Annotated in this window: 52 protein-coding genes (2 of these 52 cut by a window edge); 28 read left to right on the top strand and 24 right to left on the bottom strand. The window is 64.2% G+C overall.

Going from position 1 to position 56745, the window contains the following annotated elements:
- The 10 genes from IB272_RS06065 to IB272_RS06020 all read right to left on the bottom strand — a co-directional run.
- A protein-coding gene (locus IB272_RS06065) for a glycerol-3-phosphate dehydrogenase (protein WP_113135681.1) crosses the window boundary here: on the bottom strand, positions 1-877 show its 5' portion. It extends 641 nt beyond the left edge of the window; only the first 877 of its 1518 coding nucleotides appear in the window; the start codon lies at positions 875-877; its stop codon lies beyond the left edge, outside the window.
- 14 nt (positions 878-891) lie between these two features.
- Positions 892-1929 carry a 2-hydroxyacid dehydrogenase gene (locus tag IB272_RS06060; RefSeq protein ID WP_060582644.1) on the bottom strand — a complete coding sequence of 346 codons (1038 nt, stop codon included), beginning with the start codon at positions 1927-1929 and terminating at the stop codon, positions 892-894.
- Entirely contained in the window at positions 1926-3503 is a 1578-nt protein-coding gene (locus IB272_RS06055; RefSeq protein WP_192444235.1) for an FGGY-family carbohydrate kinase, read from the bottom strand. Before IB272_RS06055 ends, IB272_RS06060 begins: the two co-directional genes overlap by 4 nt.
- On the bottom strand, positions 3503-4627 hold the full coding sequence (locus tag IB272_RS06050) for an ABC transporter ATP-binding protein (protein WP_060582640.1): 1125 nt from the start codon (positions 4625-4627) through the stop codon (positions 3503-3505). Before IB272_RS06050 ends, IB272_RS06055 begins: the two co-directional genes overlap by 1 nt.
- The gene (locus tag IB272_RS06045; RefSeq protein ID WP_060582638.1) at positions 4624-5742 is read right to left on the bottom strand and encodes an ABC transporter ATP-binding protein; all 1119 of its coding nucleotides are present in this window, start codon (positions 5740-5742) and stop codon (positions 4624-4626) included. Before IB272_RS06045 ends, IB272_RS06050 begins: the two co-directional genes overlap by 4 nt.
- Before the next feature lie 3 nt (positions 5743-5745).
- Positions 5746-6603, bottom strand: coding sequence for a carbohydrate ABC transporter permease (locus tag IB272_RS06040; protein ID WP_034792198.1), 858 nt, complete (start codon positions 6601-6603; stop codon positions 5746-5748).
- Between the two features lie 11 nt (positions 6604-6614).
- Positions 6615-7538, bottom strand: coding sequence for a sugar ABC transporter permease (locus IB272_RS06035; protein ID WP_034792195.1), 924 nt, complete (start codon positions 7536-7538; stop codon positions 6615-6617).
- A gap of 185 nt (positions 7539-7723) precedes the next feature.
- A complete protein-coding gene (locus IB272_RS06030; RefSeq protein WP_034792193.1) occupies positions 7724-9166 on the bottom strand; it encodes an extracellular solute-binding protein in 1443 nt (480 codons plus the stop codon).
- Between the two features lie 122 nt (positions 9167-9288).
- The gene (locus IB272_RS06025; RefSeq protein WP_034793557.1) at positions 9289-10254 is read right to left on the bottom strand and encodes a sugar-binding transcriptional regulator; all 966 of its coding nucleotides are present in this window, start codon (positions 10252-10254) and stop codon (positions 9289-9291) included.
- A 278-nt stretch (positions 10255-10532) separates the two neighbouring features.
- Positions 10533-11336, bottom strand: a complete 804-nt coding sequence (locus IB272_RS06020) for a LuxR C-terminal-related transcriptional regulator (protein WP_034792165.1) — start codon at positions 11334-11336, stop codon at positions 10533-10535.
- A 185-nt stretch (positions 11337-11521) separates the two neighbouring features.
- Here IB272_RS06020 and IB272_RS06015 point away from each other — a divergent pair, with 185 nt between their 5' ends.
- The 6 genes from IB272_RS06015 to IB272_RS05990 all read left to right on the top strand — a co-directional run bounded on the left by IB272_RS06015 (position 11522) and on the right by IB272_RS05990 (position 16852).
- Positions 11522-12604 carry an ABC transporter ATP-binding protein gene (locus tag IB272_RS06015; protein WP_034792163.1) on the top strand — a complete coding sequence of 361 codons (1083 nt, stop codon included), beginning with the start codon at positions 11522-11524 and terminating at the stop codon, positions 12602-12604.
- Between the two features lie 69 nt (positions 12605-12673).
- The gene (locus IB272_RS06010) at positions 12674-13834 is read left to right on the top strand and encodes a spermidine/putrescine ABC transporter substrate-binding protein (protein ID WP_060582636.1); all 1161 of its coding nucleotides are present in this window, start codon (positions 12674-12676) and stop codon (positions 13832-13834) included.
- Positions 13835-14064: 230 nt separating this feature from the next.
- Positions 14065-14931, top strand: a complete 867-nt coding sequence (locus tag IB272_RS06005; RefSeq protein ID WP_029742635.1) for an ABC transporter permease — start codon at positions 14065-14067, stop codon at positions 14929-14931.
- On the top strand, positions 14931-15749 hold the full coding sequence (locus IB272_RS06000; protein WP_060582634.1) for an ABC transporter permease: 819 nt from the start codon (positions 14931-14933) through the stop codon (positions 15747-15749). The genes IB272_RS06005 and IB272_RS06000 overlap by 1 nt, the downstream gene beginning before the upstream one ends.
- Before the next feature lie 4 nt (positions 15750-15753).
- The gene (locus IB272_RS05995) at positions 15754-16515 is read left to right on the top strand and encodes an SDR family oxidoreductase (RefSeq protein ID WP_060582632.1); all 762 of its coding nucleotides are present in this window, start codon (positions 15754-15756) and stop codon (positions 16513-16515) included.
- 130 nt (positions 16516-16645) lie between these two features.
- A complete protein-coding gene (locus IB272_RS05990) occupies positions 16646-16852 on the top strand; it encodes a hypothetical protein (protein ID WP_029742632.1) in 207 nt (68 codons plus the stop codon).
- 21 nt (positions 16853-16873) lie between these two features.
- Here the strand turns inward: IB272_RS05990 and IB272_RS05985 are convergent, their stop codons facing one another.
- Positions 16874-17680, bottom strand: a complete 807-nt coding sequence (locus IB272_RS05985; protein ID WP_060582626.1) for a class I SAM-dependent methyltransferase — start codon at positions 17678-17680, stop codon at positions 16874-16876.
- A gap of 126 nt (positions 17681-17806) precedes the next feature.
- Positions 17807-19435: a winged helix-turn-helix domain-containing protein gene (locus tag IB272_RS05980; RefSeq protein WP_113135680.1), complete on the bottom strand. Its 1629-nt coding sequence runs from the start codon at positions 19433-19435 to the stop codon at positions 17807-17809.
- A 71-nt stretch (positions 19436-19506) separates the two neighbouring features.
- Here IB272_RS05980 and IB272_RS05975 point away from each other — a divergent pair, with 71 nt between their 5' ends.
- Complete coding sequence (locus tag IB272_RS05975; RefSeq protein ID WP_083523668.1) at positions 19507-19953, top strand: cupin domain-containing protein; 447 nt, start codon at positions 19507-19509, stop codon at positions 19951-19953.
- Between the two features lie 33 nt (positions 19954-19986).
- Here the strand turns inward: IB272_RS05975 and IB272_RS05970 are convergent, their stop codons facing one another.
- The 6 genes from IB272_RS05970 to IB272_RS05945 form a co-directional block, all read right to left on the bottom strand.
- A complete protein-coding gene (locus IB272_RS05970; RefSeq protein ID WP_060582777.1) occupies positions 19987-21645 on the bottom strand; it encodes a urocanate hydratase in 1659 nt (552 codons plus the stop codon).
- 223 nt (positions 21646-21868) lie between these two features.
- Positions 21869-22198: a TfoX/Sxy family protein gene (locus IB272_RS05965; RefSeq protein WP_034792152.1), complete on the bottom strand. Its 330-nt coding sequence runs from the start codon at positions 22196-22198 to the stop codon at positions 21869-21871.
- Positions 22199-22211: 13 nt separating this feature from the next.
- Positions 22212-23309 carry a DUF917 domain-containing protein gene (locus tag IB272_RS05960; protein WP_060582624.1) on the bottom strand — a complete coding sequence of 366 codons (1098 nt, stop codon included), beginning with the start codon at positions 23307-23309 and terminating at the stop codon, positions 22212-22214.
- Between the two features lies 1 nt (position 23310).
- Complete coding sequence (locus IB272_RS05955; RefSeq protein WP_034792149.1) at positions 23311-24591, bottom strand: Zn-dependent hydrolase; 1281 nt, start codon at positions 24589-24591, stop codon at positions 23311-23313.
- Between the two features lie 65 nt (positions 24592-24656).
- Positions 24657-26024 (bottom strand): amidohydrolase family protein, encoded by a 1368-nt coding sequence (locus IB272_RS05950; RefSeq protein ID WP_060605605.1) that lies wholly within the window; start codon positions 26022-26024, stop codon positions 24657-24659.
- A gap of 18 nt (positions 26025-26042) precedes the next feature.
- The gene (locus IB272_RS05945) at positions 26043-27581 is read right to left on the bottom strand and encodes an aromatic amino acid ammonia-lyase (protein ID WP_034792145.1); all 1539 of its coding nucleotides are present in this window, start codon (positions 27579-27581) and stop codon (positions 26043-26045) included.
- A gap of 215 nt (positions 27582-27796) precedes the next feature.
- Between IB272_RS05945 and IB272_RS05940 the strand changes: the two genes are divergently transcribed.
- Positions 27797-29014, top strand: a complete 1218-nt coding sequence (locus IB272_RS05940; protein WP_162732995.1) for a LysR family transcriptional regulator — start codon at positions 27797-27799, stop codon at positions 29012-29014.
- 45 nt (positions 29015-29059) lie between these two features.
- Here IB272_RS05940 and IB272_RS05935 read toward each other — a convergent pair whose 3' ends face one another.
- Positions 29060-30031: a GlxA family transcriptional regulator gene (locus IB272_RS05935; protein ID WP_029742620.1), complete on the bottom strand. Its 972-nt coding sequence runs from the start codon at positions 30029-30031 to the stop codon at positions 29060-29062.
- A 108-nt stretch (positions 30032-30139) separates the two neighbouring features.
- Here IB272_RS05935 and IB272_RS05930 point away from each other — a divergent pair, with 108 nt between their 5' ends.
- The 9 genes from IB272_RS05930 to IB272_RS05890 all read left to right on the top strand — a co-directional run bounded on the left by IB272_RS05930 (position 30140) and on the right by IB272_RS05890 (position 42249).
- Positions 30140-31042, top strand: a complete 903-nt coding sequence (locus IB272_RS05930; RefSeq protein WP_029742619.1) for a 3-keto-5-aminohexanoate cleavage protein — start codon at positions 30140-30142, stop codon at positions 31040-31042.
- A 16-nt stretch (positions 31043-31058) separates the two neighbouring features.
- On the top strand, positions 31059-32552 hold the full coding sequence (locus tag IB272_RS05925) for a carnitine 3-dehydrogenase (RefSeq protein ID WP_113135679.1): 1494 nt from the start codon (positions 31059-31061) through the stop codon (positions 32550-32552).
- A gap of 139 nt (positions 32553-32691) precedes the next feature.
- Complete coding sequence (locus tag IB272_RS05920) at positions 32692-33852, top strand: acyl-CoA dehydrogenase family protein (protein ID WP_060582620.1); 1161 nt, start codon at positions 32692-32694, stop codon at positions 33850-33852.
- A 7-nt stretch (positions 33853-33859) separates the two neighbouring features.
- Positions 33860-35917 (top strand): acetate--CoA ligase family protein, encoded by a 2058-nt coding sequence (locus IB272_RS05915; RefSeq protein WP_060582619.1) that lies wholly within the window; start codon positions 33860-33862, stop codon positions 35915-35917.
- Positions 35918-35922: 5 nt separating this feature from the next.
- Positions 35923-36705 (top strand): carnitinyl-CoA dehydratase, encoded by a 783-nt coding sequence (locus IB272_RS05910; RefSeq protein ID WP_029742615.1) that lies wholly within the window; start codon positions 35923-35925, stop codon positions 36703-36705.
- Between the two features lie 385 nt (positions 36706-37090).
- Positions 37091-38680 (top strand): ABC transporter substrate-binding protein, encoded by a 1590-nt coding sequence (locus IB272_RS05905; protein WP_029742614.1) that lies wholly within the window; start codon positions 37091-37093, stop codon positions 38678-38680.
- A complete protein-coding gene (locus IB272_RS05900) occupies positions 38665-39801 on the top strand; it encodes an ABC transporter permease (RefSeq protein ID WP_060582618.1) in 1137 nt (378 codons plus the stop codon). The genes IB272_RS05905 and IB272_RS05900 overlap by 16 nt, the downstream gene beginning before the upstream one ends.
- Complete coding sequence (locus IB272_RS05895; RefSeq protein WP_029742612.1) at positions 39798-40625, top strand: ABC transporter permease; 828 nt, start codon at positions 39798-39800, stop codon at positions 40623-40625. Before IB272_RS05900 ends, IB272_RS05895 begins: the two co-directional genes overlap by 4 nt.
- Entirely contained in the window at positions 40618-42249 is a 1632-nt protein-coding gene (locus IB272_RS05890; RefSeq protein WP_029742611.1) for an ABC transporter ATP-binding protein, read from the top strand. The genes IB272_RS05895 and IB272_RS05890 overlap by 8 nt, the downstream gene beginning before the upstream one ends.
- 56 nt (positions 42250-42305) lie before the next feature.
- Here the strand turns inward: IB272_RS05890 and IB272_RS05885 are convergent, their stop codons facing one another.
- Entirely contained in the window at positions 42306-42560 is a 255-nt protein-coding gene (locus IB272_RS05885) for a hypothetical protein (protein ID WP_029742610.1), read from the bottom strand.
- A gap of 223 nt (positions 42561-42783) precedes the next feature.
- Between IB272_RS05885 and IB272_RS05880 the strand changes: the two genes are divergently transcribed.
- The gene (locus IB272_RS05880) at positions 42784-44235 is read left to right on the top strand and encodes a LuxR C-terminal-related transcriptional regulator (protein WP_060582617.1); all 1452 of its coding nucleotides are present in this window, start codon (positions 42784-42786) and stop codon (positions 44233-44235) included.
- Positions 44236-44244: 9 nt separating this feature from the next.
- Here the strand turns inward: IB272_RS05880 and IB272_RS05875 are convergent, their stop codons facing one another.
- Together IB272_RS05875 and IB272_RS05870 are read right to left on the bottom strand one after the other, a co-directional pair.
- Positions 44245-44586 (bottom strand): PAAR domain-containing protein, encoded by a 342-nt coding sequence (locus IB272_RS05875; RefSeq protein WP_060582616.1) that lies wholly within the window; start codon positions 44584-44586, stop codon positions 44245-44247.
- A gap of 54 nt (positions 44587-44640) precedes the next feature.
- Positions 44641-45435 carry a helix-turn-helix transcriptional regulator gene (locus IB272_RS05870; protein ID WP_060582615.1) on the bottom strand — a complete coding sequence of 265 codons (795 nt, stop codon included), beginning with the start codon at positions 45433-45435 and terminating at the stop codon, positions 44641-44643.
- A 162-nt stretch (positions 45436-45597) separates the two neighbouring features.
- Here IB272_RS05870 and IB272_RS05865 point away from each other — a divergent pair, with 162 nt between their 5' ends.
- The 7 genes from IB272_RS05865 (at position 45598) to IB272_RS05835 (ending at position 53178) form a co-directional block, all read left to right on the top strand.
- Positions 45598-47202 (top strand): ABC transporter substrate-binding protein, encoded by a 1605-nt coding sequence (locus IB272_RS05865; RefSeq protein WP_060582614.1) that lies wholly within the window; start codon positions 45598-45600, stop codon positions 47200-47202.
- Positions 47203-47276: 74 nt separating this feature from the next.
- Positions 47277-49271, top strand: coding sequence for a CocE/NonD family hydrolase (locus tag IB272_RS05860; protein ID WP_060582613.1), 1995 nt, complete (start codon positions 47277-47279; stop codon positions 49269-49271).
- 101 nt (positions 49272-49372) lie between these two features.
- Complete coding sequence (locus tag IB272_RS05855) at positions 49373-49867, top strand: HPP family protein (RefSeq protein WP_029742604.1); 495 nt, start codon at positions 49373-49375, stop codon at positions 49865-49867.
- Positions 49864-50427, top strand: coding sequence for a TetR/AcrR family transcriptional regulator (locus tag IB272_RS05850; RefSeq protein WP_060582612.1), 564 nt, complete (start codon positions 49864-49866; stop codon positions 50425-50427). The genes IB272_RS05855 and IB272_RS05850 overlap by 4 nt, the downstream gene beginning before the upstream one ends.
- A 162-nt stretch (positions 50428-50589) precedes the next feature.
- Entirely contained in the window at positions 50590-51054 is a 465-nt protein-coding gene (locus tag IB272_RS05845) for an SRPBCC domain-containing protein (RefSeq protein WP_113135678.1), read from the top strand.
- Positions 51047-52645 carry an MFS transporter gene (locus tag IB272_RS05840; protein WP_060582776.1) on the top strand — a complete coding sequence of 533 codons (1599 nt, stop codon included), beginning with the start codon at positions 51047-51049 and terminating at the stop codon, positions 52643-52645. The genes IB272_RS05845 and IB272_RS05840 overlap by 8 nt, the downstream gene beginning before the upstream one ends.
- A gap of 113 nt (positions 52646-52758) precedes the next feature.
- Entirely contained in the window at positions 52759-53178 is a 420-nt protein-coding gene (locus IB272_RS05835) for a GFA family protein (RefSeq protein WP_060515877.1), read from the top strand.
- Positions 53179-53192: 14 nt separating this feature from the next.
- Here IB272_RS05835 and IB272_RS05830 read toward each other — a convergent pair whose 3' ends face one another.
- On the bottom strand, positions 53193-53594 hold the full coding sequence (locus tag IB272_RS05830) for an ACT domain-containing protein (RefSeq protein ID WP_060582611.1): 402 nt from the start codon (positions 53592-53594) through the stop codon (positions 53193-53195).
- 156 nt (positions 53595-53750) lie between these two features.
- Between IB272_RS05830 and msrA the strand changes: the two genes are divergently transcribed.
- The gene (msrA, locus tag IB272_RS05825) at positions 53751-54470 is read left to right on the top strand and encodes a peptide-methionine (S)-S-oxide reductase MsrA (protein ID WP_060582610.1); all 720 of its coding nucleotides are present in this window, start codon (positions 53751-53753) and stop codon (positions 54468-54470) included.
- A 30-nt stretch (positions 54471-54500) separates the two neighbouring features.
- On the opposite strand, the gene IB272_RS05820 is transcribed toward msrA, so the two are convergent.
- Positions 54501-55424 (bottom strand): alpha/beta hydrolase, encoded by a 924-nt coding sequence (locus IB272_RS05820; RefSeq protein WP_029742597.1) that lies wholly within the window; start codon positions 55422-55424, stop codon positions 54501-54503.
- A gap of 155 nt (positions 55425-55579) precedes the next feature.
- Between IB272_RS05820 and IB272_RS05815 the strand changes: the two genes are divergently transcribed.
- On the top strand, positions 55580-56488 hold the full coding sequence (locus tag IB272_RS05815; RefSeq protein ID WP_029742595.1) for a LysR family transcriptional regulator: 909 nt from the start codon (positions 55580-55582) through the stop codon (positions 56486-56488).
- 183 nt (positions 56489-56671) lie between these two features.
- Positions 56672-56745, top strand: partial view of an ABC transporter substrate-binding protein gene (locus tag IB272_RS05810; protein WP_029742594.1) — the beginning only. 1087 nt of this gene lie beyond the right edge of the window; 74 of the gene's 1161 nt are visible here — the first part of the coding sequence; it begins with the start codon at positions 56672-56674; the stop codon falls past the right edge of the window.

Here is a 56745-nt window from a genome sequence, read left to right as displayed (position 1 = left end):
CGGCGGTCACGTCCTCCGGACGGCCTTCGTAGGGGATATCCGTCGTTCCGATCAGCGCCAGGTCGTTCTGGTAGGGATTGATGAAGATGACCCGCTTGTCCGGGTTCTGCACCAGATAGGCCTGCCGCCCCTCCCAGAATTTCGGCACGACGATGTGGCTGCCCTTGACGAGGCGCACGCTGCGGGTGGAGTTCAGGCCCCCGATCCGGCCGATGACGTCGTTGACCCACGGACCGGCGGTGTTGACGACACAGCGCGCCCTCGCCTCGGTCTTGGCGCCGGTGCGCGTGTCGGTCATCTCGATAAACCAGAGCCCGTCCCGCCTTCGGATCGCGCTGCAGGCGGTCCGGGTCAACACCCGGGCGCCACGAGCAGTGGCATCGAGCGCGTTGAGCACCACGAGGCGCGCGTCATCGACCCAACAGTCGGAATATTCGAACGCTTTGCGATAATCGCGCTTGATCGGCGCGCCCTCGGGCGCCGTCGCAAGGTTGAGGCTGCGGGTGCCCGGCAGGCGTTTGCGCCCGCCGAGATGGTCGTAGAGGAACAGCCCGAGCCGGACGAGCCAGGCCGGGCGGTCCTGAGGGTTATGCGGCAGCACGAAGCGCATCGGCCAGATGATATGCGGCGCAGACTCCAAAAGCACCTCGCGCTCGATCAGCGCCTCGCGCACCAGCCGGAACTCGTAATATTCGAGATAACGCAGGCCGCCATGCACCAGCTTGCCGGAGCGCGAGCTGGTGCCCTGCGCCAGGTCGTCCTTTTCGCACAACAGCACCGAGAGCCCGCGCCCGGCCGCATCGCGCGCGATGCCCGCACCATTGACGCCGCCGCCGACGACGAACAGATCGTATATTCCGGTCTCGGAACTCACCATCGTTGCTCCTGTCATCAGCACGGATTGACCGGCGGCAGACCGGCGATGTAGCGGCGGACTTCCTCGGCCGCCATTTCGGCGGCGAAGGTGACGGTGCGTACCGAGGCGCCGGCAATATGCGGCGTCAGCGTCACATTCGCCAGTTGCAGCAGCGGCCAGTCTTTCGGCACCGGCTCGATCGCGAAGGTTTCGAGCATCGCCGCCGACAGATGGCCGCTCACCAGGTTCTCATAAAGGGCGTCGTAGTCGCAGAGCGGACCGCGCGCCGTGTTCACGAAGATCGCGCCCGGCTTCATCCTGGCGAAGGTCTCGGCGTTCATCATGTTGCGCGTCTCCTCCGTGACGCGCGGATGCAGGGTCACGACATCGGAACGGGAGAGAAGCGTGTCGAGCGACACCTGCTCGACGCCGGCGTTCAGATCATCGGCCGAGAGCTGCACATAGGGATCGTGCACCAGCACCTTGGTGCCGAAGGCGCGCAAAAGGCGCACCACCTTGGTGCCGATATTGCCGTAGCCGATGACGCCGACGGTCATTTCGCAGAGCTCGCGACCGGTGCGATCGGCGCGGTAGAGATCGCCCCGCCACTCGCCCTTGCGCAAGGCTTCGTGGCCGGTGCGGATCAGCCGCGTTTCGGCGAGAATGGCACCAAGCGTGAACTCGGCAACGGCGTTGGCATTGCGGCCGGGCGTGTTGACGACGCGAACGCCGGCATCGCGTGCGGCCCCCATGTCGATGTTGACAGGACCGCCGCGCGAGACGGCGACGAGCCTCAAGCCGGGCAGTGCCTGAAGCATTCCGCGCGACAGAGGCGCCAGCTGCGTCACCAGGATCTCGGCGTCACCGATGAAGTCGATAATGTCCTCCGGCTTGCCGAGATATTCCTTGAGCCCGTCCATGCCCTCGACGGCATAGCCGTGCTCCATCGGCACATCCGGCCAGGGCAGTTCGAGCGTGCGGATGTCATGGCCGTTGCCGGTCGCCTCGACGATCTTGTCGCGAAACACGTCCGGCAGCATGAACCGGTCGCCGATAATGGCTATCTTCTTCATTTCGATGTTTCCTGTTGAGTTCCCGCGGCCGCACCTTGGGAGAGTGCGTGCCAGACGGGCCTGAGCGCTGTGCGCGACTGCTGGTAGGTGGGAAAGAGTTCGTTGTAGCGGCGGGCAAGCGCCGGATCGGCGGCCTCCGCGGGGCGCTGATAGGGCGTCACCCAATCGCCGAGGCAATCGGCCATCGAGGGATAGATGCCGAGCGAGACGGCGGCGATCATCGCGGCACCGGCAGCACCGGCCTCTTCCCGCTCGCTCGTCTGGACGCTGGCGCCAAGGGTAGCACCGAGGATGCGGCGGAGCGAGGCGCTGCGGGCAGCTCCCCCCGTCAGCCGGATGCGGCCTGGAAGCGGCCCCATCTCGGCGTAGCAATCGCGCGCCGCCATGGCGAGCCCGTCGAACACCGCCTTTACCATGTCGGGAAAGCCGTGGGTGATTGACAGCCCGACGAAGGACGCCCGCGCCGTCGCGTCGACGAAGGGGCCACGCTCGCCGGCTTCCGAGATATAGGGCTGGAAGATCAATGGCGTGTCCTTGGCATCGGCCAGCCAGCCGTCGACAAAAGCGAGTAACTCGCTCTTGGATTTCTCGACCCCCATGCCCTTCAAGAGGCCTGAGGCCAGCGAGAGGATCCAGTCGATATTGAGCGTCGCGGCCATGTTCGACTGCATCTGCGCATAGGCGCCGGGGATCGGCATGCACATGGTGTAGCCGGTCAAGTCCCGGTTCAGCCGCACATCGTCGGCGCCATTGGCGAGCCGCATGTGCATGCCGGTCGAGCCGATGATCGAGCAGCCGGTATCGGTGCCCGGATCGTAGAGCCCGGCGCCAAGGGCTGTGCAGACGACATCGACGTAGCCGAGCACGATGGGCGTGCCCTCGGTGAGCCCGGTGATCCCGGCCGCTTCCGCCGACAGCGGATGATGGGTCGCCGCTCCGTCGACGATCTCGGGCAGCACATGCTTCAGCTTTTCAAGGCCGAGAAAGCGGATGACATCGTCGCTATAGCTGCGGCTGCGGAAATTGCCGAAACTGAAATTCGCCTCGGAGGGATCGGTGGCGCGTTTGCCCGTCAGCTTGAAATAGAGCCAGTCCTTGCAATGAAAGGTGGTGGCGACGCCCGAGAGCATCTCGGGCGCATGGTCGCGCATCCAGCGCAGCTGCGGCCCCTGCTGGCAGGCGGCGAGGCCAGAGCCGGTGCTTTCGAAGCGGGCGATATCGCCGCTGTCGGCGCGCAGCCGCTCGACGGTCTCGCCGGCGCGCGCGTCGAGCCACAGCCAGCCCTTGCCGACCGGCACGCCGGCCTTGTCGATCATCCATGTGCCGTCGCCCTGACCGGTCACGGCGATCGCGGCGACACGGCCGGCGAGGTTCTCGATCTTGTCGGAGAGCTGCTTCAGCGTCGTTGCCGCGTCGGCCCAGGTGCGGTCGAGATCCTGCACGCTGCCGGCGCGGCCTACGGCCTCATAGGCGTTCGGTAGTGCCGCCGTGGCGATCTGCCGGCCGGTGAGATCGAAGGCCACCGACTTGATGACCGACGTCCCCGCATCGATGCCGATGAGGATGTCCCGCATCAGGCGAGCTCCTGTCCGTGACTGATCGCCCGTCCGCTCTCGCCATCGAACACATGCAGGCTCGACGGATCGAGATGAATGCCGATCGGCTGGCCGACATCGAGCTCCGTGCGATCGTGCTCGACCAGCACCATGGTGCCGCCGGCAAAGTCCGCGGCGATATGGGTCTGGTCGCCGAGCCACTGGTTGACGGCGACGCGGCCCGTCACACCATCAGCGCTGCGGCGCACCGAATAGGGCCTGATTCCGAGCACCACCTTCTGCCGCTTGATGAGTTCGTCGCGCACCGCATGCGAGAAATCCGACGCCGCATATTCGAGCCGCACGCCGTCCTTGAGCCCAAAGGCCATCTTGCTTTCCGAGCCGGTGACGCTGGCCTCAAAGACGTTCATCGGCGGCTCGCCGACGAAGGTGCCGGTGAACAGATTGGCCGGCCGCTCCTTGATCTTCTGCGGCGTATCGAACTGTTGCAGCACGCCGCCCTCCATGACCGCGATGCGGTCGGCAAGCGCGTTCGCTTCGGTCTGGTCGTGGGTCACGAGGATCGCGGTCAGCCCGCGCTCCTTGATGAAGTGCTTGATGCGGCCGCGAAGCAGCGCCCGAAGCTGCGGCTCGAGCTGTCCCATCGGCTCGTCGAGCAGGTGCAGGTTGGCGTCGCGGATCAGCGCCCGCCCGAGCGAGGCGCGCTGCTGCTGGCCGCCGGAGATCGAGCTCGGATAGCGCCCGAGAATGTCCTCGATTTCGAGCAGTTTGGCGATACTGGCCACCTTCTCGTCGACGACGCCCTGCGAGAGCTTCGAGGCCTTCAGCGCAAAGGCGATGTTCTCGCGCACCGTCAGCGGCGGATAGAGTGAATAGCCCTCGAATGCCATGGCGACGTTGCGGCGCACCGGCGGCAGCGTCTGGACCTCTTTGCCTGCAAGCGAGATCGTTCCGCGCGAGACCGCCTCGAAGCCGGCGATCATGCGCAAGGTCGAAGTCTTGCCGCATCCGGAGGAGCCGAGCAAAGCGATGATCTCGCCCTTTCGCACATCCATGTTCAGCTTCTTCACGGCATGCACGCCGAAGTCGACGGGGCCGTAGAACTTGTCGACGTCCTTGATCAAAAGAGCGGTGTCGGTCATGCCGCTTCTCCATTGCGCTTGGCTGCAAGGTCGGCGCGCGGCAAAAGAGCGCCGCTCGTCTTGTCGAAGAGAAAGGCCTGCGCGCCATTGACGGCAATATGGGCAGGTCCGGCGGTCGGACCAGGCGTGCCGGCCGGACGCGACACCAGGATTTCGCGGCCGCGTGCCGTCAGCGCCAGCGTCACGGTCTTTTCGTTGAGCGGCGTTTCCGCCTCGACCGTCACAGGAATGGCGCCAGGTGCCGCCGCATCGACGAAACTGATCGCCTCCGGCCTGAGCCCGATAACGCACGGACTGCCGACGACATCGGCGCCATAGTCGCCGAGCCGCACCCGGACATTCGAGAGCTCGACGAAGACGTCTCCGCCGCTGCGCTGCGGCGTGACATCCAGCAGGTTGATCGTCGGATCGCCGAAGAGCCGTGCGATCTCGATATCGGCGGGCGCGTTGTAGATCTCTTGCGGCGTGCCGATCTGGCGGATGCGGCCTGAGGCCATGACCGCGATCCGGTCGCCGAGCGCCATCGCCTCCTTGTAGTCCTGGGTGACGTAGACGACGGTGGCGCCTTGCGCTGCGAGCAGTCGCGGCAGTTCCAGCCGCATCTCGAAGCGGAGCTTCGCGTCGACGTTGCGCAAGGGATCATCGAGGAGAAGCAGCGGCGGCGAGCCGACAAGCGCACGGGCAAGTGCCGTGCGCTGCTTCTGACCGTTCGACAGTGCCTTCGGGTGATGCGTCAGCACATGGTCGATCTTTAAGAGCTTGGCGACCTTCTGCACGCCTGCCGCTATTTTCTCCTTCGACGATCGCGTCGCCGTCAGCGGGCTTGCAATATTGTCGAAGGCACTCATGTGCGGGAAGAGCGCGAAGTTCTGGAAGGCCATGCCGACGCCGCGATGTTCGGCATCGACATCGGTCATGTCCTCGCCGCCGATCAGCACCCTGCCCTCGTCCGGCTCGATAACGCCGGCAACCAGCCGGAGCAGCACGGTCTTGCCGGCGCCGGAGGGGCCGAAGAGCACCAGCCGTTCACCGTCGGCGACGTCAAGCGTGAGATCGTCGAGAACCGTCTGGCTCTTGTAGCGCTTGACGATATTCTTCAGTTGCAGCGTGGTCATGAGTTACCCTTTCACCGCGCCGAGCGACAGGCCTTCGACGAGGTAGCGCTGGGCGTAGAGTGCAAGTGCGAGCGTCGGCGTGACCGAAAGCACGATGGCCGCGGCGATCTGTCCGTATTGGATGCCCGAGGAGGTGACGAAGGCAAGCGCGCCGACCGTCACCGGCTGCTTGTCGGCAGATGCCAGCACCAGCGCGAAGACGAAGTTGTTCCAGGCGAAGATGAAGGCGAGCAGGCCGGCAGCGGCAATGCCGGGGCCGGCAAGCGGCAGCGCGATCTTGCGGAACGTCGCAAACCAGGAGTGCCCGGCGATGCGATAGGCATATTCGACGTCGGCCGAAATGTCCTCGAAGTAGCCGCGCACGATCCAGAGAATCAGCGGCAGGCAGATCAGCTGGTAGACCCAGATCAGGCCGAAGTAAGTGTTGGAGAGCCCGAGCCACTGGAAGTACTGCGTCAGCGGCAGAAGCACCAGCAGCGGCGGCGCGAAGCGGAAAGACAGCAGCGTGAACGCGATGTCTTCCGATCCTTTGAACTTGTGGCGGGCAAAGGCATAGGCCGCTGGCACGCCGAGCACCAGCGCCACGGCGACGGAGGCGACCGACAGGAAGATCGAGTTGCCGAGATTGCGCATGAAGGCGATGTCGAGCGTTCCGGCCGCCGTCTGCAGCTTGCCGGTGATCAGCGCCGCATAGTTGGAAAGCGTCGGCGAGAACACGACCGATGGCGGGATCGCGAGGATCGTCTCGTTCGTCTGGAACGACATCAGGAAGATCCAGAAGATCGGGAACATGAAGAAGACGACGACGAGCGTGAGGGCGAGACCGCGCAAGGTCCGTTCGAGCGGAGACATGGTTTCCATTGGTCCCTCCTTTACGCTTCGCCGCGTGCGCGTTCGCGCAGCCGCAGCCAGTTCTTGATGAAGACGTTGGACAGCGTGTAGGTGATCGCCCACAGGATGATCAGCAGTGCCGCCGACCGGCCGACATTGGTCGACTGGAAGAAGTTGAGATAGGCCTCGACCTGGAAGACGGTGAGCGTGTTGCCGGGCCCGCCCTGGGTCATCGCGTAGATGATGTCGAACTGCTGGATACTGTCGAGCAACCGGAACAGCGTTGCCGTCAGGATGTAAGGTGTGAGCATCGGAAGCGTGATGCGGAAGAAGACGAAGCTGCGCGGCACGCCATCAAGGGCCGCCGCCTCGAAGGGCTGCGTCGGCAGCGAGCGCAAGCCCGCAAGCAGCAGGATCATGATGAAGGGCGTATAGACCCAGATGTCGACGAGCACGACGGTGAGCAGCGCTGTGTCCGGCGAGGACGCCCAGCGGAAATCATGAAGTCCGATCAGGCTTGCGAGATAGCTGAGGATACCGAAGCTCGGATTGGTCATCAGCTTCCACATCAAGGCGGCCAGCGCCGGCGCGATCATCAGCGGCAAAAGCAGCATGATCGAGATGAAGTTGTTGACCGCGGAGCGCCGCTGCAGCAGCAGCGCGATGCCGAGACCGAGCAGCAGTTCCAGCGTCACGGTGAGGCCGGCATAGAGCAGCGACACTTTCAGCGTGTTCCAGAAGGCCGGGTCGGTGAAGAAGTTGAGGTAGTTTTCGCCCCAGTTGAACTGGCGCGCCCAGGGCTGGCTCAACCGGTAGCGCTGGAAGGAGTAGATGACCGCCGTGAAGAACGGGATGAGGATGCCGATGCAGACGAGCAGCGCCGGCAGGCTCAGCACATAGGGAAGCATCTTCCTGCTGATCCTGAAACCGGAGGCTGGTCTCTTGAGGGTTTCTGTTGAAGCCATGTCGAGCTCCGTTCCTGACGTCTTTAAAGAGCACGCGGCACGCGGCAGCCTTCAGGCGCCGCGCCAGTTCCTCGGCATCTCAGGTTGATTTCGGCGCGACCTCAAACCGGTCGCAACAGGCCGGTCGAGCCGGCATCTCGGGATCCCCGGCGCGTGCTGGCGCCGGGGATCGCTTGGGAGGCCTATCAGCCGAGACCCGCCTCTTGGAGCTGGCGGTTGATGCTTTCCACGAGCTGGTCGAGACCTTCATCGACCGGCACCTGCTTGGCGACCATCTTCTGCAGCGTCGACGCCCATTCGGTGGTCACGTCGAAGAACAGCGGCTGCGGCGTGAACTTGATGGAGGCGCCGGCGGCCGAGGCGTCGAACATTTCGACGTAACCCGGATACTTGCCGTTGAGCTTCTCGCGGAAGATCTCGTCCTTCCAGATCGACTGGCGAACCGGGTCGACGAAGTCCATCTTGGTGGCGCCGAACAGCGCATGCTCCGGACCGGAAGCCCATTGCAGGAAGTACCAGGTGGCGTCCTTGTCCTTGGAGAAGTTGGACATGGCAAGCGACCAGATCCAGATGTTCGGCGTCGAGGCAGTGGCCTCCGGATTGGCGGCAAAGGCGGCATAACCGAGCTTGCCGGCCATCTTGTTGTCGCCACCGTTCATGAAGTAGCCGAGGCAATCGGCGTCGAAGATCATCGCCGAAGCGCCGGCGCCAAGGTCGGTGCCGACCTGATACCAGGTGTAGGTCGACCAGTCCTTCGGACCACTTTCCTGGATCATCTGCACGAACTTGGCGTGGTAGGCCTTGGATTCCGCCGTGCCCATCGCCGCTGACAGCTTGCCGTCGGCCGAGACGTTCAGGTCCTTCTGGTTGAAGTTGGCATAACCCGACAGGAAGCCCGGATGGATCGTCGCCCAGGAGCGCGAACCGCGAACGCCGATGCCGTAGATGCCACCGATGTCCTTCTGCAGCTTGGCCGCAACCGTGATCATGTCGTCGAGGTTCTTCGGCAGCTCGACGCCGGCCTTGTCGAACATCTCGCGGTTATAGGTGATGTTGTTCTGCTCGAACGCCCAAGGAATGCACCACTGCTTGGCGTCTTCCGAGCCCAGCGCCCCGCCCGGCTGGCCGTTCCAGGCGCAGGAGTTCTTCACGCCTGCGAGGAAATCGTCCCAGTTGTAGTTGGGGTTGGTCTTGGCCGGATCCTTGATCCATTCGTTGAGGTCGGCGATCCAGCCGGCCGGACCATAGGTCCAGGTCATGTAGGCGCCGGTCATGAAGGCATCGTATTCTGCCGAGCCCGAAGACAACGCCGCCGTCACCTTGTCGAAATAGACATCTTCCGGAAACACGTCATAGGTAACGTCGATGCCGGTCAGGTCCTTGAAGGCTTGCAGGTTGGCGATCATCGCATCGGCGTAAGGGTGCTTGTTCAAAAGCAGCTTCAGCTTCTTGCCCGAATGCGCCTTCCAGTCGAAATCGGCGGCGAGCGCCTGCGTCGACATCATGTTGAACAACGTGCCGGCCGTGCCGGCTGCCAGGCCTGCAGCCCCCAATCCCTTGAGCATGCCGCGGCGGTCCACCTCCCCACGCAGGAATGCGCTGATGAGGTCCTTCTCCTTCTCGTACATTCGTCTTCTCCTCCGTTGCGGGTATGATTGCGACTGCCGGCTACCCCACCGGTATTCCTCCCGTTAAGGCCCGGATGGCAGATCCTCCCCGCCCTCCGCATGGCCTCGAATGTGTCAGCGCCTCATGCGCCGTCGGCGGCCAGCGCCCTCGCAGTCCTCTCGTCGGTAATGAGACCGCTTAATTGCCCGCTAGCGAGCACCGCCCGGATGGCCGGAACCTTGATCTTGCCGCCGGCAACAGCGACCGTGCGGCGGTTCTTCAGGTCCTCGCGGCTGAGCGTAAACGTGCGGTCGGAAAGCGTCGTCTCGACCGGCTTGCCGTCGCGGTCGAAGAAGTGGCCGAGCAACTCTCCCATCGCCCCACCCTTCTGGATGTCCTCGATCTCGCTGGTCTCGATCATGCCGGTCGAAACCAGCGACGCCTCGCGCTCGACGGTGCCAATGCCGACCATCAGGAGATCGGCTGTCTTGGCGAGATCGAAGACTTCGCGCACGCCGCGCTGGCTGAAGAGCACGTCGCGATCCTCGACCGTGTTGGCGAAGAACGGCACTGGCATGACATAGGCCTCTGCCCCCGTACGCTCGGCGAGCCGGTGGATCACGTCATGCGGGTTGGCGGAGAACTTGCGGGTAAGCCCGCCGAGCAGCGACACGAAGCGGGTGTTGCCGCTGGCGATCCGCGGCAGATATTCGACGCAAGCAGCAAGCGTGCGGCCATGACCGACTCCGACCAGCGCCGTTTCGCCACGCTCGATCTCACGCTTCAGGAACTGTGCGCCGGAAATGCCAAGCGCCTTCAGCGGCAGGTCATCGGAATCGAAGTCCGGCACCACTTCGCAATAGTCGAGGCCGTAGCGCGCCGAAAGCGCCTGTTCAAGCTCCACGCATTCGGAGACTTCGCCGTCGATATAGACCTTCACCAGGCCTTCCTGGTTGGCCTTCATGATCAGCCGGTGGGCCTTGAGCGAGGTGAGCCCCAGGCGCTTGGCGACCTCCGCCTGGGTCAGGCCGCCGGCATAGTGCAGCCAGGCCGCCCGTGTCGCCATGCTGGTTTCGTCATCACGAATGCCCGTCCCGCCAATCGTCATTGTCTCCACCCGGCTCTTGTTGCGCTGCATGATATTTTTTGCACCGCGTGATATTTTTATCCGTTAATGAAAGAAATTTCATGGCGTGAAATTTTTGTCAATAGCGTTTGACAAATGAACGATCACGTTTGCGAAGAGTCGGTTGAGCAGTTGCGGCGGCTGCACGCAGGGGCAGCGGTCGCAGGCAAGCGCCAGACGGCGTAGGCTCGTCAAAAGCGGAAAAGGGGCAACGCAGGCGGAAGATCGAACCGCCGATCAGCGGTGCAAGGATCGCAGGATTATTGCCCGAGATTTCTCAGATAGAGCGACAGAAGCTGTGTCTGCGAGGAGATGCCGAGCTTGCGATAGACGTTGCGGCGATGAACCTTCACCGTGCCGGTGGAGATGCCGAGCCTGAGGCCGATCGATTCTGACGAATGGCCCTGCAGCACCAGTTCGATGATCGAGGCTTCGCGGTCCGTCAGATTGAGATGCTGCCAGACGCCGTCGGCCGGCGGGTGCGTCGCCTTGCGCCTGCTGCGCCCGGTTTTCGCCAGCGCCGCATCGAACCGGCGGCCCAGATCGGCCCAGTGATGGCGCACCAGGCCGGAGACCAGCGGCTCCACCTTTTTCAACAGCGCGAACTCCGTCGCGCTGAAAGTCCCCGTCGCCTCGCGCCGCATCAGCGAAAGCACGACGGTGATCTGCTCGTCGATCGGCACGAAGAAGCCGACCTCTTCGGCAAGCCCCGTCTGCACATAATAGGTGCGATAATATTCCGAGGAGAAGAACCGGTCGGGCGCCAGCTCCCGCATCCGCCAGACGCCGGGCTCACTCTTGATCGCCGCGTGGTAGAACGGGTCGAGCAGGTACGGTCCAGCCTGATAGAGGCTGACGAAGAGCACGTGATCCTTGGCGTTGAAGGTGCTGTAGAGGTCGATCGGTCGTTCCTTGCCGCGGTAGGCAAAGACAACCACGTAGTCGAAGGTCATCAGCGTCGACATCAGCCGCCGATAGGTAGAGCCGACGGCATCGTCGTCCATCGCGGCACCCGCCACCAGCGGCGCCATGACCTGAAAAAGTCCTTCGAGATCGACGCTCAAACCGCCCTCCCGGCCGGTGTTTCCTGCTCTGGGGTATACTCCTCACACAGAGCAATCTGCGTTGAAATACCTCTCTCGGGGTATATACCGGCAGGGCATGCGGTGACTAGGCTGTGTGTCAATGACGGTGGAGTGCCAGGATGCAAGATCCTGGCGACATCCGATAACAACCGCAGGGAACAGACGTGACATCCGCTTCGACGAACGACATCGAGTTCCGTTCGGTCGCCAAACGTTATGGCGCCGTGACGGCCGTTTCCGACATCAATCTTCAGGTGCCGCGCGGCGCCTTCATGGCGCTTCTCGGGCCATCGGGTTGCGGCAAGACCACGTGTCTGCGCATGATCGGCGGCTTCGAGCAGCCGAGCGAAGGCACGGTCTTCATCAGCGGCGAGCCGATGAATGGCGTTGCCGCCTATCGCCGCCCGGTCAACATGGTGTTCCAGCACTATGCGCTGTTCCCCCATCTCGACGTCGAGCAGAACGTCTCCTACGGGCTGAAGCAGATGCGGCCGCGCATCGCCGGCGCCGAGATTTCTCGCCGCGCCCAGGAGGCGCTGGAGATGGTACGGCTCGGCGGTTTCGGCAAGCGCCGCATCCACGAAATGTCCGGCGGCCAGCAGCAGCGCGTGGCGCTCGCCCGCGCCATCGTCAACAAGCCGAAGGTGCTGCTGCTCGACGAGCCCCTCGCCGCCCTCGACAAGAAGCTGCGCACCGCCATGCAGATCGAGCTGCAGACGCTGCAGCGCGAGCTCGGCATCACCTTCGTGCTCGTCACCCACGACCAGGAGGAAGCGCTGTCGATGAGCGATTTCGTCTGCGTCATGAATGCCGGTCGCATCGTCCAGGTCGGCCCGCCGCAGGAAATCTACGACAGGCCCGCAAGCCTCTTCGTCGCCGATTTCGTCGGCAAGACCAATCGCATCTCGGCGACCGTCGACGGCAACGCCTCGATCGAGCTCGCCAACGGCACGCGTTTTGCCGCCCCCGCGATCAACGGCACACGGGGGGCGGCCATGGTGGCACTCCGGCCCGAGGCGATCCGCCTGACGCGCAACGGTGCCGTCAGCACGGCGGCGCTGGCCGGCACCGTCACCCACCGGATCTTCCTGGGGTCAGCGGTCGAATATTCCGTCGCGGTCGACGGTCTCGGCGACTTCCTCGTGACGGCCGACCGTCGCACGCTCGGCGACAGCGAGCTGGTCGAGCCCGGCGAGAAGGTCGGCCTCGCCTTCGATCCGAACGCGCTTCACGTCTTTCCAGCCTGACATCGCCCGGCTTCCGAAGCCGGTTCTGCCGCCTACGCATGAACGTCAAACGATAAAGGGAACAGCGTCATGAGCAAATGGTACAGAGAAAATGCCCCTATCACCGCCGACCAGCTCGCGGACGAACTGATGCGCCTGAAGCGCGGCTCGGTCACGCGCCGCCACTTCCTCGGCGTCACCGGCCTCGGTCTTGCGACCGCCGTGCTCGCGCGCCAGCCCGGCCTCTTCAATTCCACCGCCTTTGCCGGCGACCTCGGCACGCAGATGTCGATCGCCACCTGGCCGAACTACCATGATCCGGCGACCTTCGAAGCCTTCCAGGCGGCCACCGGCGTTGCCGTCGAGGTCAACGTCTTCGGCTCCAACGAAGAGATGCTGGCGAAACTCCAGGCCGGCGGCACCGGCTGGGACCTCTTCGTTCCCACCAACTACACGATCTCGACCTATGTGAAGCTTGGCCTCATCGACGAACTCGATCTTTCCAAGCTTCCCAACTATGACGCGTCGACCGAGACGGCGCGCTTTACCAACGAAGGCATCGTCGACGGCAAGACCTATGCCGTGCCGAAGAACTGGGGTACGACCGGCATCGCGGTCAATTCGGCGAAGATCAAGAAGCCGGTGACGAGCTGGAAGGAATTCTTCGAGATCGCCATGACCGAAGGCGACGGCCGCGCCATGGTGCACGATTACCAGCTCACCACCATCGGCAACGCGCTGGTGTCGCTCGGCTATTCCTTCAACTCGATCAAGCCGGACGAACTCGCCAAGGCCGAGGAACTGCTGATCAAGGTGAAGCCGCACCTCTACGCCATCAACAGCGACTACCAGCCGTCGATGCGCGCGACCGATGCCTGGATGACCATGTGCTGGACCAATGACGGCGCCCAGCTCAACCGCGACATGCCGGAAATCCTGTTCACACTCGGCAAGGACGGCGGCGAGATCTGGTCGGACTTCTACGCGATCCCGAAGAGTGCCGCCAACAAGGCCGCCGGCTACGCGCTGCTCAACTATCTGATGGCGCCGGAAAACGCCATGAAGGAGCACATCGCCAACGGCGCACCGACCACCGACAGCCGCGTCATGAAGCTGCTGCCGGTCGACGTCACCTCCAACAAGATCGTCTATCCGGACGAGGCCGCGCTGACGCCGCTCGAATTCGGCGCCGCCGTGACCCTCACCGACCCCGGCCGCGCCGAGCTGATGGCGCGTTTCAAGTCGGCTTGATCTGGCATGTGACTGCCCCTCATCCGCCTGCCGGCACCTTCTCCCCGCAAGCGGGGAGAAGGAACGAGCGGCAAGCTCCCTGGCCTCCTGCTTCTGCCGGAAGAAAGGGACCGGGCGGGTGCCACAAATCCCCTTCCCCCACCTGCGGGGGGAAGGGGCCGGCAGGCGGATGAGGGGCCTTTCCCTCCCGCTCGCATCGAAGTGCTGATGAAACGCGAACGGAAGAATTTATGACCGCGGCAACGAACACGAAGAGAAACCTGGTGACGGCGGCGCTGGTGGCGCCGGCCGCGGCCTGGCTGATGATCTTCCTCGTGCTGCCCTTCATCGCCATGCTGGTCTTCGCTTTCGGCGAACGCGCACCGGAAGGCGGCTATCAGGCAGCCTTCACCTTTGCCCAATTCGCCAACCTGCCGACACGGGCGGCCGCCTTCTGGAACACGCTGATCCTCGCGCCGGTCGGCGCGCTCGCCTGCCTGCTGATCGCCTATCCGGTCGCCTATTATCTGGCGGTCAAGGCGAACCCGCGCTACCGGCTGATCCTCGTGTCGCTCGTCGTCGTGCCCTTCTGGACGAGCCTGCTCGTGCGCACCTATGCCTGGATGTACATTCTTGGCTCGCGCGGGATCCCCAATCTGCTCTCGATGATCGGCATCGAGGACGTGAGGATGTTGAACACGCCGGGCGCCGTGCTTCTCGGCATCGTCTACGGCTACCTGCCGCTGATGATCATGCCCATTTACGTGAGCCTCGAAAAACTCGATCGCCGCCTGCTCGAAGCCTCCGCCGACCTCGGCGGGAGGCCGGTGTCGACCTTCTTCGGCGTCACCCTGCCGCTCTCCTTGCCCGGTGTCATGACCGGAGTCGCGCTGGTGACGATCCTGCTGCTCGGCGAATATCTGATCCCGCAGCTGCTTGGCGGCGGCAAAGTGTTCTTCATCGGCAATGCGCTAGTCGATCTCTTCCTTCAATCGCGAAACTGGCCGTTCGGCTCCGCGATCGCCGTCACGCTGGTTGCCGTCGTCGTCGTGATCCTGATGGTGGCAATGCGCATTGCCTTCCGCGTCGCCGGCACAAGACAGGTGGATCTCGTCTGATGCGCGCCTTCATCTCCTCCGTCTACCTCTTCCTCTACGCCCCGATCGCGCTCGTCGTCCTGTTCTCCTTCAATGCCGGGCGCAATGCGAGCGAGTTCACCGGGTTTTCGACAGCCTGGTACGGCAAGGCGCTTGGAAATACCTTCCTGGTTTCGGCGCTGCAGAACAGCCTGCTGATCGCCTTCACCAGCGCCACGCTCGCCGCGATCTTCGGCACCATGGCAGCCCTCGGCATGGAGCGGATGGCGCCGCGCAACCGGGCGATCTTCGATGCGCTGTTTGCAGCCGCAATCGTCGTGCCCGGTGTCGTCATCGGCATCGCCACGCTGGTCGCCCTCGTTGCCGTCTTCTCCTTCGTCAACCCGGCGCTGGCGACGATCTGGCCCGGCGACCGGCCGCCGCAGCTCGGCCTTGGCTACGGCTCTATCATCGCCGCGCACGGCCTGTTCTCGATGGCGCTGGTGACGATGATCGTGAAGGCCCGCATCGCCAGCCTCGGCCGCGATATCGTCGAGGCATCGAGCGACCTTTACGCGACACCGCTCACCACCTTCCGGCTGATCGTGTTGCCGCAGATCCTGCCGTCGATCCTTGCCGGCTTTCTTCTGGCCTTCACCTTCTCCTTCGACGATTTCATCATCGCCTTCTTCGTCGCGGGCTCGAAGACCACGCTGCCGATCTACGTCTTCGCCTCGATCCGCCGCGGCGTGACGCCCGAGATCAACGCGATCGCGACGCTGGTGCTCGTCGCCTCGCTGCTTCTGATCCTGACCGCCCGCATCCTGATGCGGGAAAAGAAAACGAAATCCGGGGAGTGAAACCATGATCCTGAAAGACCGGGTCGCGATCGTGACCGGAGCGGGCTCCGGGATCGGTCAGGCGGGTGCGGCCATCATGGCGCGCGAAGGCGCCCATGTCGTCGTCGTCGACCGCAGCCTTTCGGCCGCGGCAACCGCCGTCGAGGCAATCGCCACCAAAGGCGGCAGCGCCGAGGCGCTCGCCATCGACGTGACGGATGACGCGGCCCTTTCTGACGGCATCGCCGATATCCTCTATCGCCACGGCCGCATCGACATTCTGCACAACCACGCCGGCGCCCAGGTCGCGGGGGACCTGGAAGAGGTCGAGGTCGCCGGCTTCGATCGCTCCTGGAACCTCAATGTCCGCGCCCATTTCATGGCAGCGCGGCTGGTGATGCCGTCGATGCGCGCCGCCGGCCGCGGCGTCATCCTCAACACCTCCTCATCCTCGGGCGTGCTCTACGACCGCGAGATGATCGCCTACACGACCACCAAGCATGCCGTCATCGCCATGACCAAGCAGATGGCCGGCGACTACGCCCGCCACGGCATTCGCGTCAACGCGCTCTGCCCCGGCTGGGTCGACACCCCCTTCAACGAACCGTTCATCGCGCAAATGGGCGGCCGCGGCGCAATCGAATCCTATATCCGCGAAAAGGTGCCGCTTGGCCGCTGGGCCAGCGTCGAGGAGATCGCGGAGTCGATCCTCTTCCTCGTTTCCGACCGCTCCTCCTATATGACCGGCCAGATCCTGGTGGTGGACGGCGGCGAGACGGTGGTGTGATGAACAGAGAGTGCGGTAACATCCCGTCATGGTGAATTGCCGCGGCGGAAAATCCGACACTGAAGAAGTGAGCGCCGGAAGGCCCACGCCGTGAGGCGGTCCCAATGCTCGCAATCACGAGGAAGCTATGATGGCAAGGCATGAGCCGGTTCAAGAATGGGCGCAGATGTGCCGCGTGTTGCATCACTTCGGCGTCATGAAGGATTACAGCGCAGCGGAATGCTACCGCATCGCCAAGGAACTGAAAAAGCTGGTCGCTGAAGGCAAGGTGGTGAAGATCAGTCGCGGGCGCTATCGCTTCCTGCCACCAGTCGACGACAGAAATGGTGAGGAATGACGGCGGCAAGTGAGGAGCCCGCTACGCCCCAGGAACAATCCCCCGGCAGGCCCAGGCAACCGCCGCAAAGGACCGCGGCCCATCGGGCTGGCCAGCCTGGTAGGCGGCCCTGACCGCCGCATCGATCTTCGCCCGCTGACCAGAATCCAGCGCACCGATGTATTTGCCGAGCGGTCCTTCGCCCGCCGCGATCGGCTGCCAGAAATCCTCGAACGACTGATAGTCCATGCGGATCATCAGTGACGTCTGCTCGACCCTTTCAAGACCGTGCGCCGCAAAGTTCTGAATCATTTCCCCGGGCCGCATCATCGGCTGGAAGCAGTAGCGGCTGCGCACCTGATCGGCTTTTTCATCGAGCATCGCCGCCACATCGAGCACCATGCGCATGCCCGGCATGCCGCCGTAATGATCCCAGACGACCGCGGAAACCACGCCGCCCGGCCGGGTCACCCGGCGCATCTCGGCGACCGCCTTTCCCGATTCCGGCACGAAGTGCAGCACCAGCAGCGCCATCGCCCGGTCGAAGGATGCATCGGCAAAGGGCAGCGCGCAGGCGTCGGCCTGCTGGACTTTGATCCGCGGATCTGAACTCGCCCGGATCGTCGCTTCGACGAAAACAGGCGAAAAGTCGATTGCAACGATCTCGCTGACATCGGCCGCGCGCGGTAAGGCAAAGGTAAGGCTGCCCGTGCCGCAACCGACATCCAGCACCCGCTCACCGTCGGCAACACCCGCAAAGTCGATGAATGACGGCGCAAGCCGCCGGCTCCACCGGCCCATCAACTGTTCGTAGCCGGCAGCACTCTGCACATTGAAGCTCGATGTCATGATCGCCTCCGGGCAGTGAGGCGTGCATTGTAACGTGCGGCAGGCGCGACACCAAGAGACCGGCTCAACGCTCGAGCGCCGTCAGCAGCAACGGTGGGAGCGACGGTCGTCAGATCGCCTGCAAAGTCAGGAACGTTGAGGCGTCTGAAGCGGGTTGCTCGGGATTTGCTGCAACAATTCCGCCAATCGTTCCTGCCAATGTGGATTGCGCTGTCTTAGCGGCTCCAGAGCATCGCCTGACGCGTTCTCCATTTCGCTCATCAACGCGCGCGATGATCGAGCCTCTGCAAGACGCCCAGTAGCCGCATAACAGCAGGCCAGCGTTTCTTGGACCGGCCGCCATGCAGGGCGCACTTTTTGGGCCTTCACGGCAGCAGCGAGCGCGTTCGTTCCGTCGCCTGCAAACAGGTGGGCGAGCGCCAGAAAATTCAGCCAGACGAAGTTCTGCGGGTCATTGGCGTTCAACATGAGACCGTGTTCCAGTGACGCTATGGCACCGGACACGTTCCCCCTGAACAGCTCCGCCATCCCCAGGACAAGGTGGCCAAGGGCGAAACTCGGGCTGATCTCGATCGCCCTTTCGGCGGCAAGGACCGCCTGCTCGGGCGCATTCGCGTACGCGCTGCAGATCGCCAGCGCATAGTGTGTGTACGGGTTCTTTTCGTCGAGCCGAACGGCTGCCAATGCGGCGTCCAAACCCTCTCTGATGTCATCGGAAGGAAGCTCGCTCCATCCATAGGCGACGATGCCTGCGCTCACGCGACCAAGCCAGAGATGCGCTTCGGCAAGCTCGGGATCAAGCCGACACGCCTCCCTGAATAGCTCTCGCGCCATTAGGTGGGTCTGCTGGCCAACCTGGTGAAAATACCAGGTCCCCTGCCGCACGATCTCCCACGCCGACAAATTTCCCGTGTGCCGCGCCGGCGAGGGGAATGATGCCGTCTTCAACAGTTCTGGTTCAATCGCACCTGCAACTCTCTCTGCGATGGCGTCTTGAACTGCGAATGCCTCTTCCATTTCCACGTCATACCGTTCGGCCCAGACCTGGCTGGCCGAGGTGGTCTCGACCAGTTGCGTGGAGACCCGAAGACGGCCGTCGGAGCGGCGCACGCTTCCTTCGAGCACGTAATCGACATCCAGGTCTCGGCCCACCTGCTTGGCGCTCACCGACTTGTGCTTGTAGACGAAACTTGAATTGCGCCCGATGACCCGAAACCACCGAAATCTCGTAAGCGCGGTGATCACATCTTCGGTGATGCCATCAACCAGATACGACTGTTGCTTGTCACTGCTCAGATTTGCAAACGGTAGGACCACGATCGATGGTCTGCCCGGGTTCGCGGGCGAGGCTGGCAGTGCCGGCGATGCATCAGCGGCAACCGGATGCAGGCTATTCACCCGGGCGGCAAAACGATAGCCCGCACGCGGCACGGTGGCGATCCATTCGTTCCCCTCCGGTTGAGGACCCAGCATCTTGCGCAAGGCAGCGATCTGAACCGAGAGATTGCTCTCCTCGACGACAGCCGCGGGCCAGGCTGCCTCCATCAGCGCGGACTTGCTCACGACCTGCATCGACGCTCGCACCAGCGCGTGCAGCAGCAACAAGCCCTTATGGCCAATTGCGACCCGCCGCCCTTCACACGTCAGTGCGCCGCGCTCCATGTCGAGGATGAATGTCCCGAACGCGAACAGTTGCGGCTCGACACTATCGGCCCCGACGTCTTCGGAAGAATTCGGAACTTTTCGCCCTCCCATTCAGGACTCCAGCCGGTCTTCTTGCGATCCTTTGCGCAGGTCGACCAGACTACCACAGAGGAGACCGAAAAATGACGATTTCAGAAGAGCGAACCGACGCCCGTCCAGGCTTCTCGCGAGGCAAGGCCCACGTATCCAAAGGGGACGCAGGTTACCAAGCTGAACAGGGACCTGATTACCTGCCCGGCATTAGTGCAGAGTCAGTTGGCTCTACTGCACTGTGGCTCGGTATCGCTACGATCCCGCCTGGAAAGCGCACCAAGGCGCATGTGCATGAGCGCCACGAAACTGCCTTCTACATGTTGAGCGGTGAAGAGCTGGAACTATGGAGTGGCGATCAACTCCAGCACCGGGATGTGATGCACCCAGGAGACTATCTGTACATCCCCGCCAACGTGTTGCACGTGGCCGTCAATCGAGCTGCCCAACCAGCGGTATTTATCGGGGCGCGCAACGAGCCAACCGCGCAGGAGAGCGTTGTTCTTTATCCTGAAATGGATTCCCGAGTGCCGCGATAGGTGTGAGACTGCTTAGGGCCAAGCCACAGGTCCTTACACCTTCACATGCCCGATGCCCTTGGCGGCGATCTCCTCAAAGCTCTCGTCGTAGCCGGCATCCGCATAGCGGATGACGCCGAGCGAGGTGTCGTTGGTGAGGGCATAGTCGAGGCGCTCGTCGGCCTCGACCGTTCCGTCGGCAACAACGGTCACGCCGCAGCTCGTCATGTAGCCGGCATAACCGCCACCGCCGGAATGGACGACCACGAGATCGGCCATCGACGAGCAGAGCAGCATGGCGTCGAGCAGCGGCCAGTCGGCGATCGCGTCCGACCCATCCTTCATCCGCTCGGTCATGATGTTCGGATGCGCCATGGCGCCGGCATCGAGATGGTCGCGGGAGAACGCGATCGGGCCTTTGAGTTCGCCAGACGCCACCAGTTCGTTGACGCGCCGCGCCAGTGCCGTGCGTTCGCCGTGGCCGAGCCAGGCGATGCGGGCCGGCAGGCCCTCGAAGGGAATATGCTGGCGCGCAAGCCTGATCCAGTTGGTGACGATGCGGTTGTGCGGAAACATGTCGAGCAGCAGATCGTCGATGCGGGCGATGTCGCTTTCTTCGCCCGAAAGCGCCATCCAGCGGAAGGGGCCGATGGCGCGGGCAAAGAGCGGACGCAGATAGGCCTCGGTGAAGATCGGAATGTCGAAGGCGTTGGCAACGCCGCCCTCGCGCGCCTGGGTGCGGATGAGGTTGCCGTTGTCGAAGACTTCCGCGCCCTTCTGCTGAAAGTCGAGCATCGCCTTGACGTGCTCGACGATCGAGGCGCGGCTCGCCGCCATCAACTGCCCCTGGCCATCGTCGCGCAGCGATTTCACCTGCTCAAGACTCATGCCTTTCGGCACGTAGCCATAGACGAGATCATGCGCTGACGTCTGGTCGGTGACGACGTCGGGCACGATGCCGCGCCGGGCGATCTCCGGATAGATCTCCGCCGCATTGCCGACGAGGCCGACGGAGAGTGCCCGCTTGTCCTTCACAGCCGCGTCGATCATCGAGAGCGCCGTATCGAGATCGGGCGCGATCTCCTGCAGATAGCCGATCTCCCGGCGCTTCTTCGCCCGCTCCGCGTCGATATCGATACAGAGGATCGCCGCCCCCGCCATCCGTCCGGCAAGCGGCTGGGCGCCGCCCATGCCGCCGAGGCCGGCGGTCAGCACGAAGCGGCCGGAGAGATCGCCGCCGAAGCGGCGCTCGGCGATACGCATGAAGATCTCGTAGGTACCCTGGATCACGCCCTGGCTGCCGATATATTGCCAGGCGCCGGCGGTCAGGCCGCCCCAGCAGATCAGCCCTTTTCGCTGCAAATCATAGAACACCTCCGCCTTGGCCCACTGCCCGACAATGTTGCAATTGGCCATGATGACGAGCGGCGCCTTGGCATGGGTCTTCAAGAGCCCCACCGGCTTGCCGGATTGGATGATCAGCGTCTGGTCCTCGTCCATTTCGATGAGCGTCTTGACGATGGCCCGGTGCGCCGGCCAGTTGCGCGCCGCCTTGCCGAGTGCTGCATAGACAACGAGATTGTCCGGATCCTCGCCGACCGAAAGCACGTTTTCCAGGAGCCGCAGCAGCGCTTCCTGCCGCCAGCCCTTGGCGCGCAGCTCCGGTCCACCGGGGATGGGAAAACCAGGATGACGGGGATTGGCCTTGGGCATCGTCTCGTTCCTCTTTGTCTTGTCGGCGGGGTGGTTGCCCCACGCATTCATGGCGACGGGAGGTCTCTGCCTCTCGTTTATGGCGGGGGCAGATCCCTGCTCCCTTGCATTCGTGGCACGCGCAAGTCGCCGCCTCTCATGCTTGTGGCGACGGGTGGTGACGGCCCGACACGCACTGGCGAGAGCGGCCAATGAGGCTCGCCGCCGAGGCAGCGAGCCTCATTCACTTCGGCGGCAGCGTCTCGACGAACGCGATCGCCCCATCCAGCAACCGCCGGCGCAGCGCATCATCGCCATAGGCATCCGCCCCTGCGCGCACCCAGCCATGCATCGCCCGTCCGTTCATCACCATCAGCTCGATATCCGGCAACGCCAACGCCCAGCCGTCATTGCCCTTGCCGAGGCGCACGAGCAGAGAGCCCTCGCGCGCGCCAAGTAGCAGGTTGCCTTGAAGCAGATAGGCCCAGCCGCCGAACATGGCCTTTTCCGAAAGCCCGGCGCGGTCACCGAGCTCTTCGCGGATTAGTTCCTCTAGCCCTGCATCGCGCGCCATCACCTTGCTCCCGTCAGCTACGGCCGGAAAGCGCGTAGCGGGCAAGCTCGATGCCCATCGCCTTTTCGACCGATGGATAGACCGTCGGGTCGAGCACGCTGGAGGACAGCGGGATCACCGTCTTCGGCACATGCAGCACGAAGATCCTCATGCCCACCTGCAGCTGGCCGACACTCAAAGGCTCGCCCTCCGGCGACAGCGTGGTGATGACGTCGGGGAAGGTCGCAAGCCGCGTGCCTTCCGCAGAGTCAACCGCCATGTATTCGTTCATCACGTGCAATACCGTTGAGTCAGCGCCCTTCCCCAGCGTCACCGTGCCGATGTCGAAGGCTTCCTTGGTATAGACGACCGATTTGTCAGTGATCGTGCCCTCGGCGAGAATCGCGCCATTGGTCGTCTTGACGATCGCGTCGATCACTGCGCTGCCGCCCTTGGCTTCCGCCGCGATGATCGCCTCGCCGAGCGCCAGCGCCAGCGAGATGCCGCCCAGCGCCGCATTGGCTTTCACATAGGATGCCCTGACCGGATTGCGGCAGGAGGCAATGAAGCCGCCGGACATGTCGGAGGCGGTGCGCAAGACCGGCGAGACCTTGGCCGTGGCGCCGCGCACGACCAGCTCGATATAGCGGTTCTCGTCGCGATTGCCGCCGACCGCCGTCTGGATCATCGGCTCGGGCGAACCGGCAAGGCCGATCGAGCCCATGTCACCGGTCGGGTGCGCGCGGATGTCGCCGACCGCGTCCACCACCTTGGTGCCGAGTATCGCCGACGGCAGCCAGCCGTTCAGCGTCGAGGACTTGCCGTTCTGGCCGATGATGAGCCCCGAGAGCTTCTCGCCGAGCGCCTCCTGCAACAGCTGCACGGCCTTGACGTAATCGACCCCACGCATCTCCCAGGGCGTGGTCGAGGCCGGTGCACCGATCGCGGCGGCCGTCGCCACCCAGTCCTGTGCCTCGAGTTCGTCGATCGAGACGAGCTCGGGTTTGCCGATCGAGACCGCTGCATAGCCGAGCATGCGGCCATGGTCGGCCCAGCCGCCGCCCCCGGCGGCATAGACGGAACCGCCCTTGACCGCTGCCTCGACATCCTTTTCCTTCAGTATCCGGCCCATCTCACACCTTCTCCTGCAATTTCTTGTCGAGTCGCTTCACCGCATCGAAGAGAACGGCCGCGCCGAGCGCGATATCGTCGTTTTCGGCCCACTCCTCCGGCGCATGCGAGCGCCCGCCGAGGCAGGGAATGAAGATCATCGCCGAACGGGTGATGCGTCCCATCCAGGCGGTGTCGTGACCGGCGCCGGAGGCCATGCGCCGATGCTTGGCGCCGATCGCATCGCAGCTTTCTTCGAGCGTTGAAAGCAGGAGCGGATCGCCCGGCGTCGGGTGGTTGTCCGAGATCACATTGGCGGGCGGGATCGTCACGCCCGATGCCTCGGCGACACCCTGGCAAAGAGAGCCGAGCGTAGCCAGGAACCGCTCCATCTGCGGCCGCAGCTCGGCACGCGCATCGATCAGCAGCCGGACGCGAGACGGCACCACATTGGCTGCATTCGGCTCGATCGAGAATTCACCGACCGTCGCGGTGAAATGCCCGTCGCCGTGAGAAAATTCTGTCGCCAGCCGCTCGATCTCCAGCACCAGATGCGAGGCGGCAACCAGCGCGTCGCGCCGATGCCCCATCGGAGTCGTACCGGCATGGTCCGCCTGGCCCTCGACGATGATCTCGATGCGGGTGATGCCCGAGATGGCGGTAACCACCCCGACATCGAGCCGCCCAGTCTCCAGTATGGGCCCCTGTTCAATGTGCAGTTCGAGGAAGGCCTTGATGTCGGAGCGTTTCGAGCCGGAAAGCCTGGAGGGGTCACCGCCCACCTCGACGATACCCTGCCTGAGGCTCAGATCCCCTTGCGTGCGGCTGAGCCACCCATCGGGCAGCACGCCCGCCATGCCGCGGCTGCCGACGCAGGAAACGCCGAAGATCGACACTTCCTCGGCCAGGAAATCAACGATCTCCAGATCGTGGTCGAGGTCGATGCCGTTGTCAGAAAGCGCGCGCGCCACTTCAAGCGCCGCCGCCACGCCGGCGATGCCATCGAAGCGGCCGCCATCCGGCACCGTGTCGGAATGGGAGCCGAGCAGGATGGTGCCGAGCGCCGACTTTTTCCCCTTGCGCCGGCCGATCAGGTTACCGGCGGCGTCGATGCGGGTTTCAAGCCCGGCCGCGCGAAAACGCCGATCGAGAAAGGCCCGGCCTTCGAGGAACAGCGGCGTGAAGGCGCGGCGTGTGTAGGGCCGGTCCGGCTCGGTGATACCAGCCAGGCCGTTGACGATGCCGGCAATGCGGCTGGCATTGACGGGCAGATTGGCCGGAACTTTGTGGGCGGTCTTGCTCATCACATTTCCTACATCTCGATGCCGGATGCGAGCGGAAAATCGCACGCACTTTTCCGCATCCCGCTTTACAGAGCCAAAGTGGCGAGCGGCCGGACAAACTGTCCCGCACCCGGCTCGGCCAAAACCTGGCGACCATCGAAGGCAAGTCTGCCCCGCAGATAGGTCGCCGAAATCCGCCAGGGCAGTCGAATGCCATTATAGGGCGACCAGCCGACGACGTTGTGACCGCTCTCGGCCGCATCATAGACATAGGGCTCCGGCGTCATGACGATGATGTCGGCATCCTTTCCAGGTTCCAGCGCACCCTTCTGATGATCAAGACGGAAATGCCTGGCCGGGTTCAGCGTCATCAGCTCGGCTGCGCGCGTCAAGGGAATGCCGCGCTCCAGCGCGCCCTTGACGAAGAGCGGCACCATGACTTCGAGCCCCGGCACGCCAGATGCGTTCGCCAGCATGTCCGGATTGGTCTTGCGATCCTCAGACCAGCTGACGTGATCGGTCGAGACCATCGTCACCGTGCCGTCGGCCACGTGCCGCCAGAGCTTTTCCACCTCGGCGCGCGGCCGGATCGGCGGGTTGATCTTGGCCTTGCCGCCGAGACGGCGAACATCGTTTTCTTCGTCGAGCGTCAGGTAGTGGATGCAGCACTCGATCGTCGCTTTGTAGCCCTGGGCGCGATAGGCGGCAGCAATCTCATAGCCGCGCCCGAGTGAGCAGTGCACCACATGCGCCGGGCAGCCGGTGGCGGCACCCGTCTCGTAGATCTGGTTGGTGGCGAGCAGTTCCGTCAGCGGCGGACGCGACAGCCCATGGGCGCGGTAGTCGGTGATGCCAGCCGCCTTGACCTTGTCGATCGCGGCACGCACCGCCTCGTCATCCTCGTTGTGGACGCCGGCTGAAAGCCCGGTCGGCGCGATCGCCCGGAAGCAGTCTTCGAGAAGGGCTGCCGGAATGCGGGGAAAGCGCTTTGGATCGGTGCCGAAGGTCGAGAACTTGAAGGCGGCGACACCCGCCTCCACCATCTCGCCGATGCGCGCCGGTCCCTCCTCCGGGTCCACGGTGCCATAGAGCGCGAAGTCGACGCGCGCCTGCGGTCCCGCATGGTCGATCTTGCGGCGAAGGGCTTCGGCAGAGCAGACGAGATTGCCCTCGTCATAGGGCATGTCGACAATGGTGGTCACACCTCCGGCCGCCGCCGAACGGGTCGACCAGATGAAATCTTCCTGGTTCTTCTGCGACAGCGAATGCACCTGCGCGTCGACGGCTCCGGGCAGGATCAGCGCGTTGCCGAGATCATGCCGCTCCCGCGCGGCGGGTGCAGCCCCTTGCCCGACATGCACCACCTTGCCGTCGCGCACCGCCACGTGGCCGCCCTCGACGATCCTTTCGGGGAGAACAACGGTGCCTTTCAGAACGAGATCGAAATCGGACATGCTGCTCTCCCAATCGGATTATTTGTCGAGCGCGAAGAAGTCATCGAATTCCGGCATCGGCGCCAGAGCGACGAAGGAGCGCAACAGGTCGTGGCAGGTGAACGCATCCTGCAGCGCCTCGATCTCCTTCGAGAGCGGCCGGTCTTTGAGATACATGGGGCTGACCGAACGGGTCTGGTCATAGGCGCGCTTGACGATCCCCTGCGGCTGGTCGCCGACGAGATCGATCGCCTGGGCCGAAAGCATCGCCTCGATCGCGGCGAGCTGGCGCAGATCGCGCACCTGCGTTTCCATGCGCTCGACGATCAGCGGCAGGAAGGTCGCCTCCTCTTCGAGACCGCCGGCAACCACGATCGACTGCGCCGAAAGCGGCACGGCGAGCGACTGCACGCGCATATAGAGTTCGACCGCAAGCTTCATCAGCGGCCCGAGCCCGGTCGCGACTTCCCCCGGCGCCACCAGATTGACCGAGAGATTGCGGCGTCCGCCGTTCGACAGCAGGATGCAGCGGTTCAAAACATTGCGCGCCGCATGGGAAAAGGCGATCTGCGCCGCCTCGATATAGAGCGTCGTCGTCAGCGGCAGCGATGCGCCGGAGGAATGGACCTGGCCGCCGATGACAACAGGGTTGTCGTCGGAGAGATAGGTCTGCTCCACCAGCCGGCCGGCGGCGACCAGCAGCGTATCGACGACCGCGCCGAAGACCTGGGCGGTCATGCGCAGGCTCAAGGGATCGTGGATCGCCGTCGGTAACGGCCAGTCGGAAATGCCGGACTGGCCATAGAGCCAGGAGCCGACCAGCGCCTCGCCGCGGGTCGAGAGCGTCGCGGCCACCCGCCACGGGTCGGCGGAGGCACCGAGCGCCTGAGACGACATGACGCCGGTGACGAGCAACACGCGGATCGCGGCCGCCGCCTCGCGCAGCACGTTTACGGCAGCGGCAAAGGAAATGGCGTTGACGCTGAGAGCCGCCAGTGCATCGCGCGGCTGCATGACGAACGGCTTGAGACCCGCCTCGGCAAGCGCCGTATCGGCCGAAACGAGGCGCCCCTGGTAATAGGCCTCGCCGACACCGGTCAGCACCGAGGCGATCTGGCCCATCAGCCCGATATCGGCGCAGCCCATGGAGCCGTGGCGGCGCACGGCCGGAATGATGTCGTGCTCGCTGAGTGCCAGAAACGCCCGGATCAGGTCCGGGCTGCAGCCGGTGTGGCCCCGCATCGCGGTGTTCACGCGGATGGCGATCGCCATGCGTACGATCGCCGGCGCAAAGAATTCGCCGGTGCCGAAATGGTGGGCTCTGACCAGCGCATTGTTGAATTCGGCGAGATCGTCGGCGGTCCAGAGCCGGTCCTTCATCGAGCCGACGCCGGTGTTGGAGCCGTAGACGGGAAGCCCCATCGCGACACGTTCGGCAACCACCTTGTGGGCGGCCGCCACCCGTTCCATGCCGCCGTCGTCAGCCACCGGTCGCGCCCTTCCCGCCCCGATATCCTCGAGCGTCGCGAAGTCCAGCGGTTTCCCGCAGAGAACGGTGGTTTTGACCTGATACAGCATGCCGATAAATATCCTTCCGCGCCGAGCGCGCTTCGGTTTCGAAACGGTGCGCGGATGCTCTGATGTCTCGCACCCGACGCTCGAAAACGCCGGGGTGCTTCATGCATGCTATGCGCTTATCGCGCATCCATGCTATATCCCAAATCCGGAACGGGTGATGCATATTTCAGAACGCACCTGGTGAAGGTGCCACGTCCGGGGTCATTGGAATGGATATGGCGACGATCGCTTTGGTCGATGCGGTGCTTCGTGAAGGTGGCGTTCGCCGCGCCGCAACTCTCTGCGGCCGGGCGCCGTCGAGCGTGAGCGCCGCGGTCAAGCGCTTCGAGCAGGCGATCTCCATGCCGCTTTTCCGTCGGGAAGAAACAGCGCTGGTGGTGACGCTCGAAGCGCGCGCGCGCGCCGTCGACGTCGAAGATGCAACCGGCAAGATCACCGCCATCCTGGAAGGCGTCGGACGGGAGACGACCGCCCCCGTGCCGCCGATCGGCCTCGTCGCGCTCGACCGCTTCGTGCGCATCGCCCGCTCCGGCAGCATCCGTGCCACGGCAAAGGCGCTCGGCCTCGGCCAGCCGCAACTGACGCGGCAGATGGCGGATCTCGAACGCCATCTCGGCACCAGGCTGTTCGAACGCTCCCATGGCGGGGTCCTCTGTACGCCAACCGCGGAGCGGATCATTCCGCTCAGCGAGGCCCTCCTCGATATCTGGGCGCGGCTGACCCACGCCTCGGCCGACCGCTTTCGCCGCGACGTCGCCACCTGGCGGCTCGGCGCCGTCATGCCGCTTGGTCCGGAAAGCGAGATCGCCCGCATGCTGGCGGCCCTGACGGCAAACTGGCACCGCGCCCGCCCGCGCCAACCACTGTTCATTTCCAGCACCACGGCCGACGAACTGCTCGTCGGCCTTCGCAGCCGACGGTTCGATGCCGCGCTGCTCGATGTCGCCGAGATCCCGGCCGACTGCGACGGCCGGCTGGTGTCGCAGACGCCGCTGGTGCTGGCGGGGCCAGCCTCCGCCCTTTCGGAACTGGGCGGCAACCTGCCCCGGCTGCTCGCCGCCTGCCCGATCGCGGTGCCGAGCGTCCGGAGCGGCCTTCGCCGCGAGGCCGCGCGCTTCCTCGACGACACGCTTGATGAAGCCGAACGGCGGCGCATCACCCTCGTCGAGGTCGATTCCATCCCCGTGATCATCAACCTCGTTCGCCAGCACGGCTATCTCTCGGTGCTGCCGCAATCCTCGCTCGCCCGCGTGCATCGCCCGCCAGCCATGATCCGGCTCGGCCCCGCCTATCGGCAGTCGCTGACACTCGTCTGGCCGCGCGGCGCCTTCGCCGCCGAGATCGGCGAGTTGATGATTTCGATGATGAAGATGAGCGCCGAGACGAGATCGCCGGCGGAATCAGTTCCTGATCATCGGCCGCCAAACGCCTGAAACGACTCTGAAATTCCCGCTTGAATCGATACTTGAAGCGCGCGCTCAGCTCTTCAGCTTCAGCCGCCTGCGCGTTTCGCTCGGGCTTTCGCGGTAGTGCGCCCTGTAGCTGCGCGAGAAGGAAGACGACGAGTTGAAGCCGGAGATCGCGGCAATGTCGGCAAATTCCATCCGCGTCTCGATCACCTTGCGCCGCGCCGCATTGAGACGAAGCGCCAGGTAGTGCTCGTGCGGCGCAACGCCCATCGTGTCGCGAAAGAGATCTTGCAGATGCCGGGTGCTGACGCCGATGCGGCGGGCGAGCCTGGCGAGCGTCAAGGGCGCTTCCACCGTTTCCTCCATCAGCTTGACGGCGGCACCGACGCGTGGATCGAGGATGCGCATGTTGCCGATCGTCGGCATCTGCAGGAGATCGCCGCGGGTGCGCTCCTGCTCGTAGATGAAGAGGCGGGAGACTTCGAGTGCCAGCGAATAGCCATGCGCCCGGCGGATCAGCTCCAGCATCAGGTCGAGCGTCGGCAGCGAGCCACCGGTCGTGATGCGCTTGCCGTCGATGACGAAGCGCTCGCGCACCATCGTCACCTGCGGGTAGGCGGCGGTGAAATCCTCGAAATCCTCCCAGTGGGTCGTCGCCTTGAAATTATCGAGCAGGCTGGTCTCGGCAAGCAGCCAGGAGCCGGATTCGATGCCGGCCATCAGCTCGCGGTGCCGCGCGGTCTGCGAGAGCAGCATCTTTAGCTGCGAAGTGGCGCTGCGCTGCCAGTTGTAGCTCGAGAGGATGAAAAGCGGCGACGTCTCGCGCTGCGGCCGGAAGATACCGGAGACCGGAATGGGGATGCCGCTCTTCGTTTCGATCGGCGCGCCGTCGGGGCTGTAGATCGTCCAGTCGTAGAGCGGGCGGCCGGCAATGCGGTTGGCGGCACGCATCGGCTCGATGACCGAGGCAACGAGGATCAGATTGGTCTCCGGCAGCACCAGGACATCGACGTGCTGCACCTGCGAAACGTTCTGATCCATGCCCAAACTTCTCCACTCTGTCGCCGATAATGTATAGAATGAAGCCGATAATGAAAAGCAACGCGGTCTTTCTTGGCTCGTAATGGGCGCAATAAAAGGGAGACAGCAATGCCGCTCAGCATGAACCGCGAGGTATTCATCACCTGTGCCGTCACCGGCTCGGGAGACACCGTTTCAAAGTCCAGCCACGTGCCGATCACGCCGAAACAGATCGCCGAAGCGGCGGTCGAGGCGGCCAAGGCCGGCGCTGCCGTGGTCCACTGCCACGTCCGCGATCCGGAGACCGGCGCGCCGGCCCGCAGGCTCGATCTCTACAGGGAAGTGACTGACCGTATCCGCTCTGCCGATGTCGACATGGTGCTGAACCTGACCGCCGGCATGGGCGGGGACCTGATCTTCGGCAATGTCGAAAGCCCGCTCCCGCTCAGCGAGAAAGGCACCGACATGGCCGGCGCCACCGAGCGCGTCGCCCACGTGGCCGAATGTCTGCCGGAAATCTGCACGCTCGACTGTGGCACCATGAACTTTTCGCTCGGCGACTACGTCATGACCAACACGCCGTCGATGCTGCGCGAGATGGCCCGTCAGATGACCGCACTCGGCGTGCGCCCGGAGATCGAAGCCTTCGACACCGGCCACCTCTGGTTTGCCAAGCAGCTGGTCGAGGAAGGCCTGATCGAGGATCCGGTGCTGATCCAGCTCTGCATGGGCATTCCGTGGGGCGCGCCCGACGACCTCAACACCTTCATGGCCATGGTCAACAACGTGCCCGCCAACTGGACCTTCTCCGCCTTCTCTATCGGCCGCAACGCGCTCGCCTATCCGGCCGCAGCCATCCTTGCCGGCGGCAACGTCCGCGTCGGCCTCGAAGACAACCTCTATATCGGCAAGGGCCAGCTCGCGACCAACGGCCAGCTCGTCGAAAAGGCGGTCGGCGTCATCGAGGGCATGGGCGCCAAGATCATCGGACCGAAAGAGGTCCGCGAGAAACTGAAGCTGACGAAGCGCTGAGCAAGGACTGGACACCATGAGCTTTATCACCAAAGCAGCCTGCGTCGGCGGCGGCGTCATCGGCGGCGCCTGGGTGGCGCGCTTTGCGCTTGCCGGCATCGACGTAAAAATCTTCGACCCGCATCCGGAAGCCGAGCGCATCATCGGCGAAGTCATGGCCAATGCCGAGCGCGCCTATGCCATGCTGACCATGGCGCCGTTGCCGCCGAAGGGAAAACTCACCTTCTGCAAGAGCATCGAGGAAGCGGTCGAAGGTGCTGACTGGATTCAGGAAAGCGTGCCGGAGCGGCTGGAACTGAAGCGCGGCGTGATCACCAAGATCGATGCCGCCGCAAGGGCCGATGCGCTGATCGGGTCCTCCACCTCGGGCCTTTTGCCCTCCGACCTGCAGTCCGAGATGCACCACCCCGAGCGCATGTTCGTGGCGCATCCCTACAACCCCGTCTACCTCTTGCCGCTCGTCGAGCTCGTCGGCGGCAAGAAGACGTCGAAGGCGACGATCGAGCGCGCCATGCAGGGCGTCGAGCAGATCGGCATGAAGGGCGTCGTCATCGCCAAGGAGATCGAGGCCTTCGTCGGCGACCGCCTGCTCGAGGCGCTCTGGCGCGAGGCGCTCTGGCTGATCCAGGACGACATCTGCGATACCGAAACGCTCGACAACGTCATGCGTTATTCCTTCGGCATGCGCTGGGCGCAAATGGGCCTGTTCGAGACCTACCGCATCGCCGGCGGCGAGGCCGGCATGCGCCACTTCCTCGCCCAGTTCGGCCCCTGCCTGAAATGGCCCTGGACGAAGTTCACCGACGTCGTCGACCTCGACGATGCGTTGGTCGAAAAGATCGGCGCCCAGTCGGACGCGCAGGCCGCCGGTCGCTCGATCCGCGAGCTCGAACGCATCCGCGACGAAAACCTCGTCGGCATCATGCATGCGCTGAAATCCGGTAACGGCGGCGAAGGCTGGGGTGCGGGCAAGCTGCTTGCCGATTTCGAGGCCAAGCTCTGGGCCAACGCCCGGAAGCCGGAAGCCGACCTCGGCGACGTCAAGCCGCTGCGCATCCTCGACACCAAGGTCAGCGCCGCCTGGGTCGATTACAACGGCCACATGACCGAGCACCGTTATCTCCAGGTCTTCGGCGACACCTCCGACGGCGTGCTGCGCCTGATCGGCGTCGACCTCGACTATGTCCGCGACGGTCACAGCTACTACACGGTCGAGACCCATATCCGGAACCTTGGCGAAGCCAAGCTCGGCGAGGCGCTCTACTCGACCTGCCAGATCCTGTCGTCGGACGATAAGCGTCTGCACATCTTTTCGACGATCTACAACGCCGCAACCAACGAGGCCGTCGCCACCGCCGAACAGATGATGCTGCATGTCGACAGCAAGGCCGGCAAGGCGGTCGCGGCACCCGAGGCGGTGCTGAGCAAGCTCCGCGCGATCACTGAAGCCCACGCGCAACTGCCGACGCCCGATGGTGCCGGACGCTTCGTCGGCCAGAAGCGCGCCTGACCGCAACAGCGGCAGGCCAGCAACAACAGGCAGCTTCGCCTTCCGGCGGAGCCGCAAACCGCAGCCGAAGGACGCTTGAGGAGGCGGCCATCGTTTGCGGCACCGACGTCAGCGGCGCGAAAACGAGGGGAACAACACAATGAACTTCGCACTGACCGAAGAACAGCAGATGATCGTCGATACGGTCAGGAGCTTCGTCGAAACGGAAATCTATCCGCATGAGGACGAGGTCGAGCGCACCGGCGTAGTGCCGCGCGAACTCGGTCAGGAGATCGCCCGCAAATGCAAGGAGATCGGCTTCTTCGGCTGTAATTTCCCGGAGGAGGTCGGCGGCGCCGGTCTCGATCACACCTCCTTCACCCTGGTCGAGCGCGAGCTTGGCCGCGGCTCCATGGGCCTGACCGTCTTCTTCGGTCGCCCCTCTGGCATCCTGATGGCCTGCAACGCCGAGCAGCGCGAAAAATACCTGCTGCCGGCCGTCAAAGGTGACAAGTTCGATGCGCTTGCGATGACCGAGCCGGACGCCGGCTCCGACGTGCGCGGCATGAAGTGCTTTGCGCGTCAGGATGGCGACGACTGGATCGTCAACGGCACGAAGCATTTCATCAGCCACGCCGACATCGCCGATTTCGTCATCGTCTTCATCGCGACCGGCGAAGAGGATACGCCGCGCGGCCCGAAGAAGAAGATCACCTGCTTTCTCGTCGATCGCGGCACGCCCGGCTTCGAGATCCGCAAGGGCTACAATTCCGTGTCGCACCGCGGCTACAACAACTGTGTCCTGACCTTCGACGATTGCCGCCTGCCCTCCGCCCAGATCCTCGGCGAGGTGCACAAGGGTTTCGACGTCGCCAACGACTGGCTGTTCGCCACCCGCCTGACGGTGGCGGCGACTTCGGTCGGCCGTGCCCGTCGCGCCTTCGACTATGCGCTGAATTACGCCGCCGAACGCAAGCAGTTCGGCAAGCCGATCGGTGCCAACCAGGGCGTCTCCTTCAAGCTCGCCGACATGATCACCGAGATCGACGCCGCCGACCTCCTGACCCTTTCGGCCGCCTGGCGGCTCGATAACGGCCTGCCCTCGAACCGCGAGATTGCGTCCGCCAAGGTTTTTGCCACCGAGATGCTCGCCCGCGTCACCGACGAGGCGATCCAGATCTTCGGCGGCATGGGCCTGATGGACGACCTGCCGCTCGCCCGCTTCTGGCGCGACGCTCGCGTCGAACGCATCTGGGACGGCACGTCTGAAATCCAGCGCCACATCATCAGCCGCGACCTGCTGCGGCCGCTGGGAGCGTGATCGGCCGATGATACGCTCCCTCGACCGCCTCATCCGCCCGCGCACCATCGCCGTCTTCGGCGGCAAGGAAGCGCGGCGTGTCATCGAGCAATGCGACAAGATGGGCTTTGCCGGTGAGATCTGGCCGGTGCACCCGCGCGAAGCCGAAATCCTCGGCCGCAAGTGCTATCGCTCGGTGGCAGAACTGCCAGGCGCACCGGATGCCTCCTTCGTCGGCGTCAACCGGCAGCTGACGATCGATATCATCCGCGATCTTGCGAGCCGCGGCGCCGGCGGCGCCGTCTGCTACGCCTCCGGCTTTCGCGAGGCGGCAAGCGAGCTTGACGACGGCAACGACATGCAGGAGGCGCTGGTGGCGGCTGCCGGCGACATGCCGATCGTCGGGCCGAATTGCTACGGCTTCATCAACATGCTCGATGGCGCCCTGCTCTGGCCGGACCAGCACGGCATGCAGCGCGTCGAAAAGGGCGTCGCGATCCTGACGCAGTCCTCCAACATCGCCTGCAACATTTCGATGCAGACGCGCGGTCTGCCGCTTGCCTATGTGATGACCGCCGGCAACCAGGCGCAGACGGGTCTGTCCGACATCGCCTGCGCCGTGCTCGAAGACCCGCGCGTCACCGCCGTCGGCCTGCATATCGAGGGTTTCGACAGCGTTGTTGCCCTCGAGCGGCTGGCGACGCGCGCGCGCGAACTCGGCAAACCGGTCGTGACGCTGAAGGTCGGCAAGTCGGAAGCGGCACAGCTTGCGACGGTGTCGCACACCGCATCGCTTGCCGGCAACGACCGCGTCTCCTCGGCGCTTCTTGCCCGCCTCGGCATCGGCCGCGTCGACACGTTGCCGGCGCTCTTGGAAACGCTGAAGCTGCTGCATGTGGCAGGCCCACTCGAGAGCAACGACATCTCCTCGATGAGCTGCTCCGGCGGCGAGGCCTCGCTGATGGCGGATGCCGGCGAGCGCTACCGGGTCAATTACCGGCCCTTGCGCGACGAGCAGAAGAAGCCGCTGAAGGATGCGCTCGGCGAGATGGTGACGATCGCCAACCCGCTCGACTACCACACCTTCGTCTGGGGCAACCGCGAGAAGCAGACCACCGCCTTTACCGCCATGATGAAGGGCGGCTACGCGATCAATCTGCTCGTGCTCGACTTCCCGCGCCTTGACCGCTGCGACCCGGCAGACTGGGAAACCACCTGCCATGCGGTGATCGACGCGGCCCGGGCAACGGGTGCCCGCGCCGGCATCGTCGCCAGCCTTGGCGAAAACATGCCGGAAGCTACCGCCCTCTTCCTGATGAAGGCGGGTGTCGTGCCCTTCTTCGGCATCGAGGAAGCACTGGCAGCCATCGAGACGGCCGCCGAGATCGGCACCGCCTGGGCCAAGCCCGTCCCGCCCCGCCTGCACGATGGCGGTGTCGCCGCTGCCGGTGAAGCCATCACGCTCAGCGAACACGAGGCCAAGGTGGAGCTTGCTGCCGCCGGCCTGACCGTGCCGAAGGGCAAGACCGCAGCAACCGCCGAAGAAGCCGCAGACGCTGCCGAAGCGCTCGGTTTCCCGGTCGTACTGAAAGGCCTCGGCGTCGCCCACAAGACCGAAGCGGGTGCCGTGAAACTCAACCTTGCGAGCCGCGCGGACGTCCTTTCGGCGGCCAAGGCCATGGCCGCCGTCACCTCCAGGTACCTTGTCGAGAAGATGGTGGCGAAACCGGTCGCCGAGCTCATTATCGGCGCCACGCGCGACCCCGTCGCCGGCCCGGTTTTGACGATCGGTGCCGGCGGCATCCTCGTGGAACTGCTCGATGATTCCGCCATCCTGACGCTGCCGACGACGCCGGAAGCGATCGGGGAAGCAATCGGCGGGCTGAAGATCCGCAAGCTGCTCGACGGCTATCGCGGCGCGCCTGCTGCCGATTACGCCGCTTTAACCGCGGCTGTCGCGGCAGCGGCATCCTATGTCGTTGCAAACGCTTCGAAACTCGAAGAACTGGATATCAATCCATTGATGGTGTTGCCGAACGGTCAGGGTGCCGTTGCCGCCGACGCTCTCATTCGCCGGAGGAACTGACCCTCATGACCGGACCGATCCTCACACGCCGCGAAGGCGGTATTCTGGAAGTCACGATCGACCGGCCGAAGGCGAACGCCATCGACCTGAAAACCAGCCGGGTCATGGGCGAGATCTTCCGCGACTTCCGCGACGACGACAGCTTACGTGTCGCGATCATCACCGGCGCCGGTGAAAAATTCTTCTGTCCGGGATGGGACCTGAAGGCTGCTGCCGACGGTGACGCGGTCGATGGTGACTACGGCGTCGGCGGCTTCGGCGGCATGCAGGAACTGCGCGATCTCAACAAGCCGATCATCGCCGCGATCAACGGCATCTGCTGCGGCGGTGGCCTCGAGATCGCGCTTTCGACCGACCTGATCCTTGCCGCCGAACACGCGACCTTCGCGTTGCCCGAAATCCGCTCCGGCACCGTTGCCGATGCTGCCTCGATCAAGCTGCCGAAGCGCATCCCCTATCACATCGCCATGGACATGCTTCTGACCGGCCGCTGGCTCGACGTGCAGGAAGCCCACCGCTGGGGCTTCGTCAACGAGATCCTGCCGGCAGGCAAACTGATGGAGCGCGCCTGGGAGCTCGCCCGCCTGCTCGAAAGCGGCCCGCCGCTGGTCTATGCGGCGATCAAGGAAGTGGTCCGCGCCGCCGAGGGCGAAGCCTTCCAGACGACCATGAACAAGATCACCCAGCGGCAGTTCAAAACCGTCGATATTCTCTATTCGAGCGAAGACCAGCTGGAGGGCGCGCGCGCCTTCGCGGAGAAGCGCGACCCCGTGTGGAAGGGGCGCTGAGACCGAACGAGAGTGCGTGCGGTTTCCGCCCGCAACCCGCTTCGAACAGCACCGCCAACCCTTGGCGGCGCAGGCAACAGAGCCGGATGACCGGCACCGGAACGTGACGAGACGCGCGGGCAACATCGCGTGCCATTAAACACGTGTCCATAAGCCAGGCTTATGGAAATAAATTGTAATTTAGGGCGTTACAACAAGAGTTCCAGCGATTACGCTTATCGATCTGAACGAAGGACGCCCGGCCAGAAGGAAGGAGAGACAAGAACCCGGAAGAAAACAAGCGGCCCTCCGGCCCAGTCCGAAGCCATCGATACAATGGCTGTACGCAGCAATCTCTACCAACCACAACGAACGGCGAATGCCGACGAGAAAAGGGAACAGGGGAATGAGCGATTACAAGGATTACCTCACACGACAGGTCATGCTCGGCAAGATGAACCGGCGCGAGTTTTTGGGCCGCGCGGCAGCAGCCGGCATTCTCGCCTCGACGGCCGGCACTTTGTTTGCCACCAGCGCTGCAGCGCAGGAGCCGAAGCGCGGCGGTCACCTGAAACTCGGTCTCGAAGGCGCTGCCGCCACCGACTCGAAGGACCCGGCCAAGGCGCTGTCGCAATTCATGTTCGTCGTCGGCCGCAACTGGGGCGACATGCTCGTCGAAAGCCACCCGACGACCGGCGCGCCGGTGCCGGCACTCGCCGAATCCTGGGAGCCCTCGACCGACGCGTCGACCTGGACCTTTACCATCCGCAAGGGCGTAAAATTCCACGACGGCAAGGAGCTGACGCTCGACGACGTCATCAAGACGCTGCAGCGCCACACCGACGAAAAGTCTGAATCCGGCGCGCTCGGCGTGATGAAGTCGATCAAGGAAATCAAGGCCGACGGCGACAAGCTGGTGCTCGTGCTGACCGAAGGCAATGCCGACCTGCCGCTGCTTCTGACCGACTATCACCTCATCATCCAGCCGGGCGGCGGCATCGACAAGCCGGACGCGATGATCGGCACCGGCCCCTTCAAGGTGACGAGCTTCGAAGCCGGCGTTCGTGCCACCTTCGAGAAGAATGCCGACGACTGGCGCACCGACCGCGGCTATGTGGACTCGGTCGAGCTGATCGCCATGAACGACGCCACGGCCCGCATCGCCGCGCTTTCCTCCGGCCAGGTGCACTACATCAACCGCGTCGATCCGAAGACGGTCAACCTTCTGAAGAAGGCGCCGACGGTCGAGATCCTGAACACGTCCGGCCGCGGCCATTACGTGTTCATCATGCATTGCAACACAGCACCCTTCGACAACAACGACCTGCGCATGGCGCTGAAATATTCGATGGACCGCGAGACCATGGTCCAGCGCATCCTCGGCGGTTACGGCAAGGTCGGCAACGACTTCCCGATCAACGACACCTACGCCCTGTTCCCCGAAGGCATCGAGCAGCGTGCCTATGATCCGGACAAGGCGGCCTTCCACTACAAGAAGTCCGGCCACAGCGGTCCGGTACTGCTGCGCACCTCCGACGTCGCCTTCCCGGGTGCTGTCGATGCAGCGGTGCTCTACCAGGAAAGCGCCAAGAAGGCGGGCATCGAGATCGAGGTCAAGCGCGAGCCGGGCGACGGCTACTGGACCAACGTCTGGAACGTGCAGCCCTTCTCCACCTCCTACTGGGGCGGCCGTCCGACCCAGGACCAGATGTACTCCACCGCCTATCTTTCGACCGCCGACTGGAACGACACCCGCTTCAAGCGTCCGGATTTCGACAAGATCCTGCTCGAGGCCCGCTCGGAACTCGACGAGGCCAAGCGCAAGGACATGTACCGCACCATGGCCATGATGGTGCGTGACGAAGGCGGCCTGATCCTGCCGATGTTCAACGACTTCGTGAACGCCTCCACCAAGCAGGTGAAAGGCTACGTGCATGACATCGGCAACGACATGTCGAACGGCTATGTCGCAACCCGGGTATGGCTGGACGCATGATGATGGAAAGCGGACCGCTCACTGGTCCGGTTCCGACGGATGGAACCGCGGGTGCAACACACCCGCGGTCTGCCGAACTTGCCGGAGTACCAGCAAAACCCAACCCTGCCGCCAATCCCTCGAATGGTGAAATCGGCGGCACCTTCTGGCGGCGCTTCACCTTCCGCCGCCCGCTCGCGGCGCTGATCCTGCAGCGCCTCGGCTTGAGCGTCGGCCTTCTGTTCGCCGTATCGCTGATGATCTTCGGCGGCATCGAGGCGCTTCCCGGCGACTTCGCCACCACCTATCTCGGCCAGTCGGCAACGCCGCAGGCGGTCGAAAACATCCGCAAGGATCTCGGCCTCGACCGGCCCTGGACCGAACGCTACGTCTCCTGGCTCGGCGGCGCTGTCCAAGGCGATTTCGGCACCTCCTGGGCGAGCAAGAACTCGGTCGGCGAGCAGATTTCCAAGCGCCTCGGCAACTCGCTGTTCCTTGCCTTCTTCGCAGCCCTCGTCTCCGTACCGCTCGCCGTCGGCCTCGGCATGCTGGCGGTGCAGTTCCGCAACCGGCTGCCCGACAAGATCATCAACGTCGTCTCGCTCGCGGCGATCTCGCTGCCCGAGTTCTTCGTCGGCTATCTCCTGATCATGTTCTTCGCCGTCAAATACGGCGTCGCGACCTTCCCCGCGACCGTCTATGACAGCATGAGCTTCACCGAACGTCTCTCGGCGATCGCGCTTCCCGTCGCGACCCTCGTTCTCGTCGTTCTCGCCCACATGATGCGCATGACCCGCGCGGCGATCCTCAACGTCATGTCGTCGGCCTATGTCGAGACGGCGGAGCTGAAGGGCCTCGGCATGTTCCGCATCATCGCGCGTCACGCCGCCCCCAATGCGGTGGCGCCGGTCATCAACGTCATTGCGCTCAACCTGGCCTATCTCGTGGTCGGCGTCGTCGTGGTCGAAGTGGTCTTCGTCTATCCGGGCATGGGCCAGTATATGGTGGATGCGGTGACCGTGCGCGACATGCCGGTCGTTCAGGCCTGCGGTCTGATCTTTGCCGCCTTCTACATCTTCCTGAACATGGCGGCCGACATTCTCGCGATCATCGCCAACCCGAGACTGAGGCATCCGCGATGAACCTGAGATCCATCCCCTTCAGCGCCTGGATCGGCATCGCCGGCATCGCGATTGCGATCTTCTGCGCCCTCTTTGCGCCTGTCATCGCCCCCTTCGGCGAACGCGACGTGGTTGGCGACGTCTGGCTTCCGGCCGGCGGCGACTTCCTGCTCGGCACCGACAATCTCGGCCGCGACCTGCTGTCGCGTCTGATCTATGGCGCCCGCACCACCATCTTCGTGGCATTTGCGGCAACCGTGCTTTCCTTCTCGCTCGGCATGATCCTGAGCTTCACCGCCGCTGTTGTCGGTGGTTTCACGGACCAGCTGTTTTCCCGCTTCAACGACCTGATGATGGCGATTCCGACGCTCATTTTCGCCCTCGTCGTTCTCGCCGTCCTGCCGCAGCATCTGTGGATCCTGATCCTGGTGATGGCGGTGCTCGACAGTACCCGCGTCTTCCGCATCGGCCGCGCCGTGGCGCTCGATGTCGCGGTCATGGAGTTCGTCGAGGCGGCAAGGCTGCGTGGAGAAGGTTCGCTCTGGATCATCTTCCGCGAGATCCTGCCGAACACACTGTCGCCGCTCTTGGCAGAATTCGGCCTGCGCTTCGCCTTCTCGATCCTGTTCCTCTCCACCCTCTCCTTCCTCGGCCTCGGCATCCAGCCGCCGGCAGCGGACTGGGGCGGCATGGTCAAGGACAACAAGGACGGCATCATCTTCGGCATTTCGGCAGCGCTCATACCCGGTGCTGCGATCGCGACGCTCGCGATCTGCGTCAACCTCGTGGTCGACTGGCTGATGAAGAGAACCTCGAGCCTCAAGGGAGGACGCGGCGATGCCTGAGATGCTCTCCGTCAAGAACTTGAAGATCGAAGCGACCAGCTACCCGCCGGGCGAACCGCCGAAGGTCGTCACCCTCGTCGAGGGCGTCTCCTTCGACGTTCAGAAGGGCAAGGTGCTCGGCCTCATCGGCGAGTCCGGCGCCGGCAAGTCGACCATCGGCCTTTCGGCGCTCGCCTATGGCCGCGGCGGCGTGCGCATCACTGGCGGCCAGGTCCTGCTCGACGGCAAGGACATTCTGACGCTCGACAAGAACGGCATCCGCTCGATCCGCGGCGCCCGCGTCTGCTACGTCGCGCAATCGGCAGCGGCCGCCTTCAATCCGGCGCATCGGCTTGGCGACCAGGTGATCGAGGCGTCGCTCCGCCACGGCATCATGAGCCGCGAGGAGGCTAAGAAGCGGGCGCTCTATCTCTTCCGCGTGCTGGGCCTGCCCAATCCGGAAACCTTTGGCGAGCGTTATCCGCACCAGGTCTCCGGCGGCCAGTTGCAGCGCGCGATGACCGCCATGGCGCTCTGCCCCAACCCGGAGCTGATCGTCTTCGACGAGCCGACGACCGCGCTCGACGTCACCACCCAGATCGACGTGCTCGCCGCGATCAAGCATGCGATCGAGGAGACGCACACGGCAGCCCTCTACATCACCCACGACCTCGCCGTCGTCGCCCAGATCTCCGACGACATCATGGTGCTGCGCCATGGCAAGACGGTGGAATACGGCTCGACGAAGCAGATCATCGAAGAGCCGCGCGAGGATTACACCCGGGCACTCGTCAGCGTCCGCCAGACGAAACGCGAGGAAGCCGCCGACCAGACCGGGACGCAGTTGAAGATCGAGCATATCAGCGCCGGCTATGCCAACGGCTTCAAGGTGCTGCATGATGTCTCGATGCATCTGCCGAAAGGCCAGACACTGGCGATCGTCGGCGAAAGCGGCTCGGGCAAGTCCACCCTTGCCCGCGTCATCACCGGGCTTTTGCCGCCGACCGAGGGGCGCATCACCTTCGAGGGCAAGGAGCTGCCGCGGGCGCTGAAAGGCCGCAGCAACGACGAGCTCCGCCGCATCCAGATGATCTACCAGATGGCCGATACGGCGATGAACCCGCGCCAGACGGTGCGAGACATCGTCGGTCGACCGCTCTCCTTCTACTTCGGCATGCACGGCCAGAAGAAGACGGAGCGGGTCAAGGAACTGCTCGACCAGATCGAAATGGGAACGCGTTTCCTCGATCGTTATCCGGCCGAACTTTCGGGCGGCCAGAAGCAGCGCGTGGCGATCGCAAGGGCGCTCGCCGCCAAACCGGAGCTGATCCTCTGCGACGAGCCGACGTCGGCACTCGATCCGCTTGTGGCCGAAGGCATCCTGAATCTGCTTCTGAAGCTTCAGGAGGAAACCGCTGTTTCCTATGTCTTTATCACCCACGACATCGCCATCGTGCGGGCGATCGCCGACAGCGTCGCGGTCATGCATCGCGGCCGCCTCGTGCGCTTCGGGCCGAAGTCGAAGGTGCTGTCGCCACCCTTCGACGACTACACGGATCTGCTGTTGAAGTCGGTTCCGGAGATGGAAATCGGCTGGCTGGAGCGGGTGCTGAAGACACGCCGCATGGAAAGCGCCGGCAACTGAAAAACGAGACGGCGGCACGATCGCGTGCCGCCGTCTCTTGCCTTCGTCAGGCAAGCTCAGCGTTGCCAGAAGGCCTTGCTCGTCTCTGCGCGAACCTCAGCCCTCGTCATCCCGATATCCTTGAGCCGCTCCGGATATTGATCGGCCATGAGCTGAAGTTGCTCGCGGACGCGAACGCGGTCCTCCCAGACGACAAGGATCCGGAAGGGATCGTGGCGGCCGAGGCTGTCGGCCAGATGCTTGGCCGGCTGGTTGAGATCAAGCCGGACGGCGTGATAGAAATCGGACATTCCCGAAAGCAGGCTGCTCATCGCCGTTCCCACCTCTTCCTGCCCCCTCAGGGCGTTGAAACATTGTCGGAACTCTAGGCCCGTGGAACGCGTCCCACATCGCGCAGCTGCTGTGTTTTCCTCTCCTGCATTTGTAGTATTTTGCCTGCAGCACCGCGCGCCCCGTTGGACGCGCAAGAGGCACTGTGGCACCTTGCCGTATGTCGCCATTGAAAACGGCCCGGTCAGATGGCAGGAAGCAGCCATGAACCGTATCCCGACACCACAGGTCGCCACCGAAGCCTTGTCAGACCGCGAGCGCGCCGTGGCCGAGCGTTTTGCCGCCGGCCTGACCTATCGCGAAATCGGCGAGGCGCTGTTTATCGCGCCGTCGACGGTGCGCACGCATCTGGCGACGATCTACGGCAAGCTCGGCGTTCGCAACAAGATCGAGCTTGCCGCCTCGGTCGCGCAGATGGTGGCCGGCAGGACGGCGACCGAGGCGGTCGCGCCATTGCGCGACGCCGAGCCCGCCTCGCCGACGCTCGCGGTCTTTCCCATTGAAAGCCTCAATCCGGAGGAGCGCTGGCGCCGTTTCGCCGACGGGCTGTCATCCGACATCTGCGTCGATCTCGCGCGCTTCGCCGATCTGCCCGTGATCGCCTTCCACACAATGAAGCTGCTCGGCAACCGGCCGGAAAGCTTCGAAGACCACGTCCAGGCGGTCGGCGCCACCTATGCCATCACCGGGCAGTTGCGCGCGGACGACCGGCGGGTCCGCCTGACGATCCAGCTTTCCGATACCCGCACCGGCATGACGCTCTGGAGCGAGCGCTACGAGCGCACGATGGAAGACGTGCTGACGCTGCAGGACAGCCTCACCGAAAGCGTCATCAACGTGCTCGCCGGCTGCTTCGGCACGCTGGCCGCCATCGGCCGCAAGGCGAGCCGGCAAAAGCCGCCGGGCAGCCTGCAAGCCTATGACTACTTCCTGCTGGGCGTCGAACAGCACAATCGCTTCAGCCCCGATGGCAACGCCGCCGCCATGCAATTGCTGACGCGCTCGATCGAGCTCGATCCGGGGCGGGCGCGCGCCTGGACCGAACTTGCCTATGCCCATTCCATCCAGGCGGCGAACGGCTTCGGCGACGACCTCGAAAGCGCAAGAAAGAACTGGCGCAGCGCCGCCGAGGAGGCGCTGCGGCTCGATCCGACGGATCCGGCCGGCCATACCTGTATCGGCGATTTCAAAGCCTGCATCGGTGATCTGGCGGGTGCCGCCGAGGCCCACGCCCGGGCGCTCGAATATGGCAGAAACAACGCCGATACGCTGGCGCTGCTCGCGGGAGCCAAGGCCCTGATCGTCGGCGATCCCGCCGACGGGATTCCCTTCATCGAGCGCGCCCTCTCGCTCAACCCGCTCGGCCCGCCCTGGTACCACGGCATGTTCGCGCGCGTTCTCTTCGTCGTCGGGCGCTATCGCGCGTGCTTGTCCGCGCTTGAAAAGAGTTCGCAGGAATCGCCGAACACACTGATGTTCCAGGCGATGGCACACGCGTACCTTGGCGAGATGGAGGAAGCGGCAGAGGTCGTATCGCGGCTGCAAACCCAGTTCCCGTCGTTCACGGTCGAGGGCTTCATTGCCGGCTATCCCATCTCCAATCCGCCGGCGCTTTCGGCCGTTCGGGAGGGTGCCCGGTTGGCCAGGCTCGTCTGACGATAGCTGTCACTTCTGCCGGCAATCGACGTCGCCCACCCTCTGCGCCGCCTCGCCTTCGAAGGTCACCGCCGCCTCGCCCTTGGCCGAGCAGTCGCCCTTTTCGCCGCTGCCGGCGCGGAAGTGCACCACCGGCTGGCCTTCGACCATGATGCTCGGCACCACCTCGTAGAGTTCCGGCGGGCAATTGGCGACATCGGAAAGCCTGAGCGCCGGCTGCCCGCCGATCATCACGCTGGACGCACCCGAAAGCGCGCAGGACGGGATCGGCGCCCGTGCCTCCTCGGCCTTTGCCGGTGACATCGGCAATGCGAAGCAAAGGCAGGCGATAGCGGCCAAAGCAGATTTCATGATCCCCTCCTCGATCGGTGCGTTCGGCGAAACCTACCACATGGCGACGCCGCCTCAATATTCGGTCGGCACGGTCAAGAGCTCGGCATCGGGCGTATCGAGGAAGGCTCGCACCGTCTGCGGCAGGTGCCGCGAGCCGAAGGACAGCACGCCGCAGCGTGAGAGCATCTGCCGCAGATCCGGCTGCGCCCCGAGCGAGCGCCAGATCATCCGGGACGCGTAAGGCAGGTTTTCCTTGCGCCAGGAGACCCCCATGGTGGTGCCGCGCAGATAGACCCGCTGATGCACTTCGAACGGCAGAAGGATGGTCTGCGCCAGCATCGGCTCGCGCCCGATGCTGCGCTCGGCGATGAAGATCCGGTTTCGCCAGAAGGTGACGAGCCCGACATATTTTGAGAACTGCTGGATCTCGTTTGCGGGATCGCGGATGCGCTCGATCGATTTCACCCGGATCGAGCCTGCCTCCTCGTAGATCCGCGCGCAGGAGCAGACGACCAGCCCCGGCCAGGAGAGCGACACGTGATAGGTCTGGTAGTAGCCGACATGGCGCCGGAGGCCCGCGATGTCGCCCGGGAAACCCTCAAGCAGCAGGCCGGCATCCGAGCGGTCCCGATCGGGGCGCGTCATGCGGGCCTCGAACTGTTTGGCCGGCAACGCGAAGTCTTCGGCCGAAAGCCCGAAGAAGCGGGCAATGCGCGCCACATTGTGCGCCGATGGCCGCGCCTCGCCACCGATGTAGCGGTTGAACTGCTGGCGGTTAATGCCGATTTCGCGACAGATCTGCGAGATCGACCGTCGCGTCGCACAGGCAAACTTGAGATTGGCGGCGAAGATGTCGATGTCCTGCACGATGCTTTTCGAACCCCATTCAACGCACTTCCAATCCCTGTCGAACAGGAAGCATTCAGGTAGCGTAAAAGAGCGTAAAGAAGCGTCAAGTCGCGAAATTGTGTGCCGGTCGGCAAACGCTAGGCTTTCCCTAACAAGCATCACTCCAAAGGGAACCCTAGAATGACCGAATTCACGAAGCGTCCTGACGGCCTCCTTATCCCCGCGAGCCTTGCCTCGACCGGCCTCCGCCGGCGCGGCTTCCTGGCCGGCACGGCAGCATTGGGCCTTGCGGCCGGTTTCGGCGGCACGCTCGCCGCCACGGACGCAAGGGCTCAGGAGCCGAAGCGTGGCGGCCATCTGAAGCTCGGTCTCAAGGGCGGCGCCACGACGGACTCGCTCGACCCGGCCGCCTATAGCGGTTCCGTTTCCTTCGTCATCGGTCACCTCTGGGGTGATACGCTGGTCGAATCCGACCCGAAGACCGGCGCGCCCCTGCCGGCGCTTGCCGAATCTTGGGAGCCCTCGGCCGATGCGTCCGAGTGGACCTTCAAGATCCGCGGCGACGTGAGCTTCCACGACGGCAGCAAGCTTACCGTTGCCGACGTCGTCGCCACGCTGAAGCGCCATGCGGACGAAGGCTCGAAGTCCGGCGCGCTCGGGCTGATGCGCTCGATCAAGACGATCGAGGAGAAGGCAGGCAGCCTGGTGCTGACGCTCACCGAAGGCAATGCCGACCTGCCGCTGCTTCTGACCGACTATCACCTGATCATCCAGCCGAAGGGCGGCGTCGACAATCCGGCCTCGCCTGTTGGTACCGGCCCCTACAAGCTTGCAAGCTACGAGGCAGGCCTGCGCGCCACCTTCGAGAAGAACGCCGATGACTGGCGCTCGGACCGCGGCTTCGTCGACAGTGTCGAGATCATCGTGATGAACGACACGACGGCGCGCATCGCAGCACTTTCTTCCGGCCAGGTCCACTTCATCAACAACATCGACCCGAAGACCGTGCCGCTCCTGAAGCGCGCCCCGCGCGTCGAGATCCTCAGGACCTCCGGCAAGGGCTTCTACAGCTTCCTGATGCATTGCGACACCGCGCCCTTCGACAACAACGACCTCAGACTGGCGCTGAAATATGCGGTCGATCGACAGGCGATCCTCGACCGGGTGCTCGGCGGCTTCGGCACGCTCGGCAACGACTATCCCGTCAACGGCAACTATGCGCTGGCGCCCGAAGGCATCGAGCAGCGCGCCTATGACCCGGACAAGGCGGCCTTCCACTTCAAGAAGTCCGGCCATGACCGGCCGATCCTGCTGCGCACCTCCGACGCCGCCTTCCCGGGTGCTGCCGACGCCGCGGTGCTCTTCCAGGAAAGCGCCAAGAAGGCGGGCATCGAGATCGAAGTGCGCCGCGAGCCGGAAGACGGCTACTGGACCAATGTCTGGAACGTGCAGCCCTTCTGCGCCTCCTATTGGGGCGGCCGGCCGACGCAGGATTCGCGCTACTCGACCTCCTATCTCTCGACCGCCGAATGGAACGACACCCGCTTCAAGCGCGAGGATTTCGACAAGCTCCTGCTGCAGGCCCGCTCCGAGCTCGACGAGGCCAAGCGCAAGGAAATGTACCACACCATGGCGATGACGGTGCGCGACGAAGGCGGCCTGATCCTGCCCGTCTTCAACGATTACGTGAACGCCGCCTCGGCTTCGCTCAAGGGCTTCGTCGACGACATCGGCAACGATCTCTCGAACGGCTACGTCGGCAGCCGCGTCTGGTTCGACAGCTAAGCCATTGCGACGAAAGCCGGACGCGGGCTCGCGTCCGGCATTTCCCGAGAAAACAAAGAGATCGTTGGAACCACATGTCAGAGCGCGAATTCACAGTCATCGAAAACGAATGGATCCGGCTGAAGGACGGCACCGAGCTTGCCGCCCGCATCTGGATGCCGGCCGGCACGGAGGCCGATCCGGTTCCGGCCGTGCTCGAATACCTGCCCTACCGCAAGCAGGGCGGCACGAGCCTGCGTGACGAATCCACCTATCCCGTGTTTGCCGCCGCCGGCATTGCCGGCGTGCGCGTCGACATCAGAGGCTCCGGCGAAAGCGAAGGCGTGATCGACGGCGAATATACGCCGCGCGAGCTTTCCGACGGTTGCGAGATCGTCGAATGGATCGCCGCCCAGCCCTGGTCAAACGGCAAGGTCGGCATGATGGGCATCTCCTGGGGCGGCTTCAACTGCCTGCAGGTCGCGGCCTTGAAGCCGCCGGCGCTGAAAGCCGTCATCTCCATCGCCTCGACCGTCGACCGCTACAACGACGACATCCACTACAAGAACGGCTGCCACCTCTCCGCCCAGCTGTCCTGGGCGGCGACCATGCTCGGCTACCAGTCGCGCTCGCCGGATCCCGCCATCGTCGGCGACCGTTGGAAGCAGATGTGGATGGAGCGGCTGGAGAAGGAGCCCTTCTTCATGGAGGAATGGCTGGAGCACCAGCGTCGCGACGAATTCTGGCAGCACGGATCGATCTGCGAAGATTTCGACAGGGTTGGGATCCCCGCGCTGGTCATCGCCGGCTGGGCCGACGGCTACCGCAACACGCCCTTGAAGGCGGTCGAAGGCCTTGGGGACAAGACCAAGGCGCTGATCGGCCCCTGGGTGCACAAGTACCCGCATTTCGCCTTTCCGAAGCCGCGCGCCGATTTCCACGGCGAGGCGATCCGCTGGTGGAACCGCTGGCTGCGCGACGAGGAAAACGGCGCCGAGAACGGGCCACAGGTGCGCGCCTATATTCTCGACGGGCCCCGCCCGTCGCTCCGGCGTGACAGCGATCCCGGCCGCTGGGTGGCGAAGGACGCCTGGGCAACGCCGGAAATGCATCTCTTCGGCATCTCCCATGACGGCCGGCTGACGCCGTCGGCCGGCGGCACCGGCATCGGCGAGGTCTACCTGAAATCGCCACTCGATACCGGCACGGCATCCGGCGAGTATTTCACGCTGAAGCCCGACGCCGAAATGGCCGGCGACCAGCGCATCGACGATGCCGGCTCGCTCACCTTCGAGACGGCACCGCTACTGGAAGCCGCCGACTATCTCGGCCAGCCAACGCTGACCGTCGACGTCACCTGCCAGGAGCCGACCGCCAATCTCGCCGTGCGCCTCGTCGACGCGCATCCTGACGGTACCGCCACCCGCGTCGCCTTCGGCGTGCTCAACCTTTCGCATCGCGACGGCAACGCCCAGCCGCGCGCCATGGAGCCCGGGCGCAAGACGCGCATCACGCTTACGCTCGATGCCTGCGGCTACCGCTTCCGCGCGGGAAATCGCATCCGGGTGTCGCTCTCGACCTCCTATTGGCCGCTGATCCTTCCCACCCCGACCGATCCGGGCCTTTCGATCGACACAGCAAGCCTCTCGCTCGCCCTTCCCCTGCTCGGCGCCCACAGGGAGATCGCCGTGCCCGAGCCGGAGAACCCCGACCCGCTGCCAAAGTATCGCGAGCTGACGCGCGGTATTTCGAGCCGCACCGTCGAGCGCGACATGACCCACGGCATGACCCATTACCGTATCTACGAGGACACCGGGCTTTCAGAACATCCGGGTACGGGCCTTGCCACCCAGGATATCCGCGACGAGACCTGGTCGATCGCACCGGACGACCCCTCGTCGATGATCGGAACCTCGACCTGGACCTGTGTTGCCAAGCGCGAGGGCTGGTCTGTGCGTACCGTCTCGACCTCGACGCTCCACTGCACGAAAAGCGAGTGGATCACCGAGGCGGAGGTCGTCGCCTATGAGGGCGAGACACGGATTTTCGAGAAGCATTTCAAGAAGCGCATCCCCCGCGACTTCATGTGAAGGGCACGGGCGGCCGGTTCCAACGCGCTGCCCCGCCCCGCATTGACATCTCACACAAGTCATTGTACCAATCGGTAAAGAGTTTACTGATTGGTACAACCATGCGCCATTTCTTCTCGCGTCATCAGCCTCCCGTTCATATCAACCGCGGCTTGATTGCCGGCATCGGCGGCCTCGTCGCCATCGCCGCCGTCGGCGCCCTCACAGGCCTTGTCGGCCACCCCATGTTGATGGCGCCCTTCGGCGCCAGCTGCGTGCTGATCTTTTCCGTCACGGCGAGCCCGCTGTCGCAGCCGGCCAACGTCGTCGGCGGCCACTTCGTCGCCACCCTCGTCGGCCTGATCCTCAGAACCGTCTTTCCGAATGAATGGTGGGCGGTCGCCATCGCCGTCGGCGCGGCGATCGCGCTGATGGCGGCATTGCGCATCACCCATCCGCCGGCAGGCGCCAACCCGCTCGTCGTCTTCGCCGCCGATCCCGGCTTCGAATTCCTGCTCTTCCCGGTGCTGACCGGCTCGCTTATTCTCGTCGCCGTTGGCGCGCTGTTCCACCGTTTCGCCAAGGTCGAGTATCCGCTGGTGAGGAAGCCCGCATGAGCCGCGTCGTCGCTGAGCGAAAGGACGTGATCGCCATGCTTGCGGAAATCTTCCGCGAGCACGGTTATGACGGCACCAGCCTCAGCCTGATCACCGAGAAGACCGGGCTTGGCAAAGGCAGCCTCTACCACTTCTTCCCCGGCGGGAAGGAGGAGATGGCAGAGGCCGTGCTTGGCGATATCGCCGCCTGGTTCCGCACGCACATCTTCGAGCCACTACGCAATGCGGAAGACCCGGCCGCAGCGCTGGACGCGATGTTTGCCGCCGTCGACGGCTACTTTCGCCAGGGCCGACGCCTCTGCCTGATGGGGGTGATCGCTACGAGCGGCGCACACGACCGCTTCGCCCGCGAACTCAACCGCTATTTCTCCGATTGGCGTGCCGATCTATCCGCAACGCTTGAACGCGCCGGCACACCGGCCGCCGAGTGCGACGGCCTTGCCGAGGAAATCGTCGGCGGCATCCAGGGCGCGCTGATCCTTGCCCGAAGCCTCGAGGACCCCGGCGCCTTCGTCCGGGTGCTGGCCCGCCTCAAGGCGCGCCTGCCCGTATCATCGTAAAAGCAAGCGACCACCCTTCCTCCCCCGCCCAAATTGACAAAAATCAGATCGGGGCTTGAGCCTGCCTTGACAATCGCCTTTTCGCACGGATATTAACCGCTAAGTTAAATAACTCTACGGTTAAAGACTGGGCGTATTGGGGCGCCCGGAGGAGGAGGATTCATGACAGCGGCGACCGCAAACGCAGCACGCAAGGATATCAGCCTGGAAATCGTGCGCGACTTCGAGGCGCCGATAAACCTCGTCTTCAAGGTCTGGTCGACGCCGGAGCACCTGTTGCGCTGGTGGGGACCGCAGGACTTCACGCCGCATTCGATCAACATGGACTTCCGTCCGGGCGGGGCCTGGCGCGCCTGCATCCGCTCGCCCGAAGGCCAGGACTATTGGATGAGCGGCATCTTTCGCGAAGTGCGCGAGCCCGAGAAGCTGGTCTTCACCTTCGCCTGGGACGAAGACGGCGAGCCCGGCAGCGACACGCTGATCACCGTTTCCTTCGCCGATATCGGCGGCAAGACGCGGCTCACCTTCCAGCAAACACCATTCGAGACCGCCGAAGAGCGCGACTCGCACCAGGATGGCTGGGGCGAGTGCCTCGAGCGGCTCAGGGATTACGTCGACCATGTCTGAGATTTCGAACCTTGAAACCGAAAACGCGCCCGGTCCGAAGGCGACCCGGCGCGAATGGATCGGGCTCGCCGTGCTGGCGCTGCCCTGCATGCTCTATTCCATGGACCTGACGGTGCTGAACCTCGCGGTCCCGCAGCTTGCCGAACAGCTCAAGCCCTCGGCCGCCCAGCTTCTCTGGATCATCGATATCTACGGCTTCATGGTCGCAGGCTCGCTGATCACCATGGGCACGCTCGGCGACCGCATCGGCCGCCGGCGCCTGCTGATGATCGGCTCGGTCGCCTTTGGCCTGGCGTCGATCTTCGCCGCCTTCGCCTGGAATGCCGAGACGCTGATCATCGCGCGCGCGGTGCTTGGTGTCGCGGCAGCAACGCTTGCGCCCTCCACGCTCTCGCTCATCCGCAACATGTTCCTCGACGACCGCCAGCGCACGTTTGCGATCGGGGTGTGGATCGCCAGCTTCTCGGCCGGCGGCGCCATCGGCCCCGTGGTCGGCGGGCTGATGCTGTCGCAGTTCTGGTGGGGCTCGGTCTTCCTGCTCGCCGTGCCGGTCATGGTGCTGATCCTCATCCTCGGGCCGATCCTCCTGCCGGAATTCCGCGATCCCGAGGCCGGCCGGATCGATCTCGTCAGCGCCGCCCAGTCGCTCGTCGCCGTGCTTTCGGTGATCTACGGCATGAAGCACATCGCCGAGGCCGGGTTCGATACGATCGCAGTCTTCTTCATCCTGCTCGGCATCGTCGTCGCGATCCTGTTTGCGCGGCGCCAGCTTCGTCTCGCCGATCCGCTGATCGATCTGGCGCTGTTCAGGACGCCGGCCTTCAGCGCCGCCCTTGGCGTCAATATCCTCGGTCTCTTCGTCGGCTTCGGCGCCTTCCTGTTCGTGGCGCAGTACCTGCAGCTGGTGCTCGGGCTCACGCCCTTCGTCGCCGGTCTCTGGTCGGTGCCGACGGGTGTGGCGATGATCGTCGCCTCGATGACCGTGCCTATGCTTGCCACCCGTTTTGCCGCCTCCAACCTGATTGCAGCGGGCTTCGTGCTGACGGCGATCGGCTTTGCCATCTGCACTCAGGTCGGCACCACAAGCAGCCCGCTTCTCGTCACCACAGGCCTCGTGGTGCTCTGCCTCGGTTTTGCCCCGGTCGGCACGCTGACGACGGATATGATCGTTGGCTCTGCCCCGCCGGAGCGCGCCGGCGCCGCCTCGGCGATCTCGGAGACCAGCTTCGAGTTCGGCGGCGCGCTCGGCATTGCCGTGCTCGGCAGCCTGCTGACCTCCGCCTATCGCGGCCGCATGGACCAGCTGGTGGTCACCGGCCTGCCGGAGGAAACCGTTGCCGCCGCCCGGCAGACGCTCGGCGGAGCGGTCGCGGTGGCTGCCGACCTGCCACCTGCAGAAGCCGAACGGCTGCTGACGGCGGCGCGCGACGTCTTCACTCAGTCCTTCGCCTTCACCGCCTCGATCTGCGTGCTGCTATCGCTCGGCACCGCACTCATCGCCTTCCTGCTCCTGCGCAAGGCCAGCGATGACGGTGACGGCAAGGCGCAGGTGGCCGCCGATCAGCCGGCGCCTTCGGGCAACGCCGGTTAACGGTGCCCGGCGCCAGGCGCCGGGCCGGAAACGCAAAGTGGCGCAAATCTCAAGCGGCGCCGGCCATATGGCCGGCGGGCGATGATCTGCGTCCAATCCCAAGGAGGAAACCGATGAAGAAGCTCTATCGCGGCAGCTGCCATTGCGGTGCCATCGCCTTCGAATGCCAGCTTGATCTCGCCGAGGGCATCCGCCGCTGCAACTGCTCCTTCTGCGCCAAGACACGGATGCAGAAGGCATTTGCGCTGCGCGAAGAATTCGAGATCACGTCAAGCAAGGACCGGCTGACGAGCTACCGGGCCGACAATTCGAGCTGGATCGAAGGCGACGTCGATCATTATTTCTGCAGCCGCTGCGGCGTCCGGCCCTTCTCGCGCGGCTACCACAAGGACTTCATCGGCCATTTCTACGCGGTCAATGTCGCCTGCCTCGATGGCGTCAGCGACGCGGAACTCGCCGAGGCGCCGATCATCTACGAAAACGGCCGCGATGACGACCACTTCAACGCGCCCGCCGACACGCGCTTCATGTGAGCGCACACGGCCAGTCAGGCGACGGTCAGCGCCCGGAGCGCATCGAGCGCTCGCTCGGCATCCGCTTCCGGCACGAAGATGTGGTCATGGTAATAGGCGGCGATCACATTGGCGCTGATGCCCTCGCGCGTCAGCGCTGCCGAAACGGCCGCCGTCAGCCCCACGGCCTCGAGCGCCGAATGCACGTTGAGCGTGATGCGGCGAAGCAGCGGACCATAGGCGAGCCCGGCCTCGTCAGCGGCCGCGCGGGTAACGACCAGGGTCAACCCCTCGTCCTCGCGATAGGTGGCAAGCGCCTCCAGCGCCTGGTAGCGCGCCTGATCCTGATAGGCGACGGTACAATAGACGTAGGTCTGCGGAAACAGCGCCGGGTTCATCGTCGAAAGCAGTTTCACGAGATCCGTTTCTCCGGCCATGTCATCGTCCCTCGTTCTCGGCGCCTCGTGCTTGCCCACTGGTATCGGATCGTCACGTTGGCGTGAAGCACGCGATCGCGATTTGACCGTTGCCAATCCCATGAAAACATGAGGTCATCGAACGCCGGCGCTGGAGCCGGGCGACGGGAGGACGCGATGGCGCGCAGCAAGTCGGTACAAACCTCTGACAGATCCCTCACAAAACTGACCGCGGTCTTCGCCGCGTTGCTGGCGTTTTCGCCCATCGCCGCCGCCCAGGAGCCGGCCGTCGTCATCCCGCCGCCGTCACTCGACGAGAAGTCATCCGCTTCGACCGAAATCGCCGTCTTTGCCGGCGGCTGTTTCTGGGGCGTGCAGGGCGTCTTCCAGCACCTTAAGGGCGTGAAGAAAGCGGTCTCCGGCTATTCCGGCGGCACCGCGGCAACCGCCGACTACGAAACCGTGAGCGGCGGCAAGACCGGCCATGCGGAGGCGGTGGAAGTGACCTTCGATCCGCGCGACGTCACCTATGGCCGGCTGCTGCAGGTGTTCTTCTCCGTCGCCCACAATCCGACCCAACTCAACTATCAGGGGCCGGATCACGGCCCACAATATCGATCGGCGCTCTTTACCATCACCGATGAACAGAAGCGGATCGCCGATGCCTATATAGCCCAGCTCGGCAAATCAGCCGCCTTCCCGGCAAGGATCGTCACGCAGGTTTCGCCCTTCAAGGGCTTCTACGCTGCCGAGGACTATCATCAGGATTTCCTGACGCGAAACCCGACGCACCCCTATATCGTCTACAACGACCTGCCGAAGATCGAGAACTTGAGAACCCTGTTCCCCGAGGCCTTCCAGGCAAATCCGGTGCTGGTGTTCAAGCCGAAGAGCTAGGCCCGCTTCACAAACGGACACAGCAGGTCGTCAACGCGTTCCGACAAGGACCGCCACGCCTTCCGCCAGCCGGCGAAAGCCTTCGCGCGCGCCCTCGCTCATGTGCCGCGCCCTCAGCCACGCATGGATCATCTGCGGCTCCTCGCGGAAGGTGACGTTCACGCCCGCCATGGCAAGCCGCGCCGCATAAATGCGGGCATCGTCGCGCAAGGGGTCAAAGAAGGCGCCGGTTACATAGCTCGGCGGCAGGCCCGAGAGATCCGTTTCCGCCAGCGGTGCGGCGAAGGGATTGCCCATCGGCGCTTTCAGGATGTCCCGATAATAGCCGACATCGGCCGTCGTCAGTCCCGGCGCCTCGGCCATCTCCTCATAGGAACCCGACACGAGATCGCCGCCAAGGCCGGGATAGATCAGCACCTGGCCAACGATGCCGGAAAGCCTTTCCGCCCGTGCCTTGAGAACGATGCCAGCCGTGAGATTGCCGCCGGCGCTGTCGCCGGCCACGACGACCGGGCGGCCGTCGGACAGGAGGTGTTGCAGCACGGCGTAGCTGTCGTCGAAAGCAGCCGGCCAGACATGCTCCGGCGCGAGCCGATAATCGACCGAGACCAGCTCGGCCTGAGCGAAATCCGCAAGCTCGGCGCAGATCGCATCATGGCTGTCGAGTGAACCGACGACGAAGCCGCCGCCATGGATGTAATAGATGCGCGTTTCGCTCGAGACCTTGGCCGGCCGGTAGCGCCGGGTCGGGATACGGCCGTCGACGAGTTCATCCATGCGCGTCAGCCCGGCCGGGCTCGGCGCATCGAATTCGGCGCAGAGCGCGTCATACCATTTGCGCTGCTGTTCGATCGAGGCATCGACCGCGTCGGCGGGATAGAAGTCCTCGCAGCGGCGATGAAAGGCGAGGATCCCCTCCTCCGTCGGCATCGGCCGCTTGGTCACCTGATCCACGTCGTCCTCCCTGCAATCCCGAAGTCGCCTGCAGCTTAGCACCGGCGTTCCGGCTCCCTGTCCGAAAACCGACATGACGGGAAAAAATCGGCGGTCGATCCGGTTGCATCGGCCACCCGCTTGCCAGCCCTGCCTCGCACCTATTAACTCTCGCCATGGCCTTCACTTTCAGACAGTTGCAATATTTCGTCGCCGTTGCCGAACAGGGGTCGATCACCCGTGCGGCGCAGAACCTGTCGATCTCGCAATCCTCGATCACCGAGGCGATCAAGGAGCTGGAAGGCGATCTCGGCGTCGAGCTCTTCGACCGGCATCCGCGCGGCCTGTCGATCACCCACAACGGCCACCAGTTCCTGCGCCACGCCACCAAGATCCTCTCCAATGTCTCCGACGCCCGGCGCAGCTTTTCCGACAGCCGCGAGGAAACCGGCGGCAAGCTCAATCTCGGCGTCACTTCGCTGGTTGCCGGCTACGTGCTTTCCGATCTGCTCGCCCGCTATCGCCGCGCCTGCCCCGGCGTGGAAGTCAGTGCCATCGAGGACAACGGCTCCTATCTCGAACATCTGCTGATCGGCGGCGAGCTCGATGTCGCCGTCATGGTCATATCCAACCTGCGCGACCGCATGGCGCTGCAGGCGGAGATTTTGGAGACCTCGCCCTATCGCCTGTGGCTGCCGATCGGACATCCCTTGGTCAGCGCCGACATCATCTCCGTCAGCGATATCGCCAAGGAACCGCTGATCATGCTGACAGTGGACGAAATCGAGGAGAACACCGGCAAGCTTTTGTCCGCACTTGGCGCCCGCCCGCATGTCGCCTTCCGCACCCGCTCGGTCGAAGCGGTGCGCAGCCTGGTGGCGACAGGCGCCGGCATCGCGCTTTTGCCTGACCTCGTCTACCGCCCCTGGTCGCTGGAAGGCGACCGCATCGAGAGTCGCGACGTGTCGGGCGCGCTTCCCGTCGTGCAGGTCGGCATGGTCTGGCGCAAGGGCTCCGGCCTGCCACAATCGGCGCGCGATTTCGTCGGTATCGCCGAGGCGCTGAGGAGCGCCAGACCGCGCTAACTCATCGCTTTTATTGTTTTTCTTCTGGAAAGAGCCACATCCCTGGCGTGCTGGTGGGTAGTCGATATCGGAAAAACCGAAAGCGACATTCTGTTTAATGAATTTGCGAATACGGTGAAATGAAGGCACGCTTCATCCTGGGAACGAAGCCGCAAAACGCGGCTCAAAACTGGGAGAATTCAGATGAAGCAGATGCTCAAATCCTGCACGGCATTGACCCTGTCGCTCGGCCTTGTCGCCCCGGCCTTCGCGCAGGA

Source organism: Ensifer sp. ENS08 (assembly GCF_014852195.1).
Classification (GTDB): domain Bacteria; phylum Pseudomonadota; class Alphaproteobacteria; order Rhizobiales; family Rhizobiaceae; genus Ensifer; species Ensifer adhaerens.
This window is presented reverse-complemented; position numbering and strand designations above follow the sequence as displayed.

What these genes read in the sequence shown, in the direction of transcription:
- IB272_RS06050 (WP_060582640.1), bottom strand. Translation starts at nt 4,627, where the DNA reads ATGACCGACACCGCTCTTTTGATCAAGGACGTCGACAAGTTCTACGGC.
- IB272_RS05920 (WP_060582620.1), top strand. Translation starts at nt 32,692, where the DNA reads ATGAACTTCGCACTGACCGAAGAACAGCAGATGATCGTCGATACGGTC.
- IB272_RS05835 (WP_060515877.1), top strand. Translation starts at nt 52,759, where the DNA reads ATGAAGAAGCTCTATCGCGGCAGCTGCCATTGCGGTGCCATCGCCTTC.
- IB272_RS06000 (WP_060582634.1), top strand. Translation starts at nt 14,931, where the DNA reads ATGCGCGCCTTCATCTCCTCCGTCTACCTCTTCCTCTACGCCCCGATC.
- IB272_RS05905 (WP_029742614.1), top strand. Translation starts at nt 37,091, where the DNA reads ATGAGCGATTACAAGGATTACCTCACACGACAGGTCATGCTCGGCAAG.
- IB272_RS05945 (WP_034792145.1), bottom strand. Translation starts at nt 27,581, where the DNA reads ATGCTGTATCAGGTCAAAACCACCGTTCTCTGCGGGAAACCGCTGGAC.
- IB272_RS06055 (WP_192444235.1), bottom strand. Translation starts at nt 3,503, where the DNA reads ATGCGGGACATCCTCATCGGCATCGATGCGGGGACGTCGGTCATCAAG.
- IB272_RS06040 (WP_034792198.1), bottom strand. Translation starts at nt 6,603, where the DNA reads ATGGAAACCATGTCTCCGCTCGAACGGACCTTGCGCGGTCTCGCCCTC.
- IB272_RS05940 (WP_162732995.1), top strand. Translation starts at nt 27,797, where the DNA reads ATGGCGACGATCGCTTTGGTCGATGCGGTGCTTCGTGAAGGTGGCGTT.
- IB272_RS05815 (WP_029742595.1), top strand. Translation starts at nt 55,580, where the DNA reads ATGGCCTTCACTTTCAGACAGTTGCAATATTTCGTCGCCGTTGCCGAA.
- IB272_RS05935 (WP_029742620.1), bottom strand. Translation starts at nt 30,031, where the DNA reads ATGGATCAGAACGTTTCGCAGGTGCAGCACGTCGATGTCCTGGTGCTG.
- IB272_RS05955 (WP_034792149.1), bottom strand. Translation starts at nt 24,591, where the DNA reads ATGAGCAAGACCGCCCACAAAGTTCCGGCCAATCTGCCCGTCAATGCC.
- IB272_RS05840 (WP_060582776.1), top strand. Translation starts at nt 51,047, where the DNA reads ATGTCTGAGATTTCGAACCTTGAAACCGAAAACGCGCCCGGTCCGAAG.
- IB272_RS05995 (WP_060582632.1), top strand. Translation starts at nt 15,754, where the DNA reads ATGATCCTGAAAGACCGGGTCGCGATCGTGACCGGAGCGGGCTCCGGG.
- IB272_RS05850 (WP_060582612.1), top strand. Translation starts at nt 49,864, where the DNA reads ATGAGCCGCGTCGTCGCTGAGCGAAAGGACGTGATCGCCATGCTTGCG.
- IB272_RS05900 (WP_060582618.1), top strand. Translation starts at nt 38,665, where the DNA reads ATGGCTGGACGCATGATGATGGAAAGCGGACCGCTCACTGGTCCGGTT.
- IB272_RS05915 (WP_060582619.1), top strand. Translation starts at nt 33,860, where the DNA reads ATGATACGCTCCCTCGACCGCCTCATCCGCCCGCGCACCATCGCCGTC.
- IB272_RS06060 (WP_060582644.1), bottom strand. Translation starts at nt 1,929, where the DNA reads ATGAAGAAGATAGCCATTATCGGCGACCGGTTCATGCTGCCGGACGTG.
- msrA (WP_060582610.1), top strand. Translation starts at nt 53,751, where the DNA reads ATGGCGCGCAGCAAGTCGGTACAAACCTCTGACAGATCCCTCACAAAA.
- IB272_RS05880 (WP_060582617.1), top strand. Translation starts at nt 42,784, where the DNA reads ATGAACCGTATCCCGACACCACAGGTCGCCACCGAAGCCTTGTCAGAC.
- IB272_RS05865 (WP_060582614.1), top strand. Translation starts at nt 45,598, where the DNA reads ATGACCGAATTCACGAAGCGTCCTGACGGCCTCCTTATCCCCGCGAGC.
- IB272_RS05845 (WP_113135678.1), top strand. Translation starts at nt 50,590, where the DNA reads ATGACAGCGGCGACCGCAAACGCAGCACGCAAGGATATCAGCCTGGAA.
- IB272_RS05925 (WP_113135679.1), top strand. Translation starts at nt 31,059, where the DNA reads ATGAGCTTTATCACCAAAGCAGCCTGCGTCGGCGGCGGCGTCATCGGC.
- IB272_RS05960 (WP_060582624.1), bottom strand. Translation starts at nt 23,309, where the DNA reads ATGGGCCGGATACTGAAGGAAAAGGATGTCGAGGCAGCGGTCAAGGGC.
- IB272_RS06025 (WP_034793557.1), bottom strand. Translation starts at nt 10,254, where the DNA reads ATGACGATTGGCGGGACGGGCATTCGTGATGACGAAACCAGCATGGCG.
- IB272_RS05885 (WP_029742610.1), bottom strand. Translation starts at nt 42,560, where the DNA reads ATGAGCAGCCTGCTTTCGGGAATGTCCGATTTCTATCACGCCGTCCGG.
- IB272_RS05970 (WP_060582777.1), bottom strand. Translation starts at nt 21,645, where the DNA reads ATGCCCAAGGCCAATCCCCGTCATCCTGGTTTTCCCATCCCCGGTGGA.
- IB272_RS05950 (WP_060605605.1), bottom strand. Translation starts at nt 26,024, where the DNA reads ATGTCCGATTTCGATCTCGTTCTGAAAGGCACCGTTGTTCTCCCCGAA.
- IB272_RS05980 (WP_113135680.1), bottom strand. Translation starts at nt 19,435, where the DNA reads ATGGGAGGGCGAAAAGTTCCGAATTCTTCCGAAGACGTCGGGGCCGAT.
- IB272_RS05830 (WP_060582611.1), bottom strand. Translation starts at nt 53,594, where the DNA reads ATGGCCGGAGAAACGGATCTCGTGAAACTGCTTTCGACGATGAACCCG.
- IB272_RS06030 (WP_034792193.1), bottom strand. Translation starts at nt 9,166, where the DNA reads ATGTACGAGAAGGAGAAGGACCTCATCAGCGCATTCCTGCGTGGGGAG.
- IB272_RS05990 (WP_029742632.1), top strand. Translation starts at nt 16,646, where the DNA reads ATGGCAAGGCATGAGCCGGTTCAAGAATGGGCGCAGATGTGCCGCGTG.
- IB272_RS06005 (WP_029742635.1), top strand. Translation starts at nt 14,065, where the DNA reads ATGACCGCGGCAACGAACACGAAGAGAAACCTGGTGACGGCGGCGCTG.
- IB272_RS05860 (WP_060582613.1), top strand. Translation starts at nt 47,277, where the DNA reads ATGTCAGAGCGCGAATTCACAGTCATCGAAAACGAATGGATCCGGCTG.
- IB272_RS05890 (WP_029742611.1), top strand. Translation starts at nt 40,618, where the DNA reads ATGCCTGAGATGCTCTCCGTCAAGAACTTGAAGATCGAAGCGACCAGC.
- IB272_RS05985 (WP_060582626.1), bottom strand. Translation starts at nt 17,680, where the DNA reads ATGACATCGAGCTTCAATGTGCAGAGTGCTGCCGGCTACGAACAGTTG.
- IB272_RS06045 (WP_060582638.1), bottom strand. Translation starts at nt 5,742, where the DNA reads ATGACCACGCTGCAACTGAAGAATATCGTCAAGCGCTACAAGAGCCAG.
- IB272_RS05855 (WP_029742604.1), top strand. Translation starts at nt 49,373, where the DNA reads ATGCGCCATTTCTTCTCGCGTCATCAGCCTCCCGTTCATATCAACCGC.
- IB272_RS05975 (WP_083523668.1), top strand. Translation starts at nt 19,507, where the DNA reads ATGACGATTTCAGAAGAGCGAACCGACGCCCGTCCAGGCTTCTCGCGA.
- IB272_RS05965 (WP_034792152.1), bottom strand. Translation starts at nt 22,198, where the DNA reads ATGGCGCGCGATGCAGGGCTAGAGGAACTAATCCGCGAAGAGCTCGGT.
- IB272_RS05875 (WP_060582616.1), bottom strand. Translation starts at nt 44,586, where the DNA reads ATGAAATCTGCTTTGGCCGCTATCGCCTGCCTTTGCTTCGCATTGCCG.
- IB272_RS06035 (WP_034792195.1), bottom strand. Translation starts at nt 7,538, where the DNA reads ATGGCTTCAACAGAAACCCTCAAGAGACCAGCCTCCGGTTTCAGGATC.
- IB272_RS05910 (WP_029742615.1), top strand. Translation starts at nt 35,923, where the DNA reads ATGACCGGACCGATCCTCACACGCCGCGAAGGCGGTATTCTGGAAGTC.
- IB272_RS06010 (WP_060582636.1), top strand. Translation starts at nt 12,674, where the DNA reads ATGAGCAAATGGTACAGAGAAAATGCCCCTATCACCGCCGACCAGCTC.
- IB272_RS05930 (WP_029742619.1), top strand. Translation starts at nt 30,140, where the DNA reads ATGCCGCTCAGCATGAACCGCGAGGTATTCATCACCTGTGCCGTCACC.
- IB272_RS05895 (WP_029742612.1), top strand. Translation starts at nt 39,798, where the DNA reads ATGAACCTGAGATCCATCCCCTTCAGCGCCTGGATCGGCATCGCCGGC.